The organism is Anaeromonas frigoriresistens (genome assembly GCF_016820655.1).
Lineage (GTDB): Bacteria > Bacillota > Clostridia > Tissierellales > SIT17 > Anaeromonas > Anaeromonas frigoriresistens.
Genome location: NZ_WSFT01000044.1, coordinates 1 through 57,671, shown reverse-complemented (window position 1 = coordinate 57,671; position 57,671 = coordinate 1). Strand labels below are relative to the sequence as shown.

The 57,671-nt window shown below is 28.3% G+C and carries 59 protein-coding genes and 2 other annotated features (1 of these 61 running past the window's edge); of the genes, 42 read left to right on the top strand and 17 right to left on the bottom strand.

What is annotated here, in order from left to right:
- Positions 1–275, top strand: partial view of a YjjG family noncanonical pyrimidine nucleotidase gene (locus GOQ27_RS12395; RefSeq protein ID WP_203367186.1) — the 3' end only. It extends 418 nt beyond the left edge of the window; only the last 275 of its 693 coding nucleotides appear in the window; its start codon lies off the left edge, out of view; its stop codon occupies positions 273–275.
- A gap of 38 nt (positions 276–313) precedes the next feature.
- On the opposite strand, the gene GOQ27_RS12390 is transcribed toward GOQ27_RS12395, so the two are convergent.
- The 3 genes from GOQ27_RS12390 to GOQ27_RS12380 form a co-directional block, all read right to left on the bottom strand.
- Positions 314–1,396, bottom strand: coding sequence for a GerAB/ArcD/ProY family transporter (locus tag GOQ27_RS12390; protein WP_203367185.1), 1,083 nt, complete (start codon positions 1,394–1,396; stop codon positions 314–316).
- A gap of 228 nt (positions 1,397–1,624) precedes the next feature.
- Positions 1,625–2,800, bottom strand: a complete 1,176-nt coding sequence (locus GOQ27_RS12385; protein ID WP_203367184.1) for a Ger(x)C family spore germination protein — start codon at positions 2,798–2,800, stop codon at positions 1,625–1,627.
- A 1-nt stretch (position 2,801) separates the two neighbouring features.
- Positions 2,802–4,244 carry a spore germination protein gene (locus tag GOQ27_RS12380; RefSeq protein WP_350445917.1) on the bottom strand — a complete coding sequence of 481 codons (1,443 nt, stop codon included), beginning with the start codon at positions 4,242–4,244 and terminating at the stop codon, positions 2,802–2,804.
- Positions 4,245–4,493: 249 nt separating this feature from the next.
- On the opposite strand from GOQ27_RS12380, the gene GOQ27_RS12375 reads away from it, so the two are divergent.
- Genes GOQ27_RS12375 through GOQ27_RS12365 form a run of 3 tightly spaced genes read left to right on the top strand, consistent with a single transcriptional unit; the run spans position 4,494 to position 8,539 of the window.
- Entirely contained in the window at positions 4,494–5,597 is a 1,104-nt protein-coding gene (locus GOQ27_RS12375; RefSeq protein ID WP_203367182.1) for a metallophosphoesterase family protein, read from the top strand.
- Entirely contained in the window at positions 5,594–7,831 is a 2,238-nt protein-coding gene (locus GOQ27_RS12370) for an ATP-binding protein (protein ID WP_203367181.1), read from the top strand. The genes GOQ27_RS12375 and GOQ27_RS12370 overlap by 4 nt, the downstream gene beginning before the upstream one ends.
- A gap of 21 nt (positions 7,832–7,852) precedes the next feature.
- Entirely contained in the window at positions 7,853–8,539 is a 687-nt protein-coding gene (locus GOQ27_RS12365) for a metallophosphoesterase (protein WP_203367180.1), read from the top strand.
- A gap of 7 nt (positions 8,540–8,546) precedes the next feature.
- Here the strand turns inward: GOQ27_RS12365 and GOQ27_RS12360 are convergent, their stop codons facing one another.
- Positions 8,547–8,837 (bottom strand): YetF domain-containing protein, encoded by a 291-nt coding sequence (locus GOQ27_RS12360; protein ID WP_203367179.1) that lies wholly within the window; start codon positions 8,835–8,837, stop codon positions 8,547–8,549.
- A gap of 61 nt (positions 8,838–8,898) precedes the next feature.
- Here GOQ27_RS12360 and GOQ27_RS12355 point away from each other — a divergent pair, with 61 nt between their 5' ends.
- The 3 genes from GOQ27_RS12355 to GOQ27_RS12345 all read left to right on the top strand — a co-directional run bounded on the left by GOQ27_RS12355 (position 8,899) and on the right by GOQ27_RS12345 (position 11,063).
- On the top strand, positions 8,899–9,444 hold the full coding sequence (locus GOQ27_RS12355; protein ID WP_203367178.1) for a class IV adenylate cyclase: 546 nt from the start codon (positions 8,899–8,901) through the stop codon (positions 9,442–9,444).
- An 80-nt stretch (positions 9,445–9,524) separates the two neighbouring features.
- Positions 9,525–10,115, top strand: a complete 591-nt coding sequence (locus GOQ27_RS12350; protein ID WP_203367177.1) for a hypothetical protein — start codon at positions 9,525–9,527, stop codon at positions 10,113–10,115.
- Positions 10,116–10,238: 123 nt separating this feature from the next.
- Positions 10,239–11,063, top strand: coding sequence for a carbon-nitrogen hydrolase family protein (locus GOQ27_RS12345; protein WP_252187837.1), 825 nt, complete (start codon positions 10,239–10,241; stop codon positions 11,061–11,063).
- 26 nt (positions 11,064–11,089) lie between these two features.
- Here GOQ27_RS12345 and GOQ27_RS12340 read toward each other — a convergent pair whose 3' ends face one another.
- Positions 11,090–11,290: a DUF378 domain-containing protein gene (locus GOQ27_RS12340; RefSeq protein ID WP_203367175.1), complete on the bottom strand. Its 201-nt coding sequence runs from the start codon at positions 11,288–11,290 to the stop codon at positions 11,090–11,092.
- A gap of 172 nt (positions 11,291–11,462) precedes the next feature.
- Here GOQ27_RS12340 and GOQ27_RS12335 point away from each other — a divergent pair, with 172 nt between their 5' ends.
- Positions 11,463–12,092, top strand: coding sequence for a DUF4397 domain-containing protein (locus GOQ27_RS12335; RefSeq protein WP_203367174.1), 630 nt, complete (start codon positions 11,463–11,465; stop codon positions 12,090–12,092).
- Between the two features lie 23 nt (positions 12,093–12,115).
- Here GOQ27_RS12335 and GOQ27_RS12330 read toward each other — a convergent pair whose 3' ends face one another.
- Positions 12,116–12,424: a hypothetical protein gene (locus tag GOQ27_RS12330; RefSeq protein ID WP_203367173.1), complete on the bottom strand. Its 309-nt coding sequence runs from the start codon at positions 12,422–12,424 to the stop codon at positions 12,116–12,118.
- A gap of 159 nt (positions 12,425–12,583) precedes the next feature.
- Between GOQ27_RS12330 and GOQ27_RS12325 the strand changes: the two genes are divergently transcribed.
- The 7 genes from GOQ27_RS12325 to GOQ27_RS12295 all read left to right on the top strand — a co-directional run bounded on the left by GOQ27_RS12325 (position 12,584) and on the right by GOQ27_RS12295 (position 18,072).
- A complete protein-coding gene (locus GOQ27_RS12325; protein ID WP_203367172.1) occupies positions 12,584–12,790 on the top strand; it encodes a hypothetical protein in 207 nt (68 codons plus the stop codon).
- Between the two features lie 14 nt (positions 12,791–12,804).
- Positions 12,805–13,062: a spore coat protein gene (locus tag GOQ27_RS12320; RefSeq protein ID WP_203367171.1), complete on the top strand. Its 258-nt coding sequence runs from the start codon at positions 12,805–12,807 to the stop codon at positions 13,060–13,062.
- A gap of 91 nt (positions 13,063–13,153) precedes the next feature.
- Positions 13,154–13,801, top strand: a complete 648-nt coding sequence (locus tag GOQ27_RS12315; RefSeq protein ID WP_203367170.1) for a hypothetical protein — start codon at positions 13,154–13,156, stop codon at positions 13,799–13,801.
- Positions 13,802–13,997: 196 nt separating this feature from the next.
- The gene (locus tag GOQ27_RS12310; RefSeq protein WP_203367169.1) at positions 13,998–15,182 is read left to right on the top strand and encodes a quaternary amine ABC transporter ATP-binding protein; all 1,185 of its coding nucleotides are present in this window, start codon (positions 13,998–14,000) and stop codon (positions 15,180–15,182) included.
- Between the two features lies 1 nt (position 15,183).
- On the top strand, positions 15,184–16,014 hold the full coding sequence (locus GOQ27_RS12305; protein WP_203367168.1) for an ABC transporter permease: 831 nt from the start codon (positions 15,184–15,186) through the stop codon (positions 16,012–16,014).
- Positions 16,015–16,030: 16 nt separating this feature from the next.
- Entirely contained in the window at positions 16,031–16,930 is a 900-nt protein-coding gene (locus GOQ27_RS12300) for a glycine betaine ABC transporter substrate-binding protein (RefSeq protein ID WP_203367167.1), read from the top strand.
- A 185-nt stretch (positions 16,931–17,115) separates the two neighbouring features.
- Positions 17,116–18,072 carry an L-threonine 3-dehydrogenase gene (locus GOQ27_RS12295; protein WP_203367166.1) on the top strand — a complete coding sequence of 319 codons (957 nt, stop codon included), beginning with the start codon at positions 17,116–17,118 and terminating at the stop codon, positions 18,070–18,072.
- A gap of 30 nt (positions 18,073–18,102) precedes the next feature.
- On the opposite strand, the gene GOQ27_RS12290 is transcribed toward GOQ27_RS12295, so the two are convergent.
- Complete coding sequence (locus GOQ27_RS12290) at positions 18,103–18,954, bottom strand: DegV family protein (RefSeq protein WP_203367165.1); 852 nt, start codon at positions 18,952–18,954, stop codon at positions 18,103–18,105.
- Positions 18,955–19,188: 234 nt separating this feature from the next.
- Between GOQ27_RS12290 and GOQ27_RS12285 the strand changes: the two genes are divergently transcribed.
- The 4 genes from GOQ27_RS12285 (at position 19,189) to GOQ27_RS12270 (ending at position 24,044) form a co-directional block, all read left to right on the top strand.
- On the top strand, positions 19,189–20,025 hold the full coding sequence (locus tag GOQ27_RS12285) for a DegV family protein (RefSeq protein ID WP_252187836.1): 837 nt from the start codon (positions 19,189–19,191) through the stop codon (positions 20,023–20,025).
- Between the two features lie 162 nt (positions 20,026–20,187).
- Complete coding sequence (gene tpx / locus GOQ27_RS12280; protein ID WP_203367164.1) at positions 20,188–20,703, top strand: thiol peroxidase; 516 nt, start codon at positions 20,188–20,190, stop codon at positions 20,701–20,703.
- A 70-nt stretch (positions 20,704–20,773) separates the two neighbouring features.
- Positions 20,774–20,980 (top strand) — a binding site (T-box leader).
- Positions 20,981–21,031: 51 nt separating this feature from the next.
- Complete coding sequence (gene trpS, locus GOQ27_RS12275; RefSeq protein ID WP_203367163.1) at positions 21,032–22,027, top strand: tryptophan--tRNA ligase; 996 nt, start codon at positions 21,032–21,034, stop codon at positions 22,025–22,027.
- A 268-nt stretch (positions 22,028–22,295) separates the two neighbouring features.
- Positions 22,296–24,044, top strand: coding sequence for a sensor domain-containing protein (locus tag GOQ27_RS12270; RefSeq protein ID WP_203367162.1), 1,749 nt, complete (start codon positions 22,296–22,298; stop codon positions 24,042–24,044).
- An 11-nt stretch (positions 24,045–24,055) separates the two neighbouring features.
- On the opposite strand, the gene GOQ27_RS12265 is transcribed toward GOQ27_RS12270, so the two are convergent.
- Positions 24,056–25,051 (bottom strand): ABC transporter substrate-binding protein, encoded by a 996-nt coding sequence (locus GOQ27_RS12265; protein WP_203367161.1) that lies wholly within the window; start codon positions 25,049–25,051, stop codon positions 24,056–24,058.
- A gap of 246 nt (positions 25,052–25,297) precedes the next feature.
- Positions 25,298–25,511: a binding site (T-box leader), on the top strand.
- Positions 25,512–25,555: 44 nt separating this feature from the next.
- Here GOQ27_RS12265 and GOQ27_RS12260 point away from each other — a divergent pair.
- The 5 genes from GOQ27_RS12260 to GOQ27_RS12240 all read left to right on the top strand — a co-directional run bounded on the left by GOQ27_RS12260 (position 25,556) and on the right by GOQ27_RS12240 (position 31,020).
- The gene (locus GOQ27_RS12260; RefSeq protein WP_203367160.1) at positions 25,556–25,726 is read left to right on the top strand and encodes a hypothetical protein; all 171 of its coding nucleotides are present in this window, start codon (positions 25,556–25,558) and stop codon (positions 25,724–25,726) included.
- Between the two features lie 16 nt (positions 25,727–25,742).
- On the top strand, positions 25,743–28,388 hold the full coding sequence (locus GOQ27_RS12255) for a valine--tRNA ligase (RefSeq protein WP_203367159.1): 2,646 nt from the start codon (positions 25,743–25,745) through the stop codon (positions 28,386–28,388).
- Between the two features lie 62 nt (positions 28,389–28,450).
- On the top strand, positions 28,451–29,746 hold the full coding sequence (locus tag GOQ27_RS12250; protein WP_203367158.1) for a bifunctional folylpolyglutamate synthase/dihydrofolate synthase: 1,296 nt from the start codon (positions 28,451–28,453) through the stop codon (positions 29,744–29,746).
- Between the two features lie 57 nt (positions 29,747–29,803).
- Positions 29,804–30,004, top strand: a complete 201-nt coding sequence (locus GOQ27_RS12245) for a hypothetical protein (RefSeq protein ID WP_203367157.1) — start codon at positions 29,804–29,806, stop codon at positions 30,002–30,004.
- Between the two features lie 74 nt (positions 30,005–30,078).
- On the top strand, positions 30,079–31,020 hold the full coding sequence (locus GOQ27_RS12240; RefSeq protein WP_203367156.1) for a YncE family protein: 942 nt from the start codon (positions 30,079–30,081) through the stop codon (positions 31,018–31,020).
- Positions 31,021–31,042: 22 nt separating this feature from the next.
- Here the strand turns inward: GOQ27_RS12240 and GOQ27_RS12235 are convergent, their stop codons facing one another.
- Both GOQ27_RS12235 and GOQ27_RS12230 read right to left on the bottom strand, forming a co-directional pair.
- Positions 31,043–31,579: a DUF4364 family protein gene (locus tag GOQ27_RS12235; RefSeq protein WP_203367155.1), complete on the bottom strand. Its 537-nt coding sequence runs from the start codon at positions 31,577–31,579 to the stop codon at positions 31,043–31,045.
- Between the two features lie 82 nt (positions 31,580–31,661).
- Positions 31,662–31,865 carry an alpha/beta-type small acid-soluble spore protein gene (locus tag GOQ27_RS12230; protein ID WP_203367154.1) on the bottom strand — a complete coding sequence of 68 codons (204 nt, stop codon included), beginning with the start codon at positions 31,863–31,865 and terminating at the stop codon, positions 31,662–31,664.
- A 218-nt stretch (positions 31,866–32,083) separates the two neighbouring features.
- Here GOQ27_RS12230 and GOQ27_RS12225 point away from each other — a divergent pair, with 218 nt between their 5' ends.
- On the top strand, positions 32,084–33,193 hold the full coding sequence (locus GOQ27_RS12225) for a polysaccharide deacetylase family protein (RefSeq protein WP_203367153.1): 1,110 nt from the start codon (positions 32,084–32,086) through the stop codon (positions 33,191–33,193).
- A 12-nt stretch (positions 33,194–33,205) separates the two neighbouring features.
- On the opposite strand, the gene GOQ27_RS12220 is transcribed toward GOQ27_RS12225, so the two are convergent.
- On the bottom strand, positions 33,206–34,153 hold the full coding sequence (locus GOQ27_RS12220; protein ID WP_203367152.1) for a Na/Pi cotransporter family protein: 948 nt from the start codon (positions 34,151–34,153) through the stop codon (positions 33,206–33,208).
- Positions 34,154–34,318: 165 nt separating this feature from the next.
- Between GOQ27_RS12220 and GOQ27_RS12215 the strand changes: the two genes are divergently transcribed.
- From GOQ27_RS12215 to hpt, 7 genes are all read left to right on the top strand, one after another.
- Positions 34,319–35,455 (top strand): YibE/F family protein, encoded by a 1,137-nt coding sequence (locus GOQ27_RS12215; RefSeq protein WP_203367151.1) that lies wholly within the window; start codon positions 34,319–34,321, stop codon positions 35,453–35,455.
- Between the two features lie 109 nt (positions 35,456–35,564).
- Positions 35,565–36,335: a polysaccharide deacetylase family protein gene (locus GOQ27_RS12210; protein WP_203367150.1), complete on the top strand. Its 771-nt coding sequence runs from the start codon at positions 35,565–35,567 to the stop codon at positions 36,333–36,335.
- Between the two features lie 153 nt (positions 36,336–36,488).
- The gene (locus GOQ27_RS12205; protein ID WP_203367149.1) at positions 36,489–37,943 is read left to right on the top strand and encodes a Mur ligase family protein; all 1,455 of its coding nucleotides are present in this window, start codon (positions 36,489–36,491) and stop codon (positions 37,941–37,943) included.
- Between the two features lie 219 nt (positions 37,944–38,162).
- Positions 38,163–38,861 carry a single-stranded DNA-binding protein gene (locus GOQ27_RS12200; RefSeq protein WP_207751308.1) on the top strand — a complete coding sequence of 233 codons (699 nt, stop codon included), beginning with the start codon at positions 38,163–38,165 and terminating at the stop codon, positions 38,859–38,861.
- A 110-nt stretch (positions 38,862–38,971) separates the two neighbouring features.
- Positions 38,972–39,112, top strand: coding sequence for a hypothetical protein (locus GOQ27_RS12195; protein ID WP_203367148.1), 141 nt, complete (start codon positions 38,972–38,974; stop codon positions 39,110–39,112).
- A gap of 14 nt (positions 39,113–39,126) precedes the next feature.
- The gene (locus GOQ27_RS12190) at positions 39,127–40,986 is read left to right on the top strand and encodes an N-6 DNA methylase family protein (RefSeq protein ID WP_203367147.1); all 1,860 of its coding nucleotides are present in this window, start codon (positions 39,127–39,129) and stop codon (positions 40,984–40,986) included.
- A gap of 97 nt (positions 40,987–41,083) precedes the next feature.
- Positions 41,084–41,608 (top strand): hypoxanthine phosphoribosyltransferase, encoded by a 525-nt coding sequence (gene hpt / locus GOQ27_RS12185; RefSeq protein WP_203367146.1) that lies wholly within the window; start codon positions 41,084–41,086, stop codon positions 41,606–41,608.
- A 35-nt stretch (positions 41,609–41,643) separates the two neighbouring features.
- Here the strand turns inward: hpt and GOQ27_RS12180 are convergent, their stop codons facing one another.
- From GOQ27_RS12180 to GOQ27_RS12160, 5 genes are read right to left on the bottom strand one after another with little or no spacing between them, the layout of a single operon-like run.
- Positions 41,644–42,828 (bottom strand): aspartate aminotransferase family protein, encoded by a 1,185-nt coding sequence (locus tag GOQ27_RS12180; protein ID WP_203367145.1) that lies wholly within the window; start codon positions 42,826–42,828, stop codon positions 41,644–41,646.
- Positions 42,829–42,837: 9 nt separating this feature from the next.
- Positions 42,838–43,557 (bottom strand): 2,3,4,5-tetrahydropyridine-2,6-dicarboxylate N-acetyltransferase, encoded by a 720-nt coding sequence (dapD, locus tag GOQ27_RS12175; protein ID WP_203367144.1) that lies wholly within the window; start codon positions 43,555–43,557, stop codon positions 42,838–42,840.
- Between the two features lie 16 nt (positions 43,558–43,573).
- A complete protein-coding gene (gene dapB / locus GOQ27_RS12170; RefSeq protein ID WP_203367143.1) occupies positions 43,574–44,332 on the bottom strand; it encodes a 4-hydroxy-tetrahydrodipicolinate reductase in 759 nt (252 codons plus the stop codon).
- Between the two features lie 5 nt (positions 44,333–44,337).
- Positions 44,338–45,222, bottom strand: coding sequence for a 4-hydroxy-tetrahydrodipicolinate synthase (gene dapA, locus GOQ27_RS12165; RefSeq protein WP_203367142.1), 885 nt, complete (start codon positions 45,220–45,222; stop codon positions 44,338–44,340).
- Between the two features lie 11 nt (positions 45,223–45,233).
- Positions 45,234–46,229 (bottom strand): aspartate-semialdehyde dehydrogenase, encoded by a 996-nt coding sequence (locus GOQ27_RS12160; protein ID WP_203367141.1) that lies wholly within the window; start codon positions 46,227–46,229, stop codon positions 45,234–45,236.
- A gap of 228 nt (positions 46,230–46,457) precedes the next feature.
- Here GOQ27_RS12160 and GOQ27_RS12155 point away from each other — a divergent pair, with 228 nt between their 5' ends.
- From GOQ27_RS12155 to nifJ, 8 genes are all read left to right on the top strand, one after another.
- Positions 46,458–47,606 (top strand): M20 metallopeptidase family protein, encoded by a 1,149-nt coding sequence (locus GOQ27_RS12155; RefSeq protein ID WP_252187835.1) that lies wholly within the window; start codon positions 46,458–46,460, stop codon positions 47,604–47,606.
- 14 nt (positions 47,607–47,620) lie between these two features.
- A complete protein-coding gene (locus GOQ27_RS17205; protein ID WP_203367140.1) occupies positions 47,621–48,556 on the top strand; it encodes a CPBP family glutamic-type intramembrane protease in 936 nt (311 codons plus the stop codon).
- A 239-nt stretch (positions 48,557–48,795) separates the two neighbouring features.
- Positions 48,796–48,984 (top strand): alpha/beta-type small acid-soluble spore protein, encoded by a 189-nt coding sequence (locus tag GOQ27_RS12145; protein WP_203367139.1) that lies wholly within the window; start codon positions 48,796–48,798, stop codon positions 48,982–48,984.
- A 31-nt stretch (positions 48,985–49,015) separates the two neighbouring features.
- Positions 49,016–49,747 (top strand): class I SAM-dependent DNA methyltransferase, encoded by a 732-nt coding sequence (locus GOQ27_RS12140; RefSeq protein WP_252187834.1) that lies wholly within the window; start codon positions 49,016–49,018, stop codon positions 49,745–49,747.
- Positions 49,748–49,853: 106 nt separating this feature from the next.
- Positions 49,854–50,054: a cold-shock protein gene (locus tag GOQ27_RS12135; protein WP_203367138.1), complete on the top strand. Its 201-nt coding sequence runs from the start codon at positions 49,854–49,856 to the stop codon at positions 50,052–50,054.
- A 175-nt stretch (positions 50,055–50,229) separates the two neighbouring features.
- Complete coding sequence (gene hslO / locus GOQ27_RS12130; RefSeq protein ID WP_203367137.1) at positions 50,230–51,108, top strand: Hsp33 family molecular chaperone HslO; 879 nt, start codon at positions 50,230–50,232, stop codon at positions 51,106–51,108.
- Between the two features lie 76 nt (positions 51,109–51,184).
- Positions 51,185–51,706 (top strand): ferritin-like domain-containing protein, encoded by a 522-nt coding sequence (locus GOQ27_RS12125; RefSeq protein WP_203367136.1) that lies wholly within the window; start codon positions 51,185–51,187, stop codon positions 51,704–51,706.
- Between the two features lie 102 nt (positions 51,707–51,808).
- Complete coding sequence (gene nifJ / locus GOQ27_RS12120; RefSeq protein ID WP_203367135.1) at positions 51,809–55,345, top strand: pyruvate:ferredoxin (flavodoxin) oxidoreductase; 3,537 nt, start codon at positions 51,809–51,811, stop codon at positions 55,343–55,345.
- Positions 55,346–55,380: 35 nt separating this feature from the next.
- Here nifJ and GOQ27_RS12115 read toward each other — a convergent pair whose 3' ends face one another.
- A complete protein-coding gene (locus tag GOQ27_RS12115; protein WP_203367134.1) occupies positions 55,381–55,545 on the bottom strand; it encodes a CDIF630_02480 family spore surface protein in 165 nt (54 codons plus the stop codon).
- 85 nt (positions 55,546–55,630) lie between these two features.
- Here GOQ27_RS12115 and GOQ27_RS12110 point away from each other — a divergent pair, with 85 nt between their 5' ends.
- Both GOQ27_RS12110 and GOQ27_RS12105 read left to right on the top strand, forming a co-directional pair.
- A complete protein-coding gene (locus tag GOQ27_RS12110) occupies positions 55,631–56,122 on the top strand; it encodes an LURP-one-related family protein (protein WP_203367133.1) in 492 nt (163 codons plus the stop codon).
- Positions 56,123–56,163: 41 nt separating this feature from the next.
- The gene (locus GOQ27_RS12105) at positions 56,164–57,540 is read left to right on the top strand and encodes an aminopeptidase P family protein (protein ID WP_252187833.1); all 1,377 of its coding nucleotides are present in this window, start codon (positions 56,164–56,166) and stop codon (positions 57,538–57,540) included.
- The last annotated feature ends 131 nt before the right edge of the window (positions 57,541–57,671 follow it).

Sequence of the window (57,671 nt, the reverse complement as noted above, 5' to 3'; positions counted from 1 at the left end):
ATTATTTTGAAGATATAATTATATCTGAAGAGGTAGGTGTTGCTAAGCCTAATACAAAAATATTTTCTCATACCTTAGAAAAAATAAAATATATTGATAAGGATAAAATTGTGATAATAGGAGATAGTCTAAAGTCAGATATAAAGGGTGGAAATGATTTTGGAATAGATACTATTTGGTATAATCCCAAAAAACAGGAAAATAAGACTGATATTATTTCAAGATATGAAGTAGAAACCTTTAAAGAATTGAAAGAGATGTTATATAAAAGATAGATTAGGATATATCCTAATCTATCTTTTATATAACTATATTAATTACCACTCTTTTTCAACTTTAATTTTATCAGAGATATTAATAGTAAGAGTATGGGTATTACTACTTGAAAGAATATAGCGAAATAAGGAAGTACCTCTCGTGCAGTATAAGCCATTTGTGGAGTAGAATCATAATACCACATAGCAAAGGGTACTAGAAATAAACCTACAGGGAGTACTACTGGCTTATAGTCATCTAATTTAAACAATTGTGTTATCCCTATTACAGTAGCAAAAACTAAAGCAACTATTTGAGCTCCTCCACTAACCAGTAAATTTATAGAAACAATTGGTTCTATAACAAGTTCGGGGACTAGACTCGCAACTGTATGGGTTGGATAAGAAGATCTAACCATTAAATTGTGACCTAGAACTAAAATATTTCGCAAAGTTACTATAACAAGAATAATTACTGCTATACCCATAGATAGAACTGAAGTTTTTAAAAGTTTTTTATTATCATTTAAAAAAGGAAAAATCATTAAAAAAACTACTGTTTCACCAAAGGGAAAGGTTAAAGTATAGAAACTCTCCTTAAGTATTGGTTTGATTCCATTTTCCATTATAGGATATATATTATCAAGTTTATATTTTGGGATAAGTAATAAGGTTGTAAGGAATATAAAAGTTAGAACTATAGGTATTGATATTTCTGCTAATCTACCAACTACTTCCATACCCTTTCTTATATCATAACTTACAATAATAAGTATAAGTAATAATATAAAAAATAAAGGAGTTCGAGTATAGTTCACTACAATCATATAGTCAGCTATTGTTCTAGCGATTATAGCTGCTAATTGGAGAAAATAATTGATATATAAAACAATAAAAATTGTACCAAAAAACTTACCAAAACAAAAATATATAATATCTACTAAAGTCCTTTGAGGATGTATTTTAGAAATGAATACATAAAGGCTAATAAGTATAATGCCTCCAATTCCAGAAATTAAAACTGGCATCCATGCATTTTGACCAACAACTTTTGAAGGAATTAATAGAATAAAATCCCCTATAATAAAACCTATAATTAGAGTGCCTAGTTGAAATGTTGATATTTTTTCTTTGGTTATCATCTAATCACCTCATTAAAAGAAAACTAATTATTTTATCCATCATTTTAGCAGGATTCATAAATCCTAAATCATATATCAGATTTATACATATAATAAAAGATCCAATGATAAAAAAGGATGTGACAATTAAATTTTTTTTCTTTTTATTTGAATGCTGAATATCAACATAAGTTAGCAATATTATTACTAAGTGTAGAAAGATTGTTATAAATAACTGCATAGAAATCCCTACTTTGAAATTATTGGACTACTAGTAAGTCCTGTTTTATTTATTTCGAAATCAACATTTATAGTTACATCCATTTTTGTAAATATCTCATCCCACTCTGATTCAATTTTTTTCCAATACTTTGGTTCTTGCCTTAATATTTGCTCAGATATGCCCAAAAAATCAGTTTTGATTTCTTTTTGTGCAATATTAATTATATTTTCCAATTCTGACTTGATTTTTTCTTCTGAGATTTGTTCTAATAAAAGCAGATTTTCTTCTGTATTTAAATTTTCACCACTTTCTTGCTCTGCCAAAACACCTTTGCTTTTAGTATTTATAAAAAGTTTTAAATCTTCACCTATTAACTTAGTTTCTAAATCAGTACTCAAACTTATCAGTTCTATTGAAACTCTTTTCTTAGGGTCACCAGGGTAAGGTTCTATTAATAAACCCGAATTGATATCTCCGTTAAATCCTGATATGAATTGTAAAGCTCTAGTTTCAATAGGGCCTAGCCAAGCTATAAGCTTATCTTCTTTAAATACTGCTCCCCCTTGTATTTTTGTATCTATTAATTCTTTAATTGTACTAGGTACTTTATTATTATTAGGTTGAATGACTCCTATAACTGAATTAAATCCTTTATTTCCAGTTCTGCTTAAAATATCAAAAATTGTAGCAGATATAAGTTTACTAGTAGTTTCACTATTATCCATTATTTGAGATATTTCAATTGCAGGTAAAGGCTCTAGGTCGCTTTCTAATTTCAATACATCTTCAGCACACATATCTTTTGATATTAATACTTGATGACTCAATCGAGTTTCTGGGTCTCTATCTATGAAATCTAGAAGAGGACTTAGCTCTTTTTTAGCTATATCCTCACAAATAACTATAACTCTATTATGACTAAAATAAGCTTTTCTACCAGTCTTTTTTAAATGCTCTCTTATTGCTTCAAAAATAGTATCTCCTTCAGCAGAAATAACCAAGTAAGGTTTTTCACTTTTATCTTTTCCATTTTGTTGAAGGGCTGAAGGTTTTACCAGTTGTAAAGTAACTTTGTATTCTTTATCTTGTCCTTTATCAATTCCCATTCCAACAACTAAAGTTTGTTTAGTGATATCCTTATTATCCCAACATCCTGTAATAGAGAGTAAAATTATAACTAATAATATAATTCTCTTTATCATATTAATCCTCTTTCTTTATATGATTAATCTTCATTCTATAGTATTTATCCTGGTTTGAAATTATAGATTTAGGTCTGGTAAACATCATCCACATTGGTGCTTTTATGAATGAGTCCTTTAAATCTTTTGTTATTAAAGGAGAAATAGGTGTTAAATAAGGAACACCAAAGGATCTTAAACTACAAAGATGAATTAAAAATAGTAACAATATAAATAAAATTCCTAAAAATCCAACTACATTAGCTGAAAGAAGAAATACTAATCTCATGATAGGTAAAGCAGCACTTATTGGTAAAGCCAAAAATGATGTGATAGCTGTAAGGGCTACTACTATAATCATGGGATTACTAACAAAACCCGCATTTACTGCTGCCTCTCCTAGTATTAAGGCACCAACTATACTTACTGCTTGACCTGAGGGTCTTGGCATTCTTACACCAGCTTCTTTTAAAAACTCAAATGCGGTAAGCATCAGAATAGACTCTGTCAAAGGACTAAAGGGTATACCTTCCCTAGAAGCCGATATAGATAGTAGTAACTCAAAAGGAATAAAATCTTTATGAAAATTTACTCCTGCCACATACAAAGCTGGTAGAAGTATTGATATAAGTAATGCTGAAAATCTTAATATTCGTATAATCATAGAAAGAATAGATCTAGAATAATAATCTTCTGATGTTTGTAATGATTCAATAAATAAATAAGGAACAGTAAGTACAAAGGGAGTACCATCTGTTATAATAGCTACTCTACCTTCTAATAGCTTTGAAGCTACTATATCCGGTTTTTCATTATTTCCAACTGTAGGGAATAATGAAAAAGTAGAATCTTGAATAAAATCTTCAATATATCCTGATTCCAAAATAGCATCAACATCTACTTTTTTTATTCTCCTTTTAACAGTTTTTAAAATATCTTCATTTACGATGCCATTTATATATGCTATACATATTTCTGTATTAGTTTGTTTACCTAATTTCATTGATTCAAAAACTAAATTAGGGTTTTTTATTCTTCTTCTAATTAATGTGATATTAGTTCTTAAGGATTCATTAAAACCTTCTTTAGAGCCTCTTATTGTAGTTTCGGTATCTGGAGTATCAATTTTTCTTACTTCAAAACCTTTTGAGCCTACTAAAATAGCCTCTGAAACTCCCTCTACAAAGACTACTGTATCTCCAGACACTAAGGAATCTATACAGTTTTCGATATATTTAGAATCTCCAATTTCTGCTGAATAGAGATATTTTTCCTTTATCTCTTCAATTATGTAATTATCTGGATTTGTTTTTTTATCATCCATCATAAGAGGTTGAATTACCTCTTTACTAATATTTTGAGTGTCCGCTAAACCATCAAAGTATGTTACCAACAATATCCTATTGTTGAACTTAACTCTTCTCATTTCAAAGTCACTAGACTCCCAGAGTACTGAGTTGAGAATAGAAGTTACTTTATCAATATTTGTTGGTATCCTAGTTTTTCCTTTAAAAGAATTATCATTTCCCTTTATTTGATCTTTTAAAGCTACTTTTTTTAAGAATCTATTAAATTTATTAAAAATAATAACACCCCCATTGTTATAATAGTGATAGTATTTGATTGAGAATAAAATTTATTCTGATAAAAGTAAATAAAATAAAGGATTTTAATTACTTTTATCGAATATACGTTCTATAATGGAGGTGTAATAATGAGTATTTCATTTATTCATACCGCGGATGTCCATATTGGTATGAAATTTACAAAAGGAAAAATAACTGGAGAACAAGGGAAGAACAGAAGAGACGAAATAATAGATACTTTTCTAAAAATTTTAGATAGATGTAAAGAAAGAAATGTGGATTATCTATTTATAGCAGGAGATCTTTTTGAGGATGAGTTATGCTCTATAGCAGAATTAAAAATAATTAATGATAGATTTAAGTTGTTATATAAAACAAAGGTAATTATGATTACAGGGAATCATGATTATTTAAATGAAAAGTCATTATACAAATTGATAGATTGGAATGAAAATGTATATATATTAGATTATAATGAAATAGATAAATTAAGCTTTGAAGAAGATAATATTGATATATGGGGTGTTAGTTGGCAAGAAAAAGAAAAGGGAAAACAAGATTTTTCTAAAATAGATTTAGATATAAATAAATTTAATGTTTTACTTCTTCATGGAGATATTTTCGATAAAAACTCTAAATATTTACCCATTGATAGAAAAGATATTGATAAGTTTGGATTTGATTATATTGGATTGGGACATATACATAAGCATCAATATATAACTGACAGTATATGTTATCCTGGGAGTCCTGAGCCATTAGATTTCGGAGAATTAGGAGAACATGGAGTTATAGAAGGTTTAATAGACGATAAGGGATTAACAACTAAGTTCATTCCTATAAGTAAAAGAAAGTATAATATTATTAATATAGAAATTAATGAAAAAATGAGTTATAATTCTATCTTGGCTAGGATATTAGATATAGAATCTGAAGAGGTAAGAAAAAAAAATTTTTTCCGTATAATTATAAAAGGGTATATAGATCGAGATATAAAAGATAAGATTATTGATATAGAATCTAAATTAGATAATGAGTTTTATTTTATACAAATAATAGATAAAACTGAACCAGACTATGATATAAATCAATTATTACTTGAAAATGAAAATAATATAATAGGAGAATTCATTAAAGAGATGATCGAGAATGATTTAAATGATGAGGTCATGAATAGAGGCTTATATATTGGGTTGGAAGAATTACTTAGGGAGAAGGTGAAGCTAAAATGATAATTGAAGAGCTTATCATTCTTTCTTTTGGTAAATTCAATGGCAAAAATATTAAATTATCTGATGGATTAAATCTTATTTATGGTGATAACGAAGCAGGTAAGAGTACTATCCATAAGTTTATAGAAGGTATGTTATATGGTTTTAATAAGAAATATACAAAAACTAAGAGATATACTGAGGATTATGAAAAGTATTTTCCATGGAATAATAACCAATATAAAGGAGTATTAAAATATTCTTATGATAATGAAATTTATAGAATTGAGCGTAACTTTGAAAAAGGTAATGATGAAGTAGCAGTTTTTGATGAGGAAACTGGAGAAGAACTTACTCACATGTACGAATATAATCCTGTTGCTAGAGTAATAGAACCTACATCTTTACATTTTGGAATTAATAAAAGTATTTATCAAAATACTATAAGTATTGCTCAATTAGAGAGTAAAACTGATAGTAATTTTGCCAAAGAGGTAAAGGATAACTTAATAAATCTGGGGGGAACTTTAGATAATGAAATATCGATTAAAAATGTAATAGAAAGGTTAGAAAAGAGAATAAATGATATTGGTACAAAAAATAGGTTAAAAACTTCTCCCTATGGAAAGATTATTGAAGAATTAAATAAACTAAGTAAACAAAGGGATAAATCCCATAAAATGTTTGAAGAAACTAAGGAGTTTCAGTATAAAATCAATGAATTAAAAAAAGAACTAAATGAATTAGTAAGAAAAAAGGATAAATTAGAAAAAGATATATATAAATATAGATGTAAAGAAATAAATGATAAATATATAAAAGCTAAGGGTTTATTAAAAGAAATTGATTCTCTACATAAACAATCCTATAAGTTAAGAAGGTTTAAGGATATTAAAATAAAGGATTATGGTGACATAATAAAACATGAAAATAGTGTTGAAACAATAGTTGAGAATATGTCTAGAATTGAAGAAAATATATCTTTAATTCAACAAAAGTTAGATGATGTAAACTCTCAACTAGATCAAAAAAATATCCTGATTGAAAATATTAATTATAAAGAAAAACTTACTATATATGAGAAACTAAAAAACAAGAAAAAGATAAATAAATTACTCCTCTTATTTTCTACTATAAGTATAGTAATAGGATTAGTTTTAGGTTACTCGTATAATTATATATTTTATTTTTTATCAGTTTTTATGGTGTTTTCAGATCTATATTTAGTTATTAAAACCAAAAGTATCAATTGTTCAATTATAGATAAAAAAGTTATATTAGACGAATTGGAGAATGAAAAAATTAAAAAAAACAATGAATTAAGGGATACAGAGCGATTTCTACAAAATCAATTACTTGAAAAAAATACAGAAATACAAAGATTAAAGACTAAATTAAATGAAGAGAATATGGGTATTAAATTCATATTAAGTAAAAATAAATTTGACGATGTAGATGAACTAAAATTGGGAATAGAAAAGAAAAGATTATATGAAGAAATAATTAATAGAATTAATTATCAAAGAGAAATATTAAGTAATATTTTGATGAAGGAAACTATTGAAGAATTAGAAGAGAAAATGAAAGAATGCAATAAAGTTTCCTTAGACGATATAGATATTGAAGAGGATATTGTAGAAAAGTTGAATGTTATAAAAGAGAACATTGTAAACAAAGATAAAGAGATATCTAACCTAGAAGAAAAAATTAATACTATGAATTCATTATTTAGGCCTATTCAAGAGATAGATGAAGAAATATCTATAAAACAGGAAATGATAGATAAATATGAAAATGAACTTAACTCTATTGAGATTGCTAAAGCTACTATAGAGAAAATATCAAAAAATATTCATCGAGATTTTGCTCCTAAACTAAACAAAAAAGTGTCTCAAATAATTAGTGATATTACCCATGGAAAATATAAAGAAATTAAAATAACTGAGAATTTAGAAATGAAAATTGTAGATCAAAATAATAATCTTATAGATATTGAATCTTTGAGCTATGGAACTATAGATCAAATATATTTCTCCCTTAGATTTGGGATTATTGATATAATAAAAGAAGATAAAAATATTCCTCTTATATTAGATGATTGTTTTATACAATATGACGATCAAAGGTTATCAAATATATTAGACTATATATATGAACAGTCTATGGATAGACAAATAATCTTATTTACATGTCAAAAGAGGGAACAAAAAATACTGAATGATAAAAAATATAGTTTCAACTATATTGAAATTTAAATGAAATACTGAGGTGAAAGAATGGCTATATATGGTATTGCTGATTTACATTTAGACCCTATAGGTGATAAACCTATGGATGTATTTAGTGATAAATGGATAAATCATGAAGAGAATATATTCAATAACTGGATAAATAAAATCACTGATGATGATATTGTATTAATTCCAGGAGATATTAGTTGGGCATTGAAGCTAAAAGATGCACTTATAGACTTGAAAAAAATAGAGAAACTGCCAGGTTATAAAATAATAGGCAAGGGTAATCATGATTATTGGTGGGAGACAAAGTCAAAACTTGATAAGCTAGGATTAGAGGATATTCACTTTTTATATAATGATGGTTATAAGTATAAAAATTTCGGTATAGCAGGGACTAGGGGATGGTGCCCAAAGGATAGTGATGAGTTTAAGGAAAAAGATATTAAAATATTTGATAGAGAATTAAATAGATTAAAATTATCTTTAGAAAAAATAAAGGATATTGATAGAAAAATAGTAATGATTCATTATCCACCCTTTAATTCTGATGGAGCCCCTAATGAGTTCACCCATATTATGAAAGAATACAATGTGGAAATATGTGTTTATGGTCATTTACATGCAGAAGGACATAAGCATGTAAAAGAAGGTATGTATAATGGAATAAATTATATATGTATAGCTAGTGATTTTATCGATTTTGATCCTATTAAAATTTTAGATTAAAGGACTATTAGGTCCTTTTTTCTTCATATTTGGAGTACAATTGAACATCTAAAATTCCAGTAGTTAGAATAATTGCTTGTTCTATATTGGATAAGTTATATATACCTTTTTTATTTAGTGTGTTATTTAACCAGTTTTCATCTTTTTTTATAGCATAAAGGTTATGATTTACAATACTACCGTTCTTCACTAAAATTAGTGGTAGCTGAACACTACTGGTATAAGGCGTGAATTTTTTTGGTTTTATTATAAAGATTATTAATGATATAAGGAAAAATATCAATACTAATTTAATCATGGCTATACCTCCCATGGTTATTATTGTCTCATTTTATATTATTATTCAAAGGAGTGAATCTATGTGTAATGAACTTGAAGTAAAGGTGTTAGGTATTAATAAAGAACAAATGGAAGAAAAATTAAGCAAAATTGGTGCTATAAAAGTTAAGAATGAACACCAAAAGAATACAATAGTAGATACTAAGGATAATATGATTGAAAAAAAACATAATGGATATTTAAGAGTAAGAGAAACAACAGATAATGTTAATTATAATAAATCTATAAAAGTAACATTAAAGAAAATATTATCTGAAGATAGCTATCGTAAAAATAAAGAGATAGAATCCTCTATAGATAATCCGGAAGCTATACTAGAAATCTTTAATACATTAGGGCTGGAAACTAAATATATAGGATATAAAGAAAGAATCTCTTATAAATATAATGATATTCTTTTTGAGATTGATACATGGGATAAAGATACATATCCAGAAACATATATGGAGATAGAAATACAAAAATCTGAGGATTTAGATAGAGCTATTGAATTATTGGATTTAGACAGAAAGTATATTACTACAAAGTCTATATCAGAACTAAGAAAAGAAAAAGAAATGAAATAGATCCTTAGTATTCACCTTTATTAATAATAAGCATACTATATTTGTATGAGAAATTATTTAAAGAATAGAGGTGAATATTATTGAATGATAAATTGTCTATCACCACTGAAGAACCCTCTTTTCCCAAGCTTTTAGGAATTATGGTTCCTATCCTTTTATTGTTGACGAAAGATAATAATTTTAAATTGGACATTAAAAAATTGAATCTAGATAGAGATTTTGAAAACCAAGTGCAAATGATGAGGGGTATAAAAGGATATTTTTCTGAAGATCAACAGGTTATTTTATCAAAAATTCAAGATGTTTTTGATGTTTTAAATAAAGTTAATAGAATACGATTAGACAAATACGATGGAGTAATACAAAGTCAGAGTAGTTTAGCACCTATAGACAAAAGAGAAAAAATCCTAGCAGAAATAGGAAGATATAGTGATGGTAAGAATAAAGAACTTATAGATAAAGTAGTTGATACAAAAAGAAATATGTTCAAAACTAAAAATAATATTGAAAACCATAGACAGCTAGTACAAAGTCAATCAATGAGTACATTAGAGTCAATTGTACTATTTATGAATTGCTTTAAGCCTATATTAAGGGATGATATGAATAAAAAGGTAAAAAAAGTTGAGAAAGTTATAGAAGCATTAACTATCCCTTATGAAAATATGTAAGATGATATCATATATACTTTGAGAGACCTTGGGTCTCTTTTTATTTATAGTGAAATTTGATTATAATTTGATTATAAGAGATAATTAAAGTAATAATGTGGTTATTCTATGAGGAGGTATATAATGAAAGTTGGGTTATGTCAAATGAAAGTTCAAGAAGAGAAGAAAAAAAATCTATTGAAAGCAAAACAACTGATTAATGAAGCCTCAGAATTAGGGGCAGATATTATAATCTTACCAGAAATGTTTAATTGTCCCTACGATAATACTTTTTTTGAAGAATATAGTGAGAATGAGAAAAATAGTAAGACATTGAAATTCATTTCTAATATTGCTCAAGAAATAAGTAAATATATAATTGCTGGTTCAATTCCAGAGAATGAGGATGGCAAGGTATATAATACTAGCTATGCCTTTGATAGGGAAGGAAACATAATAGCAAAACATAGAAAGGTACATTTGTTTGATATTGATGTAAAAGGTGGAGTTACTTTTAAAGAATCTGATGTTTTGAGTAGAGGTAATGAGTATACTGTATTTGAAACAGAGTACTGCAAGATAGGACTACAAATATGTTATGATATTAGATTTCCTGAATTATCAAGACTTATGGTAGAAGAGGGAGCAAAACTTATAATCACCCCAGCCTCATTTAATATGACCACTGGACCAGCTCATTGGAAGGATTTATTTAAGGTTAGAGCTCTTGATAATCAAGTATATACTCTTGGGTGCAGTGGGGCCTTAAATAAGGAGGCATCGTATAACTCTTATGGACATTCAATCATTGTAAGTCCATGGGGAGATATAATTAACAATTTAGAATTTGAAGAAGGAATTATAATTGAAGAAATTGATTTAGATAAAATAAATGAAATTAGAGAGCAACTTCCTTTATTGAAACATAGAAGGTTAGATTTATATGGAGTTGTAGATAAAAGGGATTAGACTTTAAAGTCTAATCCCTTACTTATTTATTCGGCGGTTCTATCTCTTTCTTTAAATAATAGAGTAATACAATATAGTCCTGCTAAGCCTACTAAACCGTATACTACTCTACTTAAAAAAGCAGATTGACCACCAAATAAAGAAGCCACTAGGTCAAATTGGAATAATGCAATTAATCCCCAATTTAACGCTCCTATAATGACAAGAATTAGAGCAAATCTGTCCATTATATACCTCCTTAAATACAATTGAGTTTTGTTTATCAATAGTATTGCTGTTATTTGTATTTATTATACATTTGATTAAATTATTATAAACTCAGAGATTGTAACTTTATAAAATTAATTGAATATTATAAAGTGAGTAAAAATAAAAAAACACTTAAAAAGGGTGGTAAATATGTATTATGAGATAAATAATTATCCTTATGGATATAATACTTCTTATGCGAGAGTATTACATGCTTCTCCTGATGCTCCAGGTGTAGATGTATATTTAAATAATGCTTTAATTGCAAGAAATCTAACTTATCAAAATTTTACAGAGTATTTACCTTTAATGGAAGGTAGATATAATGTTAAAGTATTTGCAACAGGTACTACATCTAATCCAGTTATTGATACTGTAGTAAATATAATGCCTGATTCAGATTATACTATTGCAGCTACAGGATTCTTAAAGGATATACAACCTTTAGTTATAAATGATACATCTGCTAGAATTTCACCTAATATGTCTCAAGTGAAATTTGTTCATTTAGTACCAGATGCTCCCAGGGTAGATGTAACATTACCTGATGGTAAAAAGCTATTTAAAAATATAGCTTTTAGAGAGGTAAGTAAAAAACTATTAGTAGACCCTGGAAAATACACAATCCAAGTTAGAGTTGCAGGAACTGATAATATAGTATTAACAGTTCCAAATGTAATGTTAAAGCCAGGTAAATATTATACAATATATGCAGTAGGGACAGTTGGCGGTAATAAGCCACTACAAGCTCTTATTGCACTAGACAAAGCATCCTATTGAAAGAATAAAAAAACAAGGATAATCTATTGATTATCCTTGTTTTGCATTTGACTCATAAAAGCCATAGCCATTTCTAAACCCTTTACTAGCTCTGTTTCAATTTTTTCTTTAGACTCCTCTTCTTTTCCTTCTAATACTGTTACTCTACAGATGTTTTTACCGATTTCTAATGTTTTAAAGTCTTCTCCTAATATGGACTTTAATCCGTCTAATATCATCTTTTTACTTTCTTTTTCTAGTAAATATGATTCATATTGATTTTGTACTGAAATCAATATTCTTTTTTCTTCATCAAGTTTTATGTATTTTAAAAAATAATTTAATGTATCCATATTAACCTCCATTATTATTATATTAGTTAATAAAAATTTTATAATAATTTAGAAAAAAATTCAATAAACAAATTTTTATGGATTAATATGATTTTTTTGCTTTACTTAAAAATAGATTCTAATGGAAAAATAATAAAGAAAAATATTGGAGGTGATTTAATGACTTTAACAAATTCATTAAAATTAGACCAAATAAGTGATATGGAATTACAAAACATAAGAGAAATAGTGAATAGTCATCAAGTTATGATTAGTAAATTTAACGAATATTCAAGCAAATGTCAAGATCCACAAATACAACAAATGTTTTCTCAATCGGCTCAATCGGCTCAACAGACTGTTAATATTTTAATACAATCACTATAAGAAGGAGGATATCTATGAAAGAAAAAGATATGGTAAATGATGTACTATCTATGACTAAAGCAAGTATAGGAGCATACACTAATGCTATTGCTGCTACATCGAATATGGAACTTAGAACGTCATTAGAGCAATTAAGAAATGAAGCTGAACAATTTCAATATGAATTAGGTAAAATAGCAAATCAAAAAGGATACTACCCATCTCCAGAAATAGCAAATCATCAAGATAGACAACAAATCAAAAATAAATTAACCCAAGGAACTATGTCATAAAAAGAGGAAATATTCCTCTTTTTTTATTGTTTTCTTGACATCAACGAATATATGTTCTATCTTATATGTATGAGGAGATGGAGGGAATAGCATGAGAAAGAAATTTAAATTAGAGATTATAAGTGATAATTTAGCAGAAGAAATGTGGGGAGAAATTAAAAAAAAGAAAACTATAACAAATGGAGTTATAGTTTATAAGTGTAAATATTATTCTGGAGTGATATTCAATGATAAAGAATTTAATATAGATCAAAACCTAAAACGAAAAATAAGTCCCATGATATTGATTGAAACATATAATTATAGGGGGAAAAAATATGTAATTGAAAGAACAAACAATAAAGAAAAAATACCAGAAAAATTAGAAAGTAAGTTTGTGAATAAAAGGTATGATGAAAGAATATCTGTATTTGCATTAACTGAGGATTTTATTAAATTATTTAAGTACTATCATAGAGATATATTAAAAAAAATATATAGAAAGAAATTAGATAGAAAAGCTCGTAAATATAAATCTGAAAATGGTTTTATTAATAATGAGATAAAAGAATCAATCAAATATCTTTCTTTAAAAGCTCCTGAATTTTTAAAAAATAAAGATAAAAATGAAGCAATGAAATTTTTAGATAAAAAATTAGATGAAGCCCTTGATAAATTACACATAGATGGTACTAAAATTGATATTGATGTAGAACTTATGAAAGATAGATATAAACAGCGGCGAGAGTTAATAAAATAAAGGATTCAATCATAAATAGATTGAGTCCTTTATTTTATGTATTTATTATTGCAATTTAGAGATAATATTTTAATAAAAGAATAAGTGGAAAACGTTTATTCTGAGCTTGTCAAATTTGACAATATTCATTTGTTTTGTTACCATAAATAACCGTATGCTAAGTGATCGAAAAATGAGAAAAATTAGGAGGAGTCAAATGTCATTAATTGAAGTTAAGGACTTATATAAAGTATTTGGACATAAACCTAAAAAGGTATTTCCTTTATTAGAAAAAGGCATGTCTAAAGATGAAATTTTAAATAAAACGGGAAATACGATCGGAATTAATAATGCCAGTTTTGAAGTCGAAAAAGGTGAGTTTTTTGTAGTAATGGGTTTATCCGGAAGTGGTAAATCTACATTGATACGTTGTCTAAATAGATTGATTGAGCCAACAGCTGGACAAATATTGATAGATGGAGAGGATATTGTAAAAGCTGATAAAGATAATCTAAGGGACATACGAAGAAAGAAAATTTCAATGGTATTTCAACATTTTGGTCTATTTCCCCATAGAACTGTATTAGATAATGTAGAATATGGATTAGAAATACAGGGAGTAGATCCTGAAGAAAGAACAAAAAAAGCCATGGAATCTATTAAACTTGTGGGGTTAAAGGGATATGAAAATAGTATGCCTAATGAGTTGAGTGGTGGTATGCAACAGAGAGTAGGGCTAGCTAGAGCTTTAGCTAATGATCCAGATGTTTTACTTATGGATGAAGCCTTCAGTGCTTTAGATCCACTTATTAGAAAAGAAATGCAAGATGAGCTTTTAGATTTACAATCAAAAATGCATAAGACAATTATTTTTATCACCCATGATTTAGATGAAGCTTTAAAGTTAGGGGATAGAATTGCTGTAATGAAAGACGGTAAGATCGTTCAAATAGGGACAGCTGAAGATATATTGACCAATCCTGCCAATGACTATGTTAAAGAATTTGTTCAGGATGTGGATAGATCAAGGGTTGTAACAGCGGAAGCTATAATGAGAAAGCCTGAAGCTCTAATATCTTCTAAGGATGGTCCTAGAGTAGCAATTAGGAAGATGAAAGAAAATGAATTTAGTAGTGTTTATGTGACTGATAAGAATAAAAAATTATTAGGAATAGTTACAATTGAAGATGCAAGTAAAGCTATAGAAAAAGGACAAAAATCATTGGATGAAATATTAATAAGAGATGTTCCTAGAGCCACTCCTCAACAGCAGATAATTGATTTGTTACCAATGGCTAAGACGGCAGATTATCCTATTGCAGTAACAGATAAAGAAGATCACTTGTTAGGTATTATAGTAAGAGCATCTATTATATTAGGAATAGTAGGGGAGGAGGCTTAAGATGTTTAAATTTCATATAGGATCATATTTTGAAGATTTTGTATTATGGCTTAAAGATAATTTCGATTTTATATTCGACTTTATTAAAAATATATTAGAAGGATCTATTGACGGGTTAGAAGCATTATTAAATTTCTTGCCTAGCATAGTTTTAATATTATTAATTGGATTACTTGCATGGAAAGTAACTTCTAAAGGTGTGGCAATATTTACTATACTAGGATTACTTTTAATTGATGCTATGGAGCTATGGCAAGCTACAATATCTACACTAGCTTTAGTATTGAGTTCATCTTTAATTACATTATTGATAGGTATCCCTTTAGGTATTCTAGCTTCTAAAAATGATAGGTTTGATAGAATATTACGACCTATACTTGACTTCATGCAGACTATGCCTGCATTTGTATATCTTATACCAGCAGTTTTATTTTTTAGTTTAGGTAAGGTGCCAGGAGCATTTGCAACAATAATATTCTCTATGCCCCCGGTTGTTAGACTTACTAATCTAGCTATAAGACAAGTACCTACAGAAGTAGTTGAAGCAGCTAGATCTTTTGGATCTACATCAAAACAAATGTTATTTAAAGTACAGTTGCCTATTGCATTACCAACTATTCTAGCAGGTATCAATCAAACAATTATGCTAGCTTTATCTATGGTAGTAATATCTGCAATGATAGGTTCTGGTGGATTAGGGAAAGTAGTTCTACGAGGTATACAAGAGTATAAAATAGGTTTAGGTTTTGAGGGTGGAGTAGCTGTAGTAATACTAGCCATGATATTAGATAGAATAACCCAAGGATTTGGGGATTTAAATAAAAACAAATAAAATTAGGAGGTAGATTATGAAGAAATTAGGAAGTATATTATTAGTTATTTTATTGGCGATGAGTTTAGTGTTAACAGCATGTGGTGAAGATACTAATGATTCGGAAGGTACTAATGATTCAAATAATGAGAGTAAAGGTGAAGTTAAGTTTGGAGTAGTAAATTGGGCGGAAGGAATTGCAATGACAAGTTTAGCAGAAGTAGTGCTAGAAGAGAAAATGGGATATGATGTAGAATCGACAACAGCTGAGCCTGGACTTATATTTACATCAGTTGCTGAAGGGGATTATGATGCATTTTTAGATGCATGGTTACCTTTAACTCATCAAAGTTATATGGATAAGTTTGGAGAGAAGATTGATGATTTAGGATATAATTATGAAGGAGCAAAGATCGGTTTAGTAGTACCTTCTTATGTTGATGTGGATAGTATAGAAGAATTAAATGAAAACAAAGATCAGTTTGAAGGAAAAATAGTTGGGATTGGTTCTGGAGCTGGAATAATGAAAGCAACAGAAAATGCAATTGAAGAATATGATTTAGATTATGAGCTTATGGAAAGTAGTGGACCAGTTATGACTGCTGAACTAGCAAGCTCAATAGATAACGAAGAACCTGTAATTGTAACAGGATGGAAACCTCACTGGAAATTTGCTAGATATGATTTAAAATTCTTAGAAGATAGTAAGAAAATATATGGAGAATCTGAAAATATTCATACGATTGCTAGAAAAGGGCTTAAAGAAGATATGCCAGAGGTTGCTCAATTCTTAGAGAATTTTAATATGAATGACCAAGAATTAGGTTCATTAATGGGACAAATAGCAGATAGTGATAAAGAACCTACAGAAATAGCTAAAAAATGGATGAATGAGAATGAAGATTTAGTGAATAGCTGGTTACCAGAAAGTAAATAGTAATTCTTAATAGACTAGATAAATTTATCTAGTCTATTAATTTTAATAAGGTTAATTATTAATTGAATAATAATTAACAATGACAGAAGTGTAACTTGATTTTTAGGAAAGAATAGTATATCCTTTATGTAGAAAATACAATATTTTAGATATGTGAAAATTTATTTTAATATGGAGGTGCCATTATGAAAAAATTTCTTATTACAGGAGCTTTAGGACAAATAGGATCTGAGTTAACTATGGAATTAAGAAAACGTTATGGTAATGAAAATGTAGTAGCCAGTGGACTTAGAAAGGAAGATTCAATAGTAGTAGAATCTGGTCCTTTTGAAATCGTTGACATAGCTAACTATGATCAAGTTGCTGAGGCAGTTAAAAAGCATGATATAGACTGGATAATAAATCTAGCTGCTATATTATCTGCAGTAGGAGAACAAAAACCAAGCTTGGCATGGGAAGTTAATATGAATGGTTTATTTAATATATTAGAAGTAGCGAGAGAGCATAAATGTGCAGTATTTACACCAAGTTCTATAGCAGCCTTTGGTCCAAATACTCCAAAAGATGATACACCACAAGATACAATCCAGAGACCAAATACTATGTATGGAGTAACTAAAGTAGCTGGAGAGTTATTATGTGATTATTACTATGAGAAGTTTGGAGTAGATACTAGAGGTGTTAGATTCCCAGGTTTAATATCCTATGCAACCCTTCCAGGTGGCGGAACTACTGACTATGCAGTACATATTTATTATGATGCTTTACAAAAAGGAGAATTTACTTGTCCATTAGATCAAGATACTTATATGGATATGATGTATATGCCAGATGCAATAAATGCAATTATTGATTTAATAGAAGCTGATGGATCAAAGCTTAAGCATAGAAATGCATTTAATGTAACTGCAATGAGCTTTAATCCAGAAGGAATATTTAATTCTATTAAAAAACACATCCCAGATTTCACTATGGATTATGATGTAAACCCTACACTACAAAAGATTGCTAATTCATGGCCAAATTCTTTAGATGATTCAGCAGCTAAGGAAGAATGGGGCTGGAATCCACAATATGATTTGGATGCAATGACAAAAGATATGTTAGAAAAATTGAAAGAAAAATTGAACATAGAGAAATAATAAAAATGAGGCCTTAAGGCCTCATTTTTATTATTTGTTTTCTATATAATATATTCCTGTAGTATTTTTACCACAATGACTTGATATAACACATCCTGCTTCTATAAGTATAATTTCTTTAAATAAATTATTTTTTTCTAATTTATTTTTTAAGTACAATGAATCTTCCAATGATATTGATTCACCGATTATTATTCTATCTAAATCAATATGGTTTTTATTTTTAAGAATATGACTTAATACTAGATCTAAAGCTTTCTTTTTTTTACCTCTTGGTTTCTGACCAAGGATGATTTTACCTTCACTTACTTTTATGATTGGTTTAACTTTGAAAAATCCACCTACTAAACTTTGGATGCTATTACAACGTCCACCTTTATACAGAAAATCAAAGGTATCCACTATAAAAGATGTTCTAATCATAGGAATAGTATTGTTTATTTCATCAACTATTTTATCACTAGACATTCCCAAATGAATGAGGTCATTTGCTTTTAATAATAAGAGACCGATACCTGCAGAAAGGTTTTTGGAATCTATAATATGTATATTAGCATCCTCAAACTCTTCAGCAGCTAATTTAGCATTTTGTATCGTTGAGGATAATTCAGATGACAGTCCAATATATATTATATCGTCTCCTCTTTCTACAAAGGGTTTAAAAGCATCATAGAAGTCCCTAGGGGATGGTGCAGAAGTTTTAGGTAGTGCATTTAATTCATCCACTTTGTTATATAACTCTTTTGTTTTAATATCAACGCCATCTTTAAAAGATTTTTCATTAAAAACTACGTACAAAGGTATTATAGAGATATCATATTTATTTAATATATCTATTGATAAATCACAAGTACTATCTGAAAACAGTTTAATATTATTCATTAATTTACTCCTTTCATTACATGAGTCAAAATATAAGGTCATATATATATATTACTAAATATACATTAATTTATAAAGCAAAATCACAATATAATCTAATTATAAGAGTTAACTGTAGATTTTTTAGTATATTATGAGAAATTGTCTTTATTTAAATCCATATTATTTATAACAAATTTCAAAATAATATGGTATCATATAATTAATATTATAATAATGAAAAGGGGCATTAGAATGAAAATAATATCAGATAGTTGCTGTGATTTAAATACAGAACTAAAAAAACAATTAGATATAGAATTAGTTCCTCTTACCATACGAATTGGTAATCAAGAGTTTTTAGATGATGAGAGCTTAGATACAAAAGAATTATTAAAAGTAATGAAAAATAATGAAGATTCTCCTAAAACAGCAAGTCCTTCTCCGGGGAGCTTTATAGAGAAATATAAGAAAAATGACAAAAGTTTTGTTGTTACTTTATCATCGGCTTTAAGTAGTACATATAATCATGCAATGATGGCAAAGAATATGATACTGGAAGAAGCGGGAAATAAATTCATTCACGTTTTTGATTCTGTTAGTGCTGCTGCAGGAGAAACACTGATTTGTATTAAATTAAATGAATTGATAAATAAAGGATTACATGAAAGTGAAATAATAGAAAAGACTAATGAATACATAGGAGAAATGAAGACGTTTTTTGTTTTAGAATCTTTAGACAATTTAATAAAGGCAGGAAGAATGAGTAAAATACAAGGGAAGTTAGCATCGGCCCTTTCTATAAAACCTATTATGGGTTCTACAGATGATGGTAATATTAGATTAGTTAAAAAAGTTAGAGGTATTAATAAAGCTTTGAGTAAATTAGTAGATGTAATAGGAGAAGAAGAAAATAGTTGTAAATTTGAAGAAAAAGTATTAGGCATAACTCATGTGAATTGTAAAGAGAGGGCAGAAAAACTAAAAGAAGATATAATGAATCAATATAGTTTTAAAGACATTATCATTGTAGAAGCTGGAGGAATAAGCTCTGTATATGCAAATGATGGTGGAATAGTTTTAGCCTTTTAAAAGTCATAAATTATGTTTATGACTTTTTCATTGTTTATATAATTAGACCTGAGCCCTTTAATTAACTATACATATTTTTCTCTATTAATTGTTATTATATAGTGATACTGGGTAATTAATATAGATGAGATAGATAAATATAATTATCATTGGAGGGATATTATGTCAAATGAGAGAAGAGTAAACTTTGGAGGCAAACCTGTTACATTAATGGGTAAAGAAATAAAGAAAGGTGATATTGCAGAAAATTTTAAAGCAATAAAACAAGATTTATCAGAATTTGACTTTTATAATGAGACAGAAGGAAAAATAAAGGTTATAAGTGTGGTTCCATCAATAGATACTGGAGTATGTTCATTACAGACTCAGAGATTTAATGAAGAATCCACTAGATTATCAGATGAAGTATTTATTGTTACAATTAGTGTGGACCTACCCTTTGCCCAAAAAAGATTTTGTGGAGCAGAAGGGATAGATAATATTGAAGTAGTATCTGACCATAAGGATTTAGATTTTGGTAATAAATATGGATTTACTATAGAAGAATTTAGACTTTTATCTAGAGGAATAGTTGTAATAAATCAAGATAATGAAGTAGAATATATTGAATATCTTGATGAGGTAACTAATCATCCAAACTATGATAAGGCATTAGAAGAAGTGAAAAAGTTAGTATAGATTGCATTATATATTAGAGTAGTATATTTACAAAGATATTATTATAATATATAATTAGTAATTAAATAAAGATAAATCTGTGACTAAGATTAGTAGGTTAAGATACTAACTATAGCGAGCTGATGACGGTGAAAGATCAGTGTTAAGACTTTTCTGAATGGACTTAGGAGATTAAGTTTGAATAATAGTAGAACTTGACGGCATCCTCCGTTAAAGGACTTAAGAGGACCTTTTGGTCAACTAGAGTGGTACCGCGATTTTACCCATCGTCTCTATTTATTAGAGATGGTGGTTTTTTTATTTTATAAATAGTGAAAGAAGGGATGAAATGAGTGATAAGAAAGTAATATTTAGTGGTGTACAGCCTTCAGGAGACTTAACTTTAGGAAATTATTTAGGGGCTATAAAAAATTGGGTAAAACTACAGGATGAATATGAATGTTATTATTGTGTAGTGAATTTGCATTCTATTACAGTACCTCAAGAGCCTAAAGATTTAAGAAGAAGGACATTGGAAGTTATTGCATTATATATGGCAGCAGGAATAGACCCTGAAAAATCTACTATATTTATTCAATCTCATGTACCTCAGCATGTGGAATTATCTTGGGTACTTAATACAATGACTTACTTAGGTGAACTTAATAGAATGACTCAATTTAAAGATAAAATTCAAAAGAATGAGAAAAATTTAAATGCAGGTTTATTTACTTATCCTGTTTTAATGGCTGCAGATATTCTTCTATATCAAACAGATTTAGTGCCAGTTGGGGATGACCAAAAACAACATTTAGAATTAGCTAGAGATTTAGCTCCAAGATTTAATAATAGATACAGTGAAACATTTAAAATACCTGAACCAATGATTTCGAAGGTGGGGGCAAGGATTATGGACTTACAGGATCCTACAGTTAAAATGTCTAAATCAGCCGAAAATGAAAATGGTTATATTTTATTGAAGGACGATCCTGACACTATAAGAAGAAAAATTAAAAGAAGTGTAACAGATTCATTAAATAGGGTAAATTATAGTGATGAACAACCAGGAATTAAAAATCTATTGACTATTTATTCTAAAATAACTGGGGAGAAGATAGAAGCTATTGAAGCAAAATATAAAGATAAAGGCTATAAAGAGTTTAAAGCTGATACAGCAGAAGTAATTATTGAAGGATTAAGACCTATTAGAGAAAAGTATTTACAATATATGAATGATAAAAAATATTTGGAAAAAGTATATAAAGATGGAGCAGATAAGGCTGAGAAAACTGCTAGAAAAACATTAAGAAAGGTCTATAAAAAGACCGGATTTATTCCTAGATAAAGTTTTAAAAATATTGACTAATCTAGTTATGCTTGTGTTATGATTTTCTTTACGATGACTGTTGTAGGTATATTTAACCTTATAACTTCTTGGATATTAGTATATTAAAAGAAAAAATATAAAGCCTGGGCTGATTATAATTCTCCTAGGCTTTATATTTTCTACAAATATTAGTAAATAAAGGAATTATTACATATATTTTGTTTGTCGATAATTGTGGTCTAGTGTATAATTCAATTAGAATAGATTGTATCTAAAGGAGAATTATATGAAAGATATATCAAAATCGGATGTGACTTCCTTAAAAGAATACAAATTAGCACATAGTGACTATGAATTTAGTCCAAATATAGAAATTAATGAATTAGCCTATAAGATAATCTCTAATATAACCGAGGGGATAGTAGTAACTGATGAAAATGGAGTAATAGAATGGACCAATTCAGCTGTAGTGAATATAACAGGATATTCAAAAAAAGAAGTAATAGGTAATAAGCCTTCCTTATTCAAATCTAATAAACATGATTATAAATTCTATGAAAAGATGTGGAAATCTTTAAAGTATGAAGGAGAATGGGAAGGAGAGATATGGAACAGAAGGAAAAATGGAGAGGCATATCCAGAGCATCTTAGGATAACATCTATAAAAAATAGTTATAACAAATTAAAATATGTTGCCATATTTAATGATTTAACTCAAAAAGAGAGAAATAAAGCCTATATTAAATATAATGCTAATTATGATTTCTTAACAGGATTACCTAATAGATTTTTAATAAAGGATAGGCTTAAATCATCATTAAATCAAGCTAAGAAAACTAAGAATATGGTTGCACTAATATATATTGATTTAGATAGTTTTAAAAGAGTTAATGATGGTCTTGGACATGATATTGGAGATGAACTATTGAAAAAAGTGTCCAATAGGATATTATATTCCTTAAATGAAAATCAAACTTTAGCTAGAATGGGCGCAGATCAATTTTTGGTCTTAATACCCTTTGTGAATGATGAAAAAAAGGTATTAGAATTAGCAAATAATATAGGAAATATATTTAATGAACCTTTTAATGTCAACAAATACACAATATATATGACTACTAGCATAGGTATAAGTATATATCCTGAAGATGGAGTAACGGAAAATGTTTTAATTAAGAATGCAGAAACTGCAATGAGTATATCAAAGGATATTTCTGGTAATAAATATACATTATATAACTCAAAAATGAATGAATTATCAAATGAAAAAATTATTATTGAAAATGATATCAGAAGAGGGATTGAAGAGAGAGAATTTGAATTATATTATCAACCAAAGATTAATATTAAAAATGAAGGAATAATGGGATTAGAAGCTCTTATAAGATGGAATCATCCGTTAAGAGGGTCAGTTTCACCAGACGAGTTTATACCTATAGCTGAAGAGACAGGTCTTATAGACTCTTTAGGAAAATGGATATTAAATGAAGCTATATATCAACAAGAAAAGTGGATCAACATGGGATATAAGTTTGGAGCTATATCAATAAATCTATCTCCAAAACAGTTTAAAAATAAAGATATAAAAACAGAAATTTTACTCCTATTATCTAAATCAAAGCTTGAAAGTAAATACATAGAATTTGAAATAACAGAAACAGCTGCAATTGAATCAGAAGAGTATACTTTAGATTTAATGACAGAACTGACTGAGTTAGGAATAAAATTTGCTATTGATGACTTTGGTACCGGTTACTCATCTTTAAGTTATTTAATAAACTTACCATTTGATACCATAAAAATAGATAAATCTTTTATTGATAATATTTCAAAGGGTAGTAGGGGGATAGAAATAGTTAAAGGTATTATAGCTATGGCTAATAGTTTGAAAATGAATGTGATTGCAGAGGGTGTAGAAACAAAAGAACAATTAGATATATTAAGAGAACTAGAATGTGATATGGTTCAAGGATACTACTATAATCCACCTATACCTGCAGATAAAATAGAAAAAATATATGGAATAAAAAAATAAACCCTTAGGGTTTATTTTTTCATTGCCTTCTCAGCAAATTCAGTATTTACAATTTTCTTGTAAGGTGCTCTTTCATTAAGTTCTCCTGCCAGTTCCATAATATCCATCATATGAGCTAAACCTTCTTGTGTTAAAATCAAGTCTGGTTTCCAAGTATCTTGATCTCTGTATCTATCTATTAGAGAAATTAGAATTTCTTTATCAGTATCAGGAAATTGAGGTTGTAAAGCTTCTGCTACTTCTTCTGAAGAATGTTCATTTACCCATACCATACCTTTATAAATTGCATTAGTAAATTTTTGTATCATTTTAGGATTCTCTGCTATAAAGCTTTTAGTAGCACTATAGCAAGTATAAGGAATATATCCTGCTTCTGCTCCTATAGAAGCTACTATATGACCCTTTCCTTCTTTTTCTAATTCTGATGCAACGGGCTCAAATAGTGTTACATAGTCTCCTTCTCCACCTAAAAATGCTCCAGCCATTGCAGCAAACTGAATGTCAGTTCTCACATTTACATCTTCTCCTAGAACTAATCCATTAGATTTAAGTACATATTCTAAAGTCATTTCTGGCATACCGCCTTTTCTTCCGCCAATAACTGTTTTACCCTTTAATTTATCAAATTCAAAATTTTCATCTGCCTCTCTAGCAACTAGAAAGGATCCATCCTTTTGAGTTAGTTGAGCGAAATTGACTGCAAAGTCTTCTTTTCCTTGGTTATAAACATATACTGTGGCTTCTGGACCCATAAATCCAATATCTGCTTGACCTGAGAGTAACGCAGTCATACACTTATCTGCACCTTTACCATTAGTAAGTTCAATCTCTAAGCCTTCTTCTTCAAAAAAGCCTTGGGTTATTGCTACGTATTGAGGAGCATAAAAAACAGAGTGAGTAACTTCTATAAGTCTTACAGTTTCTAATTCATCCTGCTGACAACCTGACAGAATGGGTAAAATCAACATAATAAGCACTAAAATTATTGAAATCAATTTTAACTTCATATAAACACCTCCATAATAAGATATAATTACATTATATTTTTTAAGCCATGAAAATGTTACTGTTAATGAAATAACAATATCAGTTATAATGTAATGTTTAGCCTTATAAGTTTATATTTAATGTAGACAATAGAACATTATTATAATAAAAGGTCGAAATAATAAAGTAAAAGTTACTAGGTGTGGATAATATATTGACAAAGTTGATATTATATATATATAATTAAATATAATAAAATAAAATAATTATAGGCTATGAAGAAGAGGAGTAGACAAAAGAACTTATAGAGAATGGTATCCCTTGGCTGAAAGGATCCAAAAGTAAACTTTTGTTGAAGGTAGCTTCTGAGCTTTCAGGTTGAAGTAGTAGTAAATCTGAACGGACAGAGTTCGTTAAATTGATTGAGAGTCAAGATTTTCTTGAAATTAAGGTGGTAACGCGGATACCTTCGTCCTTATTATAAGGCGAAGGTATTTTTTTATTGTGTAAAAGGAGTGATACCTATGTTTAAATTAGGAGTATTATTATTTTTAATAAGCACAAGTTTAGTGTTAGGAGCTGATAGGCAATATAGAAAGGGAAAGATAACAGATTTAAAGTCCTTATTAAAGGTTAAATTAGTAGGGTTAGGTATTACAGTAGTTTCGGTTATATTTATGATTTATGGAAAATAACAAAGGAGTGAACTAAATGGAAAATTTATCAAAGACTTATAATCCTAAAGAATTTGAAGACAGACTATATAATTATTGGAATGAAGAAGGATATTTTAAAGCAGATGTAAATAAAGATAAGGAGCCCTTTACAATCATGATGCCTCCTCCTAATGTAACAGGAAATTTACACATGGGTCATGCCCTTAACCATACAATCCAAGATATATTAATAAGATGGAAAAGAATGGATGGTTATGAAGCTTTATGGTTACCTGGTACAGATCATGCTAGTATATCCACTGAAGCTAAAGTAGTGGCTCGTATTAAAGAGGAAGGAAATACTAAGGAAGGATTAGGTAGAGAAAAGTTCTTAGAAAAAGCATGGGAATGGACAGAAGAATATGGAGGAAATATTAGAGGACAACTTAGAAAATTAGGGGTTTCTTGTGACTGGTCTAAGGAGAGATTCACATTAGATGAAGGTTTAAGTGATGCAGTAGAAGAAGTATTTATAAGACTTCATGAAAAAGGATTAGTTTATAGAGGAGATAGAATAATAAATTGGTGTCCTAGCTGTGGAACAGCCATTTCAGATGCAGAGGTTGAACATATAGAAGAAAACGGAAAGCTTTGGCATGTTAAGTATCCTGTAAAGGGCGAAGATAAATTTATAGAAATAGCTACAACTAGACCAGAAACAATGTTAGGAGATGTAGCTGTTGCAGTAAATCCTAAAGATGACAGATATAGAGACTTAGTAGGAAAAACTCTTATATTACCATTAGTAAATAGAGAAATACCAATTATTGAAGATGAGTATGTGGAGATGGAATTCGGTACTGGAGCAGTAAAAATTACCCCAGCCCATGATCCTAATGATTTTGAAATTGGACTAAGACATGAATTAGAAAATCTTAAGATTATGGATGATGAGGCTAAGATTAATAATAAGGGCGGAGAATATAAAGGACTAGAAAGATATGAGGCAAGAAAAAAGATTGTGAAAGATCTAGAGGAAAAAGGATTCTTGGTAAATATTGAAGATCATAAACATAATGTAGGACATTGTGAAAGATGTGATACTACTGTAGAGCCAATAATATCTAAACAATGGTTTGTAGAGATGAAACCTTTAGCAGAGCCAGCAATAGAAGCATATAAAGAAGGAAAATTTAACTTTGTTCCTGAAAGATTTGGCAAGATATATCTTAATTGGTTAGAAAATATAAGAGATTGGTGCATATCTAGACAATTATGGTGGGGACATAGATTACCGGTTTATTATTGCAATGATTGTGATGAAGTGATCATTTCTAAAATTAGACCTACAGAATGTGCAAAGTGTAATTCTGAAAATATAGTACAGGATGAAGATACTTTAGATACATGGTTTTCATCTGCTTTATGGCCTTTCTCTACATTAGGATGGCCTGAAAACACAAAAGAGTTAGAGTATTTCTATCCAACAGATGTATTAGTTACTGGATACGATATTATATTCTTCTGGGTTGTAAGGATGGTTTTCTCAGGACTAGAACATATGGGAGAAGTACCTTTTGAAAATGTATTTTTTACTGGTCTTGTTAGGGACTCCCAAGGAAGAAAGATGAGTAAGTCCTTAGGAAATGGAATAGATCCATTAGAAATAATAGATGAATATGGATCAGATGCATTAAGATTTTCTTTAGTTACTGGTAATACACCAGGAAATGATATGAGGTTCCATATAGAACGAGTTGAAGCTAGCAGAAACTTCGCAAATAAATTATGGAATGCATCTAGATTTGTGATAATGAATTTAGGTGAGGAGTTTAAATTTGAAGGTATTGAAAAACTAGATTTAAATACAGAGGACAAGTGGATTATCTCTAGATTAAATAATGTTATAAAAGATGTAAGTTATAACCTAGATAAATTTGAATTAGGTATGGCTGCTCAAAAAATCTATGATTTCACATGGAATGAGTATTGTGACTGGTATATAGAAATGGTAAAACCAAGATTATATGGTGAAAATGAAAATGATAAGAATACAGTTAAGAATGTATTAATTCATGTATTATCAAATATAAATAAACTTCTTCATCCATTTATGCCTTTTGTAACAGAAGAGATTTATAGTTATATAAGTGATGGTAGTAAAAGCTTAATAATAGCTGATTGGCCACAATACGATGAAAAATATAATTTCGATAATGATGAAAATAAAATTAGTTTTATTATGGAAGCTATAAGGAATGTAAGAAACATAAGAGCCGAGATGAATGTTATACCATCTAAAAAAGCAAAGATTATTTTTGTAACGAAGAATAATAATTTAAAAGAAATATTAGAAGGTAATGAAATATTCTTTAAAACATTAGCATCTGCAAGTTCTATTGAAGTTAAAGATACTAAGTCTGGCATAGGAGAAGATGCAATGAGTGCAGTGGTAGAGAATTGTGAGATATTCCTTCCTTTAGAAGAATTAGTAGATATGGAAAAAGAAATTGAAAGATTGAATAAAGAAAAAGATAGGTTAAATCAAGAAATAAAAAGAGTAAATGGTAAGCTATCTAATGAAGGTTTCATCAAAAAAGCACCTGAAAAAGTAGTTGAAGAAGAGAGACAAAAGAAAATTAAATACGAAGATATGATGAATAAAGTGATGGATAGACTTAATAAGTTAACAAATAAATAAATGGAAAAGACACCTATGGGTGTCTTTTCCATCATACATACTTAAAACACTGGGGTGATAATATGAATTATAGCGAAGCTTTAGAATATATACATGGGACTAGAAAATTTGGAAGTAAACTTGGTTTAAAAAACATATCAAAACTTCTTAATTTATTAGATAATCCACATGACAAATTAAGATTTATTCATGTGGCAGGTACTAATGGGAAAGGATCTACTTCATCATTTATATCTAATGTTTTAATTGAACAGGGTTACAAGGTAGGCTTATTTACATCACCATATTTAGAAGTATTTAATGAAAGAATAAGAATAAATAATAAGAACATTCTTGATAATCAATTAGCAGATATTACTGAAAGAGTTAAATCTAAAGTAGATGAGATGATTGAAGAAGGATATAACCATCCTACTGAGTTTGAAATAGTCACTGCTATAGCCTTTGTATATTACTTTGAACAAAATGTAGATGCTGTAGTACTAGAAGTAGGGTTAGGAGGTAGATTTGATTCAACAAATGTTATAGGAAAACCTCTCATTTCAGTGATCACATCTATATCTTTAGATCATATGGATATTTTAGGAGATACTATAGAGAAAATTGCATATGAGAAAGCAGGGATTATAAAAAGAAATAGTAGGGTAATATCATACCCTCAACAAAAATTGGCAGAAGAGGTTATTTTTAAAGTATCAAAAGAAAAACAAGCTTCTTTGGATTTTATGAAATTTGATAATATTAATATTAAAGAGTGTAGTGATAGGGGATCTGTATTTGATTTCAATTATAAAGGAATAAAGTATGAGAATATAAAGATAAATTTAATTGGAAAACATCAAATATATAATGCTAGTTTAGCTCTTAAAACTATATTATTATTGAATGAATTTGGTGATATAAAGGTCTCAGAATATAGTATAAAAAAAGGATTAGAAAAATCTAGATGGATGGGAAGATTAGAAATAATTAGTGAAAATCCTAGAGTATTAATTGATGGAGCTCACAATATTCAAGGTATTAAAGCTTTGGTTGATAGTATTGAGAATATATTTAGATATGATAGATTGATTTTAGTAGTGGGATTATTAAGGGATAAAGATGTAGAAGAAATTATTTCGGTAATTGCACCTAAAGCAGATAAAGTATTAGTAACTGAACCAGAAAGCCCTAGGAAGTTAGCAGCAAGTGAATTATCTAAGATAGTGTGTAAATATAATGATAATGTTAGTTATACAGAGAATATTAAAAATGTAATTGAGTTATCCTATAAAGAGTATAAAGATAATGATTTGATAGTAATAGCAGGATCTTTATATTTAATAGGAGAAGCTAGAAGAACAATAATGAATAAATAGTACTTTTTACCTCCTATTAATAATACATTATAATATATATTATTTAGGAGGTTTTTTATGTCTATTACACCCTTTAGACCATATATAAAAATGAATGATCACAACTTAATAAAAACCTTTTGGATTAAAACGGAAGAGTACAATACAATTAGTAGTTCTGAAGAAATTAAATATGAAATCAATGAAATGATAAAAGAATTAAAACATAGGAATCTAAAATTATCATATGACGATTTTTTACATAAAATTCTTTTTTAATAATTAAATTTCTGAATTCACCATAGTTTAATTAATCGCATAAACTGTTATATAGAAATGAATGGGGTGATGCTATGGGTTCAGAAGATTTTTCGAAACTTTTAGTGGCGAATACAGCTAGTAATTCTTTAACATGCATAGATATATTAAATGGTCATAAGTCTATCGAGTTTAAATATAGTGATATGATTTCACCCAATATTAGGTCTAAAATAGATGAGAAAACATTTAATATCGGAACCCATCAAATATTTAATAGTTCTATATCAAATATAATATATACAGTCAATTCATATAGTAATAGTATATTTAAAATTGACATATCATCTAAACAGATATTAGATGTAGTTTATGTAGGATGTTGTCCTAATCATATAGAACTATATAAAGGAAATATTTATGTTACTAATAGTGACTCTAATTCTATATCAATAATAGAGGAAAAAGATTTTGATTTAATTACAAATATTCCCGTGGGGGAAAAGCCTCACGATTTAAAAATAGATAGATTAAGGGATAAGTTATATATAGCTAATAGCAATGGATATAGTATAACTATTATAGACCTATTAAATAATAAAGATGAAAGGATTTTAATGGATATACATCCATTACATTTTTATATACTAGATGAAAACATGTTTATATTATCATGTCAGTGTAATGGAGAAAGAAAAAGCTCAATATCACTATTTAATCTAGATAGCAAGAAAGTCTTTAGAAGAATCTATATTGATGAGTCTTTATTAGATATGACAGTATTAGTAGAAAGAAACATAATATTTACTACAAATGCTGGAGATGGGTGTTTATATAAGATAGATTATGAGAATCAGGAAATTATAGATAAAATAAATATTGGAGGAATGCCAAATAATGTACTATGGGATAAAAACAAATTATTATATATAACAAACTCTTTAGATGATTGTGTTGTAGTATTTGATATAAATGAGAGTAAAATAGTAAAACAAATACCAGTGGGAAAGGATCCCAATGGTCTTATATTTATATAATGTCGAGAGAATTATCTCGACATTAATTTTTATCTTCTGTAAGTAAATCTATGAATTGTTTATAGATGTTTTCGGGGTTTTCTTTCCAATTATTACATATCATTTTAGCTTGTTTTTTGGACACCACGTTTAATGAAAGATTAAATAAAGTTATTTCATTTTCAATAACTTTAAGATTAACTATAAACTCGGATTCATTTTTCTTATAATAGTTGCCTAAAATTTGAGTTTCTTTAATTTTTTCTTTTTGTTTAATTAAGTATTTTTCTTGAATGATATTCTTAGTATCATTAGGAATTCTTTCAGAAAAATAGTTTAATACCTCTCTGCCTTTTGAAGTTATATTATAATACTCATTACCATCTTTAGTAACAATAGATAAAAATTCTGAATCAACCAATTCACTTAGATATTGTTGCACTACAAAATAGTTCATATGATTATTTTCTAATACAAATTGAGTAATCTCACTATTTGTCATAGGATAATCTACTTTATCAAAAATATATATAAGTATTAGTTTGTTTTGAGCTAATTCGTTACTGTTTTCTATAAACATTTAATCACCCTTTAATAGACTATTATATAAAATTATAACATAAAAAAAGAGAAGTGGTTAACCACTTCTCTTTTTTTATATATTATTTACCTGACATTTGTCTTTGAGCTGTTTCTACTAATCTTTTAGTCATGTATCCACCAACATAACCATTTTCTCTAGAAGTTAAAGTTCCTTTATCTATACTTTCATAATTAGCTAATCCTAATTCACTAGCTATTTCTGCTTTCATTTGATTAAGAGCTTGACGAGCTTCAGGTACTACTATTCTATTTCTATTAGCCATTTAAGAAACCTCCTTAATTTTATTACAACATTTTTATGTTGTAATATTAATATAACCTAAATAATAAAAAAAATGCTGGAATATAATGATACATTGTATATAAAGTAGACATATTACATATAATTAAAAATTTAGGAAAAAAATATATTTTTTATTTCTAGTAAAGTTTATTATAATATAGGTAGACAATAGATTTTATCTAAAGAGGGGGAAAACAAATGAAAAGATTTTTAAGCATACTAGTTTTGATACTAACTATTATTTCTGTTTCCGGATGTAACCAATCTAAAGAAGCTGACAAATCACTAGATAGCAATGAAGTGGTAGAGGAAGAAAGTAAAAGAGATAAGTTAGATGAAGAGAAAAATGATGAAGAAATTGAAGAGATAGCTGATCCCAAAGAGCAGATTGATCTTTCACTAAAGCCAAATGAGAATGGCGAGGTTATGGTATTAATGTATCATGGGATAACTGAGACGGAGGATGTTTGGGATAGAACTTATGATAACTTTAAGAAAGATTTGAAAGTGTTATATGAGAAGGGATATAGACCTATTAGTTTAGAAGACTTTGTTAATAATAATATAACAACTGAAGCAGGATATACTCCTATAGTTTTGACATTTGATGATGGGAGACAAAATAATTTTAATATAATAGAAGAAAATGGAGACAAAATAGTTGACCCTAATAGTGCTGTAGGGATTTTGGAAGAATTCCATAAAGACCATACAAACTTTCCATTAGAAGCAACATTTTTTATTAATGGTACTAATCCATTTAGACAACCTGAATTAATTGAGTATAAATTAAATTACATAATTGATAAAGGAATGGATATTGGAAATCATACAATAAATCATAATGACATGTCAGATAAAAAAAATCAAGATCCTGAAAAAATACAAGAGTATATAGGAAAAGAGGTAGAGTTTATTAACTCAATAATTTCTGAGTATAATGTGAATACTTATGCATTATGTAATGGAGGAAGACCTGATGAGAAATATGAAAAATATTTAGAAGAAGGAACCTATGAAGGTACAAGCTATAAAAACATTGCTATTTTAAATGTAGGATGGAAGCCAAATGTTTCACCTATCAGCAGTGATTTTAACCCTCTATCTATTCAAAGGGTAAGAGCTAGTGAGACTCAAGTTGATGGAGTTGGAATGTATGATTGGATTGAAAGTTTTGATAAAAATCCATCTAGAAGATTTATTAGTGATGGAAATAAAGATATAGTAACTATTCCTAAAAATGAAGAAGAAAAGATAGATAAAGATAAATTAGATAATAAAGAGTTATATATTTATGAAAGTAATTAGGTAGTAATATTACTACCTAATTACTTTTTTAAGGAAGCAAGATATATTGTAAGTGAAAGGTAGTACTAACAAAGCCATGATTACATTAAAAATTGTATGAGCATTTGCGATTTGTCTAGGTATATTATTGGGTGATATATATACAACTACTTTAGCTAAAATATTACCTAAGTAGAAGAATACTAAAACTCCTAATATATTAAATAAAACATGGAATAATGCTATTCTTTTTCCATAGGAGTTGGTAGCTATACCTCCTATTACAGCATCAATACAAGTGCCTATATTTAAACCAAATAATATATATATAGCTGATATAAGAGGTATCATTCCGGATTTTGCTATAAGTTGAAGTAAAACTACAGAGGTACTACTACTATGAATCAAAGCACTAAAAGCTGCACCGAAAATAACTCCATTAAAGTTACTATCATATATATAATAAACGTATTTAAGTAATTCAGGAGAATTGGTAAATGATGCTACAGATCCACCCATTAGTTCTATACCTATAAATATCAAAGCTATAGAAAGAATAAATATTGAGGTGATTTGAATGTGGTAGTTTGTAGTATATAGATAAAGGACGATTCCAAGTATAATTAAATAGGATAGCAAACTGTTTATATTGAATGCCGTCAATTGACCCGTGAAAGTAGTACCTATATTAGAGCCTAAAATAAGGGGAATAGCCTTATTTACATTAATAAGCCTACTATGAACTAATGTAATAATAATAATGATAACTAAGCTACTGCTTTGAAGTAAAGCAGTAACAACAATTCCGAGTATTAGTCCATTGATCCTCATAGATGTGAATCTCTCTATAAGTGTTTTCCATTTAAAGGATATATTTTCTTCTAAAGTAAGGGACAGTAACCTAATTGAAAAGAGAAAAACGATTAATCCAGATATAAATTCTATTAAAATCTTTAAATTATCATTATAAAAAATCTCCATAATATACCTCCTTTAGCTCTATAATAAATATATTAATAACTAACCTTAAATTATTCTATATATTAGTTGAGAAACGTAAAATCGTTCCATTGACTAATGTAAAAATCGATGATTTAATAAGTATTAGAATAAAAGTTAATTTGTAAAATAGAAGGGTGGAGTAAGATGAGTAAAAAAACTATTGTATTTTTTATTATAGTAGTATTAACTTTTTTAAACTGTAGTAGTGTTTTTGGAGAAGATAATATTGAAAATCCTAAACCAGTGAGAGGAAAAGTTTTAGAGATTATTTCTGAGGAAGAAGAAGAAACAACTTACGCAGAAGGGCAGACTACAACAGTACAAGTTATTGAATTAAAAATGACTAGTGGAGATCATAAAGGCGAAAAATTAATAGTTGAAAACTATATTGATAGTATGTTTGCTTATAATATAGAGGTAGAAGAAGGAGATAATGTTTTAGTATATTTAGAAAAGGATGAAAATGGTGAGATTATAAAGGGATATATATCAGAAATAGTGAGGGATAAATATTTAATTTATTTAGTTATGATATTCTTTTTATTATTAGTAATAGTAGGAGGATTAAAAGGAGTTAAATCAATTATAACATTACTTATAACTGCTTTTGCTGTACTTAAAGTTATGTTACCTCTTATACTTAAAGGATATAATCCTATTTACTTATCTATTGGAGTAAGTATTATCGTGATAGCACTAACACTTCTAATAATTTCAGGATTTAACAGAAAAGCATTTGCAGCTATTATAGGGACAAGCGGTGGAGTGCTTATAGCGGGGATAATAACATTGATTATAGGACAGTTAGCTAATTTAACTGGGCTAGGTTCTGAAGAAGCTCAAATGCTTAGTCTGATACCTCAAGGAGAAACCTTTAATTTTAAAGGAATATTATTTGCTGGTATAATTTTAGGAGCTTTGGGGGCGGTTATGGATGTAAGCATGTCTATAGCATCCTCAATGAATGAAATTAAAATAGCAAATCCGAGTATAACTAATAAAGAGCTAATTAAGTCTGGTATGAATGTAGGTAAGGATATAATGGGGACGATGTCAAATACTTTAATCTTGGCTTACTCAGGAGGATCTATTCATTTAATGCTTTTATTTATGGCTCATGATTTTAGTTTAGTTGAAATTATAAATCGAGATATGATTGCATCAGAAATTGTAAGAGCATTAGCAGGAAGTATAGGATTGATATTTACAATCCCCATAACTGCATTAGTAGCTTCAAGTTTATATAATAAAATAGATAAATCAAAAAAAATAGAAGAATAATAAAAATCAAGCGGACAGAATATGTCCGCTTGATTTTTATTATAATTGTTTCTATTTTATACCTTTAATTAATATAATATATAAACGATATTATATGGGGTGAAAATATATGAAAAATTATCTATTTAAGAAAAATAAAAATAATCTTATTAAAATTACTTTGGTACTCTTTTTATTATCTATTTCAGCTTTATGGGTTAAATCTGAGAATACAAACATCTATCAAGTACTTTCACCAAACAAAGAATTACCTATCTACAGTGTAGATAGACAAGATAAGAAAGTATCAATAAGTTTTGATGCAGCTTGGGGTGACAAATTTACTAGAGAAATATTGGATATACTTGATGAGCACAATGTTAAAACTACATTCTTTCTAGTGGAATTTTGGGTAGAAAAGTACCCTGACCTAGTAAAGGAAATTGATGCAAGGGGACATGAAATTGGAAATCATTCTTCTAATCATCCTTATATGTCAAAACTCAATGATATACAAATAATTGATGAGTTAGAAAGAACAGAAGATAAAGTTTATGAATTGATTGGTAAAAGAACTACATTATTTAGACCACCTTTTGGAGATTATAATGATAGATTAATTAATGTATGTAAGGAGAATGGATATCATGTTATTCAATGGAATATAGATTCATTAGATTGGAAGGAAAGAGGAGTTCAGCCAGTAGTTGATAGGGTTATAAAAAATGTTGATGATGGATCAATAATTTTATTTCACAATAATGCAAAATATGTTACTGAATACTTACCAATAGTTTTAAAAGAATTAAAAAATAAAGGATATGAAGTGACTCCAATTTCAAAGCTAATATATAAAGATGACTATTATATTGATCATGAAGGAAGACAATTTAAAAAATAATTTTAAAATAATATGTTAATATTTCCAGGTGAATATTAAACCTATATATTAACAGATAATAATTATAAACTAATTGATTTGATAAGGATATAATGGATAAGAATAATAGTATATAACTTAATTTTAATTTGTTTTATAGGGGAGTTTTAATAAATGCACATAATGGATAAAAAAGTAAAAGGGATTACTTGTAATTCAAAAAAAGTAAAAGATGGTTTCGTATTTGTAGCAATAAAAGGAGAAAGTATAGATGGTAATGATTTTATAGAAGAGTCAATAGAAAATGGAGCAGTTATAATATATACTAATAAAGATATCTCTGATGATAGAGTTTCAATAATTAAAGTGGATGATCCAAGGAAGGAATTGGCTAAATTACTAAATGAATTTTATGGGTATCCTACCGAAGATTTAACTATTATTGGAGTTACAGGAACAAACGGTAAGACTACAACTACCCATATTATTGAAAGTATATTTAGAAAGGCTGGATATAAAACAGCTCTTATAGGTACTTTAGGAGTAAAAATAAATGATCAATATGAATCATCAGTACTTACAACATCTGATTCTACATTGACAACACCGGATTCAGAGAAGTTATATGGATTATTTAATGAATTCAAAGAAAGAAATGTTGAAGTAGTTATAATGGAGGTATCATCTCATGGGTTGAAATTTCATAGAACCTATGGAGTAGATTTTGATGTAGCTATTCATACAAACATAGAAATAGATCACTTAGATTTTCACAAGAGCTTTGAAAACTATTTAAAAACTAAAAAAATGCTATTTGATTCATTGCGAAGAAATAGATTAGCTATTTTAAATATAGATGATGAAAACGCTACTAAACTATTAGAAGGTAATAGAAATGTATTAACACTTACTTATGGGTTAAATTCTAAGTCATCTATAACAGCATCTAGTATTAATGTTCAAGAAACACTTGATTTCACTGTATGTTTGCAAAGGAATATTTCAACTTATAATGGAAAAGTATATGAACCCCAAGAATTTAATATTTCAATGAATTTATCAGGTTTATATAATGTATATAATAGCCTTGCAGCAATATCCTGTGCTTTATATTTTGGAATTGATATAGATGTTATTCAAAAAGCCCTGAAAGAAGTCAAAGATATTTCTCGTAGATTTGAAAAAATATATGAAAAGGATTATACAGTTATAGATGATTTTTGTCATAATCCAGCTAGTTATCAAGCAGTTCTAGATACTGTACGAGGTCTAAATTATAATAAATTAATAATAGTAAATGCAATAAGGGGGAATAGGGGAATTGAGATAAATAATCATAATGCTTCAGTGTTTTCAGCCTGGCATCATACCCTTAATTATCCTAGGGTTATTCTATCATTGAGTAAGGATGTTGTTGAAGAAAAAGATGGGGTTAAGAATGAGGAATTAGAACAATATAGAAATATGTTTAATAATAATAGTATAGAATATGAAGTTTATGAAAATTTAAATGATTCAATAAAGCAGTCTATAAAATATGCATCCAAAGGGGATATAATTCTTTTATTAGGTCCTCAAGGTATGAATAAAGGAAAAGAAACATTTTATCGTTTACTTAAGGACTCTTAGAGTCCTTTTTTTGATGCAAAAGAAAGTTAATTTAAAATATCGTAAAAAAAAGGAGTTTTAAGATATTTGTCTAATAAATATTTATAGCTAAATATTTATTTTTAAAACAAAAGATTAATATAAATAATTTACAAAACTATTCATATTATATCATTTAAATGAATAATATTATCTTAGATATCTAAAAAAACACATAAGAATAGGAAAGGGAGTGGGGACTTGATTGACAAGGTAATTAATAACAATTCAGTAATTATCATTGGGAAGGTAGTTGGTGAAAAAGAATTTAGTCATGAAATGTATGGTGAGGGATTTTATGTATTTAAAATGGAAATTCCTAGATTAAGTGATTGTTCTGATATATTACCAATTACTATATCAGAAAGATTATTAGTGGATATGGATATCACTGTAGGAAAGAATGTTATTGTTGAAGGACAACTAAGATCTTATAACAGATACCATAATGGGCATAATAAGCTAGTATTAACTATTTTTGCAAGGGATGCATATATGCCTAGTGAAGAAGAGTATGAAGAAAAAATAAAGAAGCCTAATGAAATTTATTTAGATGGGTTTATTTGTAAAAAACCAATTTATAGAACGACACCTTTTGGTAGAGAAATAACTGATTTATTGATAGCCGTAAATAGAGCTTATAACAAATCAGATTATATACCATGTATTGCTTGGGGAAGAAATGCTCGATTCTGTGAGAATTTAGAAGTTGGAGATCATATAAAGACATGGGGAAGAATCCAAAGTAGAGAATACCAAAAGCGATTAGCAGATGGGGGAGTAGAGAATAAAATGGCATATGAAGTGTCTATATCTAAGTTAGAGTATGTAAAAGATGATAATAATAGAGAAGGTAAAGAAGATGAAAATGGGGATGAGATTGAAGCAGAAGCATATTAATTAGTATGAAAAAAGTGGTCATATGACCACTTTTTTTCATACTAATTATTAAATATTTTTTAGATATGATTATATTTGGTATAATATATATATAGATTGGAGGGGATATTATGGATTTTAACTTACAATTTAAAATAATTTTTGGAATAATAGTAATTATTATATTAGGATCTATACAATACACCTTAAATAAAATGTTATATGAATTAAGAAAAATAATAAGATATCTTAGCAGTGTTGATGATGATTAAGTCGGAGGACAACTATGGAAAAATTCTATAAAGTTGTTGATTATATTTATAAAGAATATTCATATAAGTATAGTATCAGAAATATAGAAGATTCTATAATGAACTCTATTATTTTATTAGTATTTAAGAAACATGGTATAGATTATGACTCTGAATTAAATGATAAGATCCAAGAAATGTTGGGTAATGAAATATTATCAAAAATTGAAATGGCAATTCCACAGCATCTATTAGTTAATGATCATATTATTTCAAATACATATGAATATATCATACAATATAGAAAAAAAGATAAGGAAAAATTAGCAGTTTATTATACATCTCAATGGATAATAGATTACATACTAGATAATACATTAATAGATTATTTTATAAATGATAATATGGAAAATTTAAAAATACTAGAACCATCCTGTGGAAGCGGTAATTTTCTAATTTCCATTGTAGAAAGATTATATTTTTATTATAAAGAGAATACTAATCTTACAAAAAGGGAAATTATATATAGAATAATTAATGAAAATATTTATGGTGTAGATAAGGATAACAATTCATTAAGGTACTGTAAGTATTCATTGATCTTAAAAATATATAAGTTAACAGGGGAAGAATATGATTTAAACTTAAATTTAATGAACTTAGATTTTTTAAGTAAAGGTAAAATTGATAATATAAAATTTGATTTTATTTTAGGTAATCCTCCATATTTAGAAAATAGAAAAATAAATAAGTATTACCAAAAGGATTATTTAAAAAAAATATACCAAACTGCTGTAGGTAGATTCGATATATATGCTCTTTTTATTGAAAAGTCTCTAAAAATATTAAAACAAAAAGGTCGAGTTGGATATATAGTTCCCTCAAGTATTTTAGCTAATAATAACTTTTGTAAATTACGAGAGGTTATCTTGCAAAACTGTAGTATTGAAAAGATTATTAATTTAGGTGATGGAATATTTAATGAAGTTGATATGAGTATGAGTATGATCATTATGAAGAAAACTTCCTTAAAGGGATTAATAATGACCAAAAATATATCTCATTCTAAATACAAAAAAGAAAAATTATACTTAGAACCTTATAGAAAGATAAATCAAAATTATTACAATCAATTATTAAATAATGTTTTTGATATAAACTCATCTGATGTATTTTTTAAAATGAGAAATAGAATATTCAAAGAATCTAATAGCAAAGTTAAAGACTATTGTAATGTCGTAGCTGGTATAGCTACAGGTAATGTAAGAAATAAATTACTAACAAGAGATCAAGATGTAAATGCTGAGAAAGTTTTAGAAGGTAAGAATATACATAGGTATAATCATAAATGGAATGGACTGTATATTAGAACTGATAAATCCTTAATAGATAAAAGTAAAGGTGAGTATGCTACATTTATGAGAAAGGACCTTATATATAATAAGAAAATATTAATAAGACAAACTGCAGATAAATTTATATGTTCTTATGATGAAGAAAATTACTATATCTTAAACACTTTATATTCATTAATAATTAAAGATATAAGTCGAAAAGATTTATCTATTAAATTTATATTAGCCCTACTAAACTCTAGTTTATTTAGTGCTATATATAGAAGTATAACTATGGAGGATGGAAAACTATTTCCTCAAGTTAAAATTTTTCATATAAAAGAAACTCCATTAAGAATAATACCTTATTCAGATCAGGAAATCATTGTGAGAATTGTAGATGAAATTTTACAAGTTTATAAAGAGGGAAATATTAGTTCAAAAGGTAAGGAATTATATATAAATAATAAATTATCTCAAATCGATCATTTAATATATGACATATATGAGGTGGGTAATAAAGAAAGGATTGAAATAAAAAAAATAATTAGTAATACATAAACCAGGAGTATCTATTGACATAAGAAACTAATTGAATTAGAATAGTCATTAAATAACTGGACATAAATTAATAAGTTCTACTAAGGAGTTGATATATATGACGGATGAAAGAAAGGTCGTAATTTCTAAGGAAGAAATTTCTAGTAAGGTTAAAGAACTAGGAGAAGAAATAACAAAAGATTATAAAGATAAAAAACTTTTAGTTGTATCATTACTTAAAGGTAGTTTTGTATTTACAGCTGATTTAGTTAGATCAATAGATCTAATGACTCGAATTGAGTTTATGACAACGTCAAGCTATGGTCATGGGGAACAATCCTCTGGGAAAGTTAAGATAGTAAATGATTTAAAAGTTGACGTTAAGGATTATGATATTCTTATTGTAGATGATATAGTGGACTCAGGTAATACTATGAAATTTATAGTGAATTATTTAAAAGACTTAGGACCAAAATCGGTTAAATCATGCGTGTTACTTGATAAACCTGAAAGAAGAGAAGTAGAAATAGAACCTGATTATTGCGGTTTTACAATCCCAGATTTATTTATTGCGGGTTATGGCCTTAATTATGGAGATTATTATAGAAATGTACCAGATATATTTGTTTTTGAAAATAAGTAAAATGATGGAAGCTTAAGCTTCCATCATTTTATTTATTATGAAATTTTAGAAAATATAGATTTAAAAGTGTTTAAAAATATATCTAAATCATCAGGAGTTATATTAAGAGGGGGTAATAGTCTAATTACTGTTTTATTGGTTACATTTAATAATAAATTTTGTTCTAAAGCTAATTTCTTTATTTCATTAGCATATTCACCACATTCAATACCAATCATTAAACCTCTTCCTCTTATCTCACTGATTATATTGGGATAACTATTTTTAATAAGCTCTAATTCTTTTAGTAAATATTTTCCCTTTTTTTCAACATCTTTTAGTAATTTATCATCCAGGGTTTTTAAAGTTAAATAACCAGAAGCACAAGAAACTGGATTACCACCAAAAGTAGATCCATGGTCTCCAGGTTGTAATAGGTCACTCAAAGTCTTGTCAACTAAGATAGCCCCTAAAGGTAGGCCACCTCCTAAGGATTTAGATATACAAACTAAATCAGGATCAACATTATAGTGTTCATAGGAAAGAAATTTCCCAGTGCGACCAAGACCTGCTTGAATTTCATCTGCTACAATAAGAAAATTATACTTTTCAGAAAGGTTTATTAGATTTTCAATAAATTCATCAGATAATAATCTAACGCCTCCTTCTCCTTGAATAAATTCTAGAAATATTGCGCAAACACTGTCATCACATTTGTTTTGTAAGTCTTCGATATCATTAAAGTTGAAATAATCAAATCCAGGGAGTATTGGTTCAAAGTTTCTATGAAACTTTTCTTGTCCTGTTAAGGATAAAGCACCAAAAGTTCTACCATGAAATGAGTTTTGTGCAGATAATATCTTGTATTTATTCTTATCTTGGGATAAACCAAACTTTCTTGAAAATTTTATTGCTCCTTCAATTGATTCGGTACCTGAATTTGAAAAAAATACTTTATCAAATTTTGTTCTATTTATTAGTGACTCTGCTAGTCTAACAGTAGGTTCTGAAGCAAAATAATTAGATAAATGTATGTATTTAGTTGCTTGATCAGTTATTGTTTTTATAATTTCTTTATTATTATGACCAAAGCTATTTACTGAAAGCCCACTGAACATATCTAAATATTTATTCCCATCTTTATCATAAAGGTAAGATCCCTTACCATAAGCAATTTCTAAATCTATACGGTTGTATAGATTTAGAATATACTTTTTATCTCTTAACAATAAGTCATCCATATTATCACCTTATCCTCTTAATTCGTCTAATATTTTGACTTTATCAATAGTCTTGCTATCTTTTTGTTTAATGATTCTTGCTGGAGTTCCTGCTACAACTGTATTATTAGGTACATCTTTAGTAACAACAGATCCTGCAGCAACCACGGCTCCTCTACCTATTTTTACCCCTTCTAGTACTACTACATTTGCCCCTATTAGTACATCATCTTCTATAATCACAGGAGTCTTACTAGGTGGCTCTAACACTCCCGCTATAACAGCTCCTGCTCCAACATGAACATTTTTACCAATCATACCTCTAGCTCCAACTACTGCATTCATATCAATCATAGTGTTTTCACCAATTTCTGCTCCGATGTTTATAACTGCTCCCATCATTATGACTGCTTTATCTCCTACTTTAACTTTATCTCTAATGATTGAACCAGGTTCTATTCTAGCATTTACATTATTAGTATCTAATAGAGGAATTGCAGAATTTCTTCTATCCGATTCCATAGTATAATCTTCTATTAAATCCTCATATCTATCCAATAAATTCTTTATTATTGAATATTCACCAAAAACGATTCTAAAATTATCATCACCAAAGTTTTTACAATCAGTGAAATTAATATTTTTTAAGTTTCCTTTTATATATAATTTGACTGGTGTAGTTTTTGATGCATTTTTAATAAAATTAGCTATTTCATAAGCATCTTGTAGTTCTGTATTTTCTTTTTGCATTAGTTATTCATCCTCTCTATTTATTTAACAGGTTATCCATTGTATAAAGACCAGGTTTTTGATTAATTATATACTGTGCTGCTTCTAATGAGCCTTTTGCAAATATTTTCTTTGAATTAGCTGTGTGTTTAATTTCAACAACTTCATCATCCCCAGCAAATATAACTGTATGTTCTCCTACAATATTCCCACCTCTTATTGCATGTATACCAACTTCTTTTGGCTGTCTTTTATCTTTTTTTGTATATCTACCATAAACAAAATCCTTTGTATTATCTAATTCATCATTTATTGTATTAGCTATCATAAGAGCAGTGCCACTAGGAGCATCAACTTTTTTATTATGATGTTTTTCTATTATTTCTATATCAAAAGATGATGATAATATATTGGCAGCTTTTCTTACCATACTTAACAGTACATTTACTCCTAAGGACATGTTAGAAGAAAGGAATATAGGTACTGTCTCTGAAGAATTTTCTATTTTAATAAGTTCTTCTTCAGAATAGCCTGTAGTAGCTATTACTAATGGAACTTTTTTATCCTGAGAGTATTCTAACAAATCATTTAAATGAGAAGGGTTTGAAAAGTCAATTATTACATCACATATATCATCTACATTCAAGATACTTTGATAAACTGAAAAAGGATTATCAAGCTTATTAGGATTTCTATCTACACCAGCTATTATATTCATTTCCTCATTATTAATAATTTCATTACAAAGAACTTGCCCCATTGCTCCATTGCAACCATTTACAATAATATTTATCATTTTTATCACCTAATTTCTAAACCATAGTTATTTAGTTCATTTTTAAGTATATTTAAATTTTCTTCAGACATATCAACTAAAGGTAATCTTAAAGTACCTACATTTTTTCCAATTAGATTCAATGCTGTTTTAATTGGAATTGGATTTGTCTCTATAAACAATGAATCTATTAATGATTTCATTTCAAGCTGTAATTTAATACCTTTGTTTATATCTCCTTCTAAATACTCCATAACCATATCGTGAGTATCTTTAGGTAAAATATTTGCAACTACAGAAATAACCCCTTTTCCACCAACTGAAAGTAAAGGAATGACCATATCATCATTTCCAGAATATATATCAAAATCCTCATCAACTATACTTGCAATCTCAACTACTTGACTGATATTTCCACTTGCTTCTTTTACAGCCACTATATTTTTGTGTTTAGATAATTCTTTTAATGTTTTAGGTGCAACATTTAATCCTGTTCTTCCAGGAACATTATATACTATGATAGGAATGTTTACGCTATCAGCAATTTTAGTATAATGTTCAATTAAACCTTTTTGAGTAGTTTTGTTGTAATAAGGAGTAACTACTAATAAACCATCAACTCCTATAGACTCTGACTCTTTACTAAGCTCTATAGCATGAAGAGTATTATTACTCCCTGTACCTGCAATAACAGGAACTCTTCCATTAACTTTTTCAACTGTATACTTTATTGCAGATTTCTTTTCATCATCAGACATGGTTGAAGCTTCTCCTGTGGTACCACAAACAATGATAGCATCTGTATTTTCGTTGATTTGCCAGTCTATTAATTCTCCTAGTTTATCAAAGTCTATTACATCTTTAGTGAAAGGTGTAATTATTGCTACTCCGGATCCTTTAAACAATGACATAAAATAACCTCCTAATTATTAAAATATTCTTTTACTAATAACTCAGCAATTTGTACTGTGTTTGTAGCAGCTCCTTTTCGAATATTATCTGCTGCTACCCATAAGTTTACTCCATGTTTCACACTATAATCTATACGTATTCTTCCGATATATACTTCGTCTTTTCCTTCCACATGAAGAGCGGTAGGATAAATATTTTGAGATATATCATCCATTATTTTTATTCCTTCGAAGTTCATTAAGTGATTAACTAAATCATTTATTTCAAAATCTTTTTCTAATTCTATATTAATAGAAACACAGTGACCATATCGAACCGGTATTCTTACAGTGGTAGCAGTAACTGCTAAATCTTTTTTATTTAAGATCTTTTGAGTTTCATTAATCATTTTCATTTCTTCTTTTGTATAACCATTATCCATAAATACATCTATATGGGGTAAGCAGTTATAAGCTATTGGGTGAGGATATTTTTTGGGAGAGGAACCCTTAACACCTTCTTCTAAATCTTTAATGCCTCCTAACCCTGAACCAGATACAGCTTGGTATGTAGAATAGATTACTCTTTTTATACCATATATATCATCAATAGGTTTTAATGGAAGAACACTCTGTATAGTAGAACAATTAGGATTTGCAATTATTCCATTATGATTTTTAATTTCTTCAGGATTTACCTCAGGAACAATTAAAGGTACATCTTCATACATTCTCCATGCACTACTATTATCAACCACTATGACTCCATTATCTTTTGCTATTGGTGCAAACTTTTTACTTATTTCTCCTCCTGCAGAAAAAAGTGCTATCTGAATATCCTTTCTAAAAGAATCTTCAGTTAATTCTTCTACTGTATATTCTTTATTTTTAAATATTAGCTTATTACCCTTAGATTTTTTAGATGCAAATAGATAAAGTTTATCTATAGGAAAATCCCTTTCTTCTAAAATTTTAAGAAAAGTTCTTCCCACCATACCAGTGGCTCCAACTATTGCTACATTAATCATAAAATCGACTCCTTTCAAAATCTTTACTTTCTTAATATAATATATTAAACAGATATATTAATAATTCAAGTCATATTATATTTACCTCTATTCTATATTAAATAATGATTTTTTTAAACATTTTAACATTTTAACATTTTAATTTTTATAATATTAAGTGATACTAGATATAGAGTGAGTAAACAATAATAGGGTATAAAAGGAAAAATTAATCTAGGAGGTCTAAAAATGATACTTAATAGAATGAAGTTAGAAGAAGAAGTAATAAAAATAAGAAGGGATTTACACCAAATTCCAGAGGTGGGATTTGAAGAAGTTAAAACTTCAAGATATATTGAAGAAAGACTTATAGAATATGGCTATAAACCTATAAAAGTTGCAAAGACTGGATTGATAGTACATATAAAGGGAAACAGCAAAGACAGAGCAATAGCTTTTAGATCAGATATAGATGGACTTAAAATGGTGGAAAAAAATGATATAGAGTACAAATCTAAACATACTGATAAAATGCATGCTTGTGGACATGATGGTCATATGGCTATATTATTAGGATTTGCAAAATATCTTTCTCAAGTAGATAATATAAAGAGGGATATTGTTCTTATATTTCAACCGGCAGAAGAAGGTCCTGGAGGAGCAAAAGTAATAGTAGATGACGGGTTATTAGAAAAATATAATATTGAATATATATTTGGACTTCATATTTTCCCTGAGATAAAAGAAGGAAAGGTAGGGGTATGCAAAGGTCCTATGATGGCACAAACTGGTGAATTAGACATCAAAATAATGGCTAAAAGTGGTCACGGCGCTATACCTCATAAAGCTATAGATGGAATATATGTAGCAAGTCAGTTGATAACTAGCTATCAATCTATAATTAGCAGAAATACTGATCCTATAGATAGTGGAGTGTTAACTATAGGGAAAATAAAGGGAGGAGAGGCTAGAAATATTATTGCAGAAGATATACAATTAGAAGGTATTATAAGAACTTTTAATAATCAAATATATTCGAATATAAAAGGAAGAATAAATGAGATAAATGAAGGATTAGAAAAAATGTATAATGTGAAGATAAAAACTGAAATTAGAGATATGTATCCAGCTGTTAATAATGATGCAAAGTTATTTGATGAAGTTATTGATGTGTTTAATAAAGATGATATTATTCATTTAAAACCTATGATGATTGCAGAAGATTTTGCATTCTATCAACAAAGAGTACCTGGTTTTTTCTTTATGCTAGGATCTGGGAATGAAGATGAAAATTATATTAATTCTTTACATAGTAGTAAGTTTAATTTCAACGAACACATACTTATAGAAGGAGTTAAAACATATATAAATATATGTAATAAATTTTTTGTATTATAAAAGGGGAGATGTAAGTGAGTATTGTTAAAAGTAAGCCTAAAATTTTAGAGGCTAATATTTTATATTTGGTTATTGCTATTTTATTAATAACAATAGGAGGAATAGCTCAGCAAAGAGAAATTTTCTCGGGACTTTTAATAACAGAATATATTTTAGTCTTAGCGCCAGTATTGATATTTTTAAAAGTTAGAGGATATAGTTTAAAACAAGTTTTAAAATTAAATAAATTAAGTTTTAAAGAAGTATTATTAATTCCAGCTATTACATTATTAGCATATCCAATAGGAGCATTTTTAAATGCTCTAATGATGATAATAATAAGCTTTTTTGGAGAAATCAAAGCCCCGCCACTGCCTACTCCATCTACAGGTGGATCATATTTAATAGGGTTGTTAATTATTGCTATAACCCCTGGCATATGTGAAGAAGTAATGTTTAGAGGCTTCATTATGAAAGCCTATGGAAATAAAGGATATAAAAAAGCAATTTTCATTTCCGCAATACTTTTTGGAATATTTCATTTTAATCTTCAAAATCTTTTAGGTCCTATATTTTTGGGTGTTTTATTTGGTTTTATGGTATATAGAACAAACTCTTTGATAGCAGGTATAATTGGTCATGCTACAAATAATGCATTTGCTTGGACTCTTACGTATTTAGTTAGTAAATTAAATATACCTATAGAACAAACCCAAGAGGCTAGTATAGAAATATCTGAGACAATGAGTATAGTAATAACTACAATTGTTCTACTAGGTATTGCCTTTTTTACTAGTATATTAGCATATTACTTATATAAGAAATTACCAAATAGAAGAGTGATGATGCTAGACAGTGAAAATGAAAAGGATATGAGAAATGATAGGGAGTCAAAAGGAATAATAAAATATATACCTATAATAATAACAGTAATAGGTTTTATTGTTTTGAATGTACTTGTTTATATTTAGGTATTAAAAAAGGCCAACTTGGGGGAAGTTGGCCCTAATAGCTTAAAGCTATTAAAGGGGGAGTGGGAAAGTTGTAATTTTCCAACGAAGTATAGTTTAACACTTCCTAATATATAAAGTCAACAGCTGGATGTTATTTTAAAAAAAGTTAAAAAAAATATTTCTTTTTGGAAATAGATCCAAAAAAATAATGAATATTTTTCCTTAGCATTCCAATAATAAAGCTAAGGAGGGATTGTATGGCAACTAAAAAAAAGAAAGATAGACCTGAAGATAAAATGAAATATGAAATAGCAGAAGAGCTTGGTTTAACTGACAAGGTAAAAGAATTAGGATGGGGAGGACTAACTGCTAAAGAAACTGGTAAAATTGGTGGGATTATGACTGTGAGAAAAAGACAAAGTAAAAAGAAGGTAGAAGAGAAGTGATTGAATAACTAAAGAAAAGGGGGAAGTAGTATTGGCTTATCAAGAATTTGCCGAAATATATGATAGATTAATGACTGAGGATATTAATTATGAAAAATGGTATAATTTTATAAAAAATGTTTATAATAAAAATAATATAAATCCTAATACCATCTTAGAAATGGCCTGTGGTACAGGAAATCTCACGAAGCACTTTGCTGAAGATAATTATAATATGACTTGTTTTGATTTATCAGAGGATATGTTATCTATAGCATATAAAAAACTTAGAAAGTATAAGAATGTATCTATTCGACATATGGATATGAGGAACTTTAAATTTAATAAGAAGTTTGATTCTATCATAAGTATATGTGATAGTATTAACTATATTATAGATAAAGAAGACTTAAAAAAAGTATTTCTTAATGTATACAATCATTTACAAAATGATGGGATTTTCATTTTTGATATCAATTCCTATTATAAATTATCAAAGGTTATAGGGGATAATACATTTGTATATGATAAAGATGATGTCTTTTATATTTGGGAAAATACATTTGAAGATAATATTGCAAATTTTTATCTTACTTTCTTTGTTAATGGAGATGGAATGTATAAAAGATTTGATGAGTTTCATCAAGAGAGGGCTTATCAAGAAAAGGAAATTAAGGAATTATTAAAAGAAATAGGTTTCACAAAAATATTAGTTTATGATGGTTTATCTCAGGAATTGCCTAATGATCAAAGTACAAGATTAAATTTTTTAGTAATTAAATAGATTTAATTGGAAATATTATTTGACATGGGTATAACCCTATGATAAACTGTTCATATGGTAGGTAATACATATCTACTAGCAATAGATTTTAGGAGGAATGTTTTTAATGGAAAAGGGAACAGTAAAGTGGTTTAATGCAACTAAAGGATACGGATTCGTAACAAGAGAGAATGGAGAAGACGTATTTGTACACTATTCAGCAATCCAAGGTGACGGATTCAAGACTTTAGAAGAAGGTCAAGAAGTTGAATTTGAAATAGTTGAAGGCGAAAAAGGCCCACAAGCTACAAACATCACTAAACTATAAGAAAATATATTAATATTTAACATATAGTTAACGTAGCAATTAAGACTCCATTTTATGGAGTCTTAATTTTTTATTTATAATTAATTAGAATTTTATTAATATTTTATAAAATGGATATTATTATATTTTAGGGTATAATAGTTATGAACAATATATAGTAATGGAGGATTTGATAATGAGAGATTATATAATTAGAGCAATGGATGAGAATAAATCCTTTAGAGTATTTATTGCAACGTCAACACATATGGTAGAAGAAGCAAGGAAAACTCATAATACTAGCCCTATAGCTACTGCAGCTTTAGGTAGAACTATAACTGGAGCAGCCATGATGGGTTTAATGCTTAAAGGAGATAAAGATAAGATAACTCTCCAATTTAAGGGAGATGGACCTATTAAAAATATATTAGCAGTAGCTAATAATAAAGGAAAAGTTAAAGGATATGTCTCTAATCCTAATGTTGATTTGCCCAATAGATGGGATGGTAAGCTGAATGTTGGGGCTGCGGTAGGTAAAAAAGGAAAGCTCATAGTTATTAGAGATATGGGTCTCAAGGAACCATACGTAGGACAATCTAATTTAGTGAGTGGAGAAATAGCAGAGGATTTAGCAAACTATTTTACTGTATCAGAGCAACAACCATCGGCAGTAGCATTGGGAGTTCTAGTAGATAAAGATACCAGTGTAAAAGCATCAGGTGGAGTGATAGTACAGGTGCTTCCAAATATTGAGGAAGAAGTTTTAGATAAATTAGAAAAAAATATTAATATATTATCTTTTATATCTTCTTTAATAGATGAAGGCTCTACTCCTGAAGATATATTAAATCAAGTTTTTGGAGAATTTAATATGAAAATAACAGAGAAAAAAGAAATAGAATTCATATGCGATTGTAGTAGAGAACGAATGGAAGAAGCATTAATTAGCCTAGGTAAAAAAGAAATTACTGAGATAATGGAAGAAGATGGGGAAGCAGAATTGGTTTGTCATTTCTGTAATGAAAAACATAAATTTGATAAAGATGATTTGAAAAATATAATTGATTCTCTATAATAAAAATTACCTCTCCTGTTATTATTATATTTACTCGGGTATAAGTAAATTAATTAATATAAGGGGAGGTTTTATTATGGATATTTATGAAGTAGCTATGAAAATGGAATTAGAAGGTGAAGAATACTATAAGAAGCAAATGGATATGGCAGAAAGTGAAGGTATAAAAAGTATCTTTAAAATGATGGCAGATGATGAGAGAAAACATTATGAAATAATAAAAAATATTAAAGAAAATTATTTAGATTGTGACTCAGATATAGAAATAGAAGAAGTTGATACTATATTTACACAGAGGCTAGAAAACAACAATTATTTCACTGATGAAGTAGATGAAAAAGATTTCCGTTTTGGTAAAATAAATATTGATGATACAGTAAAGGCATATAGACATGCTTTAAAATTAGAACAGGAAAGTATAGATTATTATAAAAAGCAAGTAGAAAATGCAAAAAGCGAATGTGATAAAAAGATATTTGAACGTTTAGCTAAAGAAGAGAAAAAGCATTATGAAGCTATAGATAATATATTAGATCATGTAACAAAATCTGAAAGATGGTTAGAAGATGCAAGATTTAATCACATAGAAGATTATTAAGGTCACTTATGTGGCCTTTTTATTTTGCTCAAATTAAGTATATTATTAGCAGGGTTTGGAAAATAATAATACTTGATATCATATTTAAAAGGAGGTTTAATTATGGAAAGAAACATGAGAACTATGGATGGAAATGAAGCGGCAGCATATGTCTCCTATGCATTTACAGAAGTTGCAGCTATCTATCCAATAACTCCATCCTCGCCTATGGCGGAAAAAGTGGACTTATTCTCTGCTCATGGAAAGAAAAATATGTTTGGGCAAGAAGTAAAGGTTATTGAGATGCAATCAGAAGCAGGAGCTGCTGGAACATTCCATGGATCATTGCAAGGTGGAGCTTTGACTACTACATATACAGCTTCCCAAGGGTTGTTATTAATGATTCCTAATATGTATAAAGTAGCTGGAGAATTACTACCGGGAGTATTTCATGTAAGTGCTAGAGCTTTAGCTACTCATGCCTTATCAATATTTGGTGATCATCAAGATGTTATGGCTACTAGACAGACAGGTTTTGCTTTATTAGCGGCAGGTAGTGTACAAGAGGTAATGGATTTATCTGGTATAGCACATATGGCATCAATTGAGTCTAGGATACCATTTTTACATTTCTTTGATGGATTTAGAACTTCCCATGAAGTTCAAAAAATAGAAGTAATAGACTATGATGTATTTGATAAATTGGTTAATCATAAGAAAATTGATGAATTTAGGAAAAATTCCTTGAATCCAGAAAGACCTGTTATGAGAGGAACCGCACAAAATCCTGATATCTATTTTCAAGGAAGGGAATCTTCAAATCAATTTTATGATAGAGTTCCGGATATAGTAGAAGAATATATGGGTAAGTTATCTAAAGAAATAGGAAGAGAATATCATCCTTTTGATTATTATGGAGCTGAAGATGCTGAAAGAGTTATAGTAGCTATGGGTTCGGTTTGTGAAGCTATTGAAGAAACGATAGATTATTTATTAGAAAAAGGAGAAAAAGTAGGTTTAATAAAGGTTCGACTTTATAGACCTTTTTCAATAAAATACTTTTTAAATGTTTTACCAAAAAGTGTAGGTAAGATTGCAGTATTAGATAGAACAAAGGAAGCTGGTTCCATAGCTGAACCACTTCATGAAGATATCCTTAGTTTATTTTATGAAAAAGAAAATAGACCCTTAATAGTGGGAGGTAGGTATGGTTTAGGTTCTAAAGATACTACTCCTTCTCAGATATTATCAGTATATGAAAATTTAAAATCTGAAAATCCAAGGAATGACTTCACTATTGGAATTATTGACGATATCTCAAATAAATCTTTAGAACCAATAAAAATTGATTTATCTGATAAGGATACTGTAAGTTGTAAATTATGGGGGTTAGGATCTGATGGTACTGTAGGGGCAAATAAAATGGCCATTAAAATAATTGGTAACAAGACTGACAATTATGCTCAAGGGTACTTCTCTTATGATAGCAAGAAGTCAGGAGGAACTACAATATCTCACTTAAGATTTAGTAAGAACAAGATAAGATCTACTTATCTTGTCAGTGATGCAGACTATATAGCATGCCATAACAAGTCCTTTGTTTATCATTATGATCTTTTAAATGGACTAAAGAAGAATGGTAAATTTGTTTTGAATTGTCCTTGGGATGAAGCAGAGTTAGATGAAAAACTACCTGCACCTTTAAAGAGCTATATTGCCAATAATGATATAGATTTTTATATAATTGATGCAGTGAAAATTGCCGGTGAAGTAGGATTAGGCGGAAGAATAAATATGATAATGCAATCTGTATTCTTTAAGCTAGTTGAAGTATTGCCTATGGAAAAAGCAATTGAATACTTAAAAGATGAAATTTATAAAACCTATGGTAAAAAGGGTGAAAAGATTGTACAAATGAATTATGATGCTCTTGATAAAGGATATAAGGAATTAATAAAGGTAATAATACCAAAAGAATGGAAAGCTTTAGAAGGTGGACCGTTAGAAACTCATATGAAACGTGATAATAAATTTGTTGAAGAGATTCAAATATCTATGGCCCGGCATGAAGGAGATGATCTTCCTGTAAGTGCTTTTAAAGATATGGAAGATGGGACTTTTCCAATGGGAACTACAGCATATGAAAAAAGAGGTATCGCAGTTCTAGTACCTGAATGGCAAACTGATAAATGTATTCAATGCAATAGGTGTTCTTATGTTTGTCCTCATGCTGTAATTAGACCATTCTTACTTAATAAATCAGAAAAAGAAAATGTACCAGATGATACTTTTGAAACCAAAATAGCAGTAGGTAAAGGACTGGAAGATTATGAATATAGAATCCAAATTAGTCCTCTGGATTGTACAGGATGTGGTAATTGTGCGGATATTTGTCCTGCTCCTGGAAAGGCTTTAGTTATGGTTGAAGCAGAAAAAGAAATACCCAGACAAGTGGGTAATTGGGAGTATGCTATCAATAATGTAAAGATGAAAGAAAATCCTATGAAAAAGGAAACTGTTAAAGGTAGTCAATTTGAGAAGCCTTTATTAGAATTTCATGGAGCTTGTGCAGGTTGTGGAGAAACTGCATATGTTAAACTGATTACTCAATTGTTTGGCGAGAGAATGCTTATAGCAAATGCCACTGGATGTTCTTCTATATGGGGAGCTAGTGCTCCATCTATGGCTTATACTACTAAGGATGGAAAGGGTCCAGCTTGGGCTAATTCTCTTTTTGAAGATAATGCTGAATTTGGGTTAGGGATTTATTTAGGAACTGAGCAAATTAGATCAAGATTGAAAAAATTGATGGAGAATAAAGTGTCGGAGAATACCATATCCTCTGAATTGAAAACTATCATTACACAATGGATTGAAAAGTATGATAATGGAGAAGAGTCTATAGAAGTTTCCCAAGAGTTAGTTAAGGCTCTTGAGCAAGTAAAAGAAGGTAATAGTTATGCAAGAGAGATATTAAATAACAAAGAGTTTTTAACAAAGAAATCTCAATGGATAATAGGTGGAGATGGTTGGGCATATGATATCGGATATGGTGGATTAGACCATGTAATAGCTTCTGGTGAAGATGTAAATATATTAGTATTTGACACAGAGGTATATTCTAATACTGGAGGTCAAGCATCTAAAGCTACACCTACAGCATCTGCTGCAAAGTTTGCTGCTGCAGGTAAAAAGATAAGAAAGAAAAATTTAGGATTGATGGCGATGAGCTATGGATATGTGTACGTTGCTCAAGTAGCTTTAGGAGCTAATATGAATCATACTATTAAAGCTATTGTAGAAGCTGAAAAGTATAAAGGACCTTCTGTGATTATATGCTATGCTCCTTGTGTAAGCCATGGAATTAAAAATGGTATGGGAGTATCAGTTAATAGAGAAAAGGAAGCTGTGGACTCAGGATATTGGCATCTATATAGATATAATCCAGACTTAGAGACATCGGGACAGAATCCATTTGTATTAGACTCTAAAGAGCCTAGAGAATCATTTAGAGAGTTTATTATGAATGAAATTAGATTCTCGCAAATTCAGACTACTTTCCCAGAAATTGCAGAGGATTTATACAGTAAAGCAGAAGATGATGCTATGAAAACTTATAAACACTATAAAAGACTTGCAGATATGGACTATAGTAAGTAAATCAAAAATAAAGACAAATCCCTAGGGATTTGTCTTTATTTTTGATTTTTATCTACCCAATCCTTTGCATCTTTAACTTGATCAACACTAGGAATTGGAACTCTTGAAACTTTTTTTAATGTTTCAATGTTTGCCCAGGCAGCAGTTATATTCCTTTCAATAGGTTCAGTGTTAATATTTTCTTTACTTTGATTTTTCATTTAATCACCTCTATTAATAGTATTAGCATTTTTGATATATACTTGTATGGTATAATAATCCTAAACTACATAAAGGAGTGAAAATATGATTTATAAAATTGAAAAGAATATTCATACTCATGGTATTGAAATTACTATAAAAAACGAAAAAGATGAACTTGTATATATTGTTAATGAAGGAATTTATTTCAATAAAAAGATATTGAGTTTTTTTGATATAAATAAAAATAAAACCATATATATAGAAGAAGAAAATAATATGAATTTACATACATATAATATATATATTAATGAAGCGTTAGTAGGAAATTTGAATTATAACATGTTGTTTTTTAAATATAATTTTGATATTAATAAAAATAATATACAATTCCAAATAGAAGGGGATTGTTCCTCTATGGAATTTATAATATTTAAAGATGAGTCAAAAGTTGCTGAAGTGAGCAAACGATCAATATTACTTTCTGAAGCATATGAGATAGATATTTTGAGTAGAGAAGATGAAAAGTTTCTATTGGCTGTTATCATTACTATAGACTATCTATTGTATGATATTGGAAATGCTAATCAATATTGATTATAATTCGTATTTTTAAATAGTATTCATGGGGTGATAATATGAGATATAAAGTTCCAGTGATTATGATTTGCATAATAATGTTTTCTTTTATTTTTAGTGGATGTAAATTAGAGAAATCTAATAATATAGACAATAAACATATTTCTAAGGAAGTAAAGAATAAAGAGATTAAAGATGAGGATTTTTTTAATAATAATAGAAAGTTATTATACGAAAACATAGAAGAAAATTCTATGGTACTACTTTTTGCAGGTATTGGAGAAGGAGAGTTTATATCAAATAGAAATTTATATTATCTTACAGGAATAGAAGAAGAAAATTCTATTTTAGTAATTACTAAAATAGATTCTAAAATAGAAGAAGTGATATTTATTAATCCACCGGATTCTAATAGAGATAGATGGATAGGCAAGTCTCTATCTATAGAAGAAGTTTCAGCTATATCTGGGATTAATAATGTAGAATATAATAATAGTTTTATGGATTATATTAATCAAATTATTAAAGATGTAGATAATGCATATATTGATTTAGAGAATTATAATTTTGATGCAATAAAAGCTATGGAGAGGAGTAATAAATTTATTAGCTTTAAACCTACTATTGATCAATCTTTTGCTTTAGAACTTCATGAGAAAAATGATGAAATTTATATAAACAATATAAATAATATTTTAGGAAATAGCAGGATGATTAAAAATGCCAAAGAAATAGAAAAAGTAAAATCAGCTATTAAAATAACTAAATTAGGGTTAGAAAATATTATGAAAAATACAAAACCCAATATATGGGAATATCAATTGGAAGCTTATTATAATTTTATTTTAGATATGAATGGTATAAAGAGAACATCATTTGAATCTATTATAGCCTCAGGTCAAAATGCTACTATTCTACATTATAGTGATAATGATTCGAAGATTAATGAAAATGAATTAGTTTTGATTGATGTAGGGGTGGTTTATAATCAATACTGTAGTGATATAACTAGAACTATTCCTTCGAATGGAAAATTTACTGATCGTCAAAAAGAAATGTATAATATTGTATTAAATGCACAAAAACAAGTATTGGATAACATAAAACCTGGAGTGAGTTTTAAACAATTAAACGAGATAGCAAAAATAAACTTATCTAGGGGGTTGTCTAATATGGGATTTAATGAGAATTTAAATGAATACTATCCTCATTTTATTGGTCACCAATTAGGATTAGATACTCATGATCTATATGGGGAGGGTGATATCTTAAAAGAGAATATGGTTATAACAATTGAACCAGGAATATATATTGAAGATGAGAAAATAGGAATTAGAATTGAGGATAATATTTTAGTTACTAAAGATGGGTATATTAATTTATCTGAAGATATAATAAAATCAGTAGAGGAAATTGAAAAATTTATGGTGAAATAATTTATGAAACTATTGACTACAGAAGAAAAATGTAGTATACTAAATTTTGTCGTCAAAAGTACGACATATTGCCCAGATAGCTCAGTCGGTAGAGCAGGGGACTGAAAATCCCCGTGTCGGTGGTTCGATTC

What these genes read in the sequence shown, in the direction of transcription:
- dapA (WP_203367142.1), bottom strand. Translation starts at nt 45,222, where the DNA reads ATGTCATTGTTTAAAGGATCCGGAGTAGCAATAATTACACCTTTCACT.
- GOQ27_RS12285 (WP_252187836.1), top strand. Translation starts at nt 19,189, where the DNA reads ATGAAAATAATATCAGATAGTTGCTGTGATTTAAATACAGAACTAAAA.
- GOQ27_RS12230 (WP_203367154.1), bottom strand. Translation starts at nt 31,865, where the DNA reads ATGGCTAATAGAAATAGAATAGTAGTACCTGAAGCTCGTCAAGCTCTT.
- GOQ27_RS12105 (WP_252187833.1), top strand. Translation starts at nt 56,164, where the DNA reads ATGAGATATAAAGTTCCAGTGATTATGATTTGCATAATAATGTTTTCT.
- GOQ27_RS12370 (WP_203367181.1), top strand. Translation starts at nt 5,594, where the DNA reads ATGATAATTGAAGAGCTTATCATTCTTTCTTTTGGTAAATTCAATGGC.
- GOQ27_RS12155 (WP_252187835.1), top strand. Translation starts at nt 46,458, where the DNA reads ATGATACTTAATAGAATGAAGTTAGAAGAAGAAGTAATAAAAATAAGA.
- GOQ27_RS12260 (WP_203367160.1), top strand. Translation starts at nt 25,556, where the DNA reads ATGTTTAAATTAGGAGTATTATTATTTTTAATAAGCACAAGTTTAGTG.
- tpx (WP_203367164.1), top strand. Translation starts at nt 20,188, where the DNA reads ATGTCAAATGAGAGAAGAGTAAACTTTGGAGGCAAACCTGTTACATTA.
- GOQ27_RS12145 (WP_203367139.1), top strand. Translation starts at nt 48,796, where the DNA reads ATGGCAACTAAAAAAAAGAAAGATAGACCTGAAGATAAAATGAAATAT.
- hslO (WP_203367137.1), top strand. Translation starts at nt 50,230, where the DNA reads ATGAGAGATTATATAATTAGAGCAATGGATGAGAATAAATCCTTTAGA.
- GOQ27_RS12270 (WP_203367162.1), top strand. Translation starts at nt 22,296, where the DNA reads ATGAAAGATATATCAAAATCGGATGTGACTTCCTTAAAAGAATACAAA.
- GOQ27_RS12215 (WP_203367151.1), top strand. Translation starts at nt 34,319, where the DNA reads ATGAGTAAAAAAACTATTGTATTTTTTATTATAGTAGTATTAACTTTT.
- GOQ27_RS12235 (WP_203367155.1), bottom strand. Translation starts at nt 31,579, where the DNA reads ATGTTTATAGAAAACAGTAACGAATTAGCTCAAAACAAACTAATACTT.
- GOQ27_RS12325 (WP_203367172.1), top strand. Translation starts at nt 12,584, where the DNA reads ATGACTTTAACAAATTCATTAAAATTAGACCAAATAAGTGATATGGAA.
- trpS (WP_203367163.1), top strand. Translation starts at nt 21,032, where the DNA reads ATGAGTGATAAGAAAGTAATATTTAGTGGTGTACAGCCTTCAGGAGAC.
- GOQ27_RS12310 (WP_203367169.1), top strand. Translation starts at nt 13,998, where the DNA reads ATGTCATTAATTGAAGTTAAGGACTTATATAAAGTATTTGGACATAAA.
- GOQ27_RS12195 (WP_203367148.1), top strand. Translation starts at nt 38,972, where the DNA reads ATGGATTTTAACTTACAATTTAAAATAATTTTTGGAATAATAGTAATT.
- dapB (WP_203367143.1), bottom strand. Translation starts at nt 44,332, where the DNA reads ATGATAAATATTATTGTAAATGGTTGCAATGGAGCAATGGGGCAAGTT.
- GOQ27_RS12210 (WP_203367150.1), top strand. Translation starts at nt 35,565, where the DNA reads ATGAAAAATTATCTATTTAAGAAAAATAAAAATAATCTTATTAAAATT.
- GOQ27_RS12360 (WP_203367179.1), bottom strand. Translation starts at nt 8,837, where the DNA reads ATGATTAAATTAGTATTGATATTTTTCCTTATATCATTAATAATCTTT.
- dapD (WP_203367144.1), bottom strand. Translation starts at nt 43,557, where the DNA reads ATGCAAAAAGAAAATACAGAACTACAAGATGCTTATGAAATAGCTAAT.
- GOQ27_RS12365 (WP_203367180.1), top strand. Translation starts at nt 7,853, where the DNA reads ATGGCTATATATGGTATTGCTGATTTACATTTAGACCCTATAGGTGAT.
- GOQ27_RS12390 (WP_203367185.1), bottom strand. Translation starts at nt 1,396, where the DNA reads ATGATAACCAAAGAAAAAATATCAACATTTCAACTAGGCACTCTAATT.
- GOQ27_RS12355 (WP_203367178.1), top strand. Translation starts at nt 8,899, where the DNA reads ATGTGTAATGAACTTGAAGTAAAGGTGTTAGGTATTAATAAAGAACAA.
- GOQ27_RS12340 (WP_203367175.1), bottom strand. Translation starts at nt 11,290, where the DNA reads ATGGACAGATTTGCTCTAATTCTTGTCATTATAGGAGCGTTAAATTGG.
- GOQ27_RS12110 (WP_203367133.1), top strand. Translation starts at nt 55,631, where the DNA reads ATGATTTATAAAATTGAAAAGAATATTCATACTCATGGTATTGAAATT.
- GOQ27_RS12245 (WP_203367157.1), top strand. Translation starts at nt 29,804, where the DNA reads ATGTCTATTACACCCTTTAGACCATATATAAAAATGAATGATCACAAC.
- GOQ27_RS12315 (WP_203367170.1), top strand. Translation starts at nt 13,154, where the DNA reads ATGAGAAAGAAATTTAAATTAGAGATTATAAGTGATAATTTAGCAGAA.
- GOQ27_RS12240 (WP_203367156.1), top strand. Translation starts at nt 30,079, where the DNA reads ATGGGTTCAGAAGATTTTTCGAAACTTTTAGTGGCGAATACAGCTAGT.
- GOQ27_RS12320 (WP_203367171.1), top strand. Translation starts at nt 12,805, where the DNA reads ATGAAAGAAAAAGATATGGTAAATGATGTACTATCTATGACTAAAGCA.
- GOQ27_RS12255 (WP_203367159.1), top strand. Translation starts at nt 25,743, where the DNA reads ATGGAAAATTTATCAAAGACTTATAATCCTAAAGAATTTGAAGACAGA.
- GOQ27_RS12205 (WP_203367149.1), top strand. Translation starts at nt 36,489, where the DNA reads ATGCACATAATGGATAAAAAAGTAAAAGGGATTACTTGTAATTCAAAA.
- GOQ27_RS12220 (WP_203367152.1), bottom strand. Translation starts at nt 34,153, where the DNA reads ATGGAGATTTTTTATAATGATAATTTAAAGATTTTAATAGAATTTATA.
- nifJ (WP_203367135.1), top strand. Translation starts at nt 51,809, where the DNA reads ATGGAAAGAAACATGAGAACTATGGATGGAAATGAAGCGGCAGCATAT.
- GOQ27_RS12330 (WP_203367173.1), bottom strand. Translation starts at nt 12,424, where the DNA reads ATGGATACATTAAATTATTTTTTAAAATACATAAAACTTGATGAAGAA.
- GOQ27_RS12345 (WP_252187837.1), top strand. Translation starts at nt 10,239, where the DNA reads ATGAAAGTTGGGTTATGTCAAATGAAAGTTCAAGAAGAGAAGAAAAAA.
- GOQ27_RS12335 (WP_203367174.1), top strand. Translation starts at nt 11,463, where the DNA reads ATGTATTATGAGATAAATAATTATCCTTATGGATATAATACTTCTTAT.
- GOQ27_RS12225 (WP_203367153.1), top strand. Translation starts at nt 32,084, where the DNA reads ATGAAAAGATTTTTAAGCATACTAGTTTTGATACTAACTATTATTTCT.
- GOQ27_RS12295 (WP_203367166.1), top strand. Translation starts at nt 17,116, where the DNA reads ATGAAAAAATTTCTTATTACAGGAGCTTTAGGACAAATAGGATCTGAG.
- GOQ27_RS12305 (WP_203367168.1), top strand. Translation starts at nt 15,184, where the DNA reads ATGTTTAAATTTCATATAGGATCATATTTTGAAGATTTTGTATTATGG.
- GOQ27_RS12180 (WP_203367145.1), bottom strand. Translation starts at nt 42,828, where the DNA reads ATGGATGACTTATTGTTAAGAGATAAAAAGTATATTCTAAATCTATAC.
- GOQ27_RS12250 (WP_203367158.1), top strand. Translation starts at nt 28,451, where the DNA reads ATGAATTATAGCGAAGCTTTAGAATATATACATGGGACTAGAAAATTT.
- GOQ27_RS12115 (WP_203367134.1), bottom strand. Translation starts at nt 55,545, where the DNA reads ATGAAAAATCAAAGTAAAGAAAATATTAACACTGAACCTATTGAAAGG.
- GOQ27_RS12265 (WP_203367161.1), bottom strand. Translation starts at nt 25,051, where the DNA reads ATGAAGTTAAAATTGATTTCAATAATTTTAGTGCTTATTATGTTGATT.
- GOQ27_RS12135 (WP_203367138.1), top strand. Translation starts at nt 49,854, where the DNA reads ATGGAAAAGGGAACAGTAAAGTGGTTTAATGCAACTAAAGGATACGGA.
- GOQ27_RS12385 (WP_203367184.1), bottom strand. Translation starts at nt 2,800, where the DNA reads ATGATAAAGAGAATTATATTATTAGTTATAATTTTACTCTCTATTACA.
- GOQ27_RS12290 (WP_203367165.1), bottom strand. Translation starts at nt 18,954, where the DNA reads ATGAATAATATTAAACTGTTTTCAGATAGTACTTGTGATTTATCAATA.
- GOQ27_RS12160 (WP_203367141.1), bottom strand. Translation starts at nt 46,229, where the DNA reads ATGATTAATGTAGCAATAGTTGGAGCCACTGGTATGGTGGGAAGAACT.
- GOQ27_RS12190 (WP_203367147.1), top strand. Translation starts at nt 39,127, where the DNA reads ATGGAAAAATTCTATAAAGTTGTTGATTATATTTATAAAGAATATTCA.
- GOQ27_RS12125 (WP_203367136.1), top strand. Translation starts at nt 51,185, where the DNA reads ATGGATATTTATGAAGTAGCTATGAAAATGGAATTAGAAGGTGAAGAA.
- GOQ27_RS12375 (WP_203367182.1), top strand. Translation starts at nt 4,494, where the DNA reads ATGAGTATTTCATTTATTCATACCGCGGATGTCCATATTGGTATGAAA.
- hpt (WP_203367146.1), top strand. Translation starts at nt 41,084, where the DNA reads ATGACGGATGAAAGAAAGGTCGTAATTTCTAAGGAAGAAATTTCTAGT.
- GOQ27_RS12300 (WP_203367167.1), top strand. Translation starts at nt 16,031, where the DNA reads ATGAAGAAATTAGGAAGTATATTATTAGTTATTTTATTGGCGATGAGT.